The following is a 51,832-nucleotide window of genomic DNA, read 5'->3' on the forward strand; positions in this document are numbered from 1 at the left end:
ATGCAGATTCTTTTCGCTTCTGTATCATATTAGGCGCGTAGTTGCGGATTTGAGGGTCAATACAGATGACTTGATGCTTTCAACAAGTGAACGGCAAGCTGCCTCGTCACCCCCTGCAAGTGTCCTTAACGCATCCAGCAGACGGTTCAAAAGCCCGGCAACCTCTTTGTCAAGCGGCTTGTCCGTACCCAAGTCCAGTACATCCTTGATACCGCCGAAACCTGAATACTGCGCCAATACCTGTTTTTCCTCTTGCGTGGCTGTCCTGCCCTGCGAGTGGATAGCTACTGCTGTCTCTATGGCCTTGATGTTGGCCGATAATGATGTCAATTTGTTGTAACCCATGATTTAACCTATTTTTTTATTTCCCTTTTTTCGGCCCGTTTGCGGCCGCAGGGATTATTTTTCTGCCTTGAAAGGTGGCGGTGGACATCCGCCATGGCCGGTAAGGAAAAATACGCTCGACAGCCGGAGAGGAAGATTTTTCCGAGACCCCACGGGCAGAATGCCGGCATTGGCAGGAATGGAAACCGGCGGTTACCTTTGCTGAAAAATCCAATCCCCCGAGGTCGCACGGCGGAGAACGGAAGAGCAGCTACAAGAGGGATGGATAGAAAAGGATTGAAAACAGGCGGATGGAAAAATAGAAAAGGAAGATCTGAGGTAAAAAAGGGACGGCGCATGGCCATGCCGTCGATAAAAAGGGACTATGCCGTCGGCAGACCGAAGCCGAAACAGACCCTGCCGGGCCCCGGTAAGGTCTGTCCGTGGATTATCAGTCAATATCGTAACCAATCACAAACTCGTCATTGATTAGCAGATAGTAATAGCCGTTGCCGCAATTCCGGTACTCCTTGCTGAATCCTGCAGCCATGTCACCATTGTCCCGCGGCTCGCACCAAAGCGTACCGTCATAACCGCAAAAGTCGAAACGAAGCGTCGAGAATTTCTCCTTATTCTTCATGGCCTGGCGGAACCGCTGCATGTCCCAGCTTCCGCAATACTTCTCAATCGTGGAGAGTCGGATGCACTTTCCGTCAATAGCCGTTCCCGTGGTGATACGGTTTTCGTACAGGGACTTCTCAAGGTCTGCTGCTGCAATCTTACGGAGCCAGTCGTTGGTATGCGTGGCAAGGCGTGCGAGCTTCTGGTATTTGAGAATCATTTTCCTGTCCATATCCTTTTCGTCTTCCTTTTCCTGTGACGGATAATAGATTTTTTCGATGCTGTTCCAGTCTGAAAAGATGTAGCCATGTTTGCGTTTCCCTTTCGCAATAATACCGATGACGTTCTCCCCGCCACGGTTGATAAACAATTTCCTGCGTTCCCCGTAAATCCTGACATACAAGACCGGTGGGTTCTGTTCGTTACGGAGATATTCTTCTGCCGGATGCATTGTTGCTGCTGTTGTGTCCATACCTGTATTTTTTAGTTGTTCATTCTTTTAGCCGGAACCGCTTGGGCTCCCGTTTATAAGTTATCCTCACGAAATTTGACTTTTGCCCCTGACTGCTGTTCAGAGTTCGGGAAGTGTGCCTGTCCTGACTTTCTTCCCGTCGCAATAGAGTTCGATTGTTCCCGGTCTGAATCCCATTTCGCCGAAGGCTATGTTTCTGACATAGTCCCGGTACTCCTTTCCGGAAAAGTTCTTTCCGCTCAGGTTGTTGAAAAACATGCGGATGCTGAATCCGTCTTCACTTGACAGTATTGTCCTGCCGTCCTGTCTGATTTCTTCTTTCATTTCTTTCCGTTTTAATTGTTTGAAAATCTGTTTTTTATTTCCCTCTTTTTGAACTGAGGGCTGTATTTTCAACTTTTTGAGGCATAAGGAGGATGAAGCAGTTGGTATCATAAGCCAAATCCGGATAGAAAACCGATTGTGCAGCAGTCTGTTTTCGTCATCCGAATGGAATGCGGTTTGGCATTGATACGCTTCGTCCTATATTCGCCGACGAAAAGAGAAAGGAAGCCCCATAGGAAAAAGGAAGAGACTTGTAAAAGGGGACGGCAAGAAGGATATATAATGGGATCGAACAAATTACCGGTTCCATTTCAAGGCCAGCACCGATAATTTGCTTACTTTGCAAAAGTAAAAAGGTTCAATATGAGTGAGAAACTTGTGCTCCTGGTGTTGCTCGGCATAGTGGTCGGGATGTTGCATGTCATCGCTTTCTGGCGACGGAAAGCCGGTGAAGCGGCGTATGCAGCCGCACGGAGCGCAAGCCGGGAAGACGAAAGAGGCCGCTATTGCCGTATGGCAGTAATGGCCGGACATCGAGACGCCTGCCGTATGTTCTGCTGCATGTATCCCGACCGGTTCGACGACAGGCATCCGCTCAAACCGTTCAAGTTCCGTGGAATCCGGATTGCATTTTACGACTATTACTATCCGTCACGGTACAATGATTTTCTCAATGAAGCACAACGGACATTCTGCCGTTCCATCTACCGGTTCAAGCAGGGAGAGATACACGGCATCGAGTTCTTCAAGGCATGTATGACCGCCATACAGGCGGACGGCAAGCCTTATCATATCATGTTCATGCCGTGCAGCAACTGGATAAAGTATGAACAGCGGTTCAAGCGGCTGAACTGGTATATGGGCAAGCACAGGCCGGATCTGACATCAGGACTGTACGATACGGTGATCTGCGATGCCCGGGAAAGCCTACATGAAGCGGACGGAGCGGACAGCCGTGTCCTTGAGCGGAATTACGAGATTACCGGTGATATAAAGGGAAAAGAAATCATTATCATTGACGATGTGCTGACGACCGGACAGAGTGTGTCCGACTACAAGGAGGAAATAGAAAGGCACGGCGGCAAGGTGGTTGCCGCCATTTTCTATGGAAAGACGTTTTCCATGCCGCCGATGTCCGTCGTCCGGATGTCGGTATGGGGCGACAGTATCAGCCATGCAATCAAAGGGAGAAAAAAGTCATAGTTCGGCCAGTGCCGAAACACATTCCTGCTGTACTCTCCTGACATGCTCAAAAAGGATTGCGGGATCGACACTCTTGCCATTGAGGCGGCAGGTGATATGCAGGTGTTCTCCCGTGCTGCGCCCTGTAGAGCCGGTAATACCGACCGCATCACGCGGCCGGACGGCTGTTCCCCTGGCTACGAGAATCTTTGAAAGGTGGCAATAGCTGATCATGCAGTTCCCGTGCTGCAGCGTAACATACTTGCCGGAAGTCTTGTCCTGCCCGACCTTTACGACAGTTCCCGCCATCATCGCCAGCACCTTGTCGCCACGTGCCTGCAAATCGATTCCCCCATGAAATTTACGCTTGCCGGTAAAGGGGTCTTTCCTGTAACCGTATGGAGAAGTTACCTTGATTCTCGGTAACGGATAACTGACACTCAGGTAACGCTCAACCACCATCTGCCTTTGCACATCGCCGCGAGCCCCGGATTTGCCGGTGTTTTCCGATACACCTTTCCCGGAACCCGTATTGTCTGAAGCTGTTTCCTTGTCCTTGGTGGCCGCCTGCACACTTTCCTCCCGATAGTAATCGGAAGCGGAGGAAACTGTATTGAATTGTGCCATTGCCGGTATCAGACTGAGCGAAATGCCTGATATAATCATCCATAAAATTTTTCTCATGCTGCAAAATTAGCATGGTCTGTCTATGTTCGACATGAACGGCCATGCATTCTGCTATTAGTTTGCATATTTTATCGCAATTAGTACGATTATTCAAAGAAAATCGTACTAATGTTATAAAAATGGTATATTATAATCATTTATATATCTGTGTTTTTGTTTGAATTTACAAGGTCATACTATATTTGCCGAACATAATTTTACAAACTTGATATAGTATGAAAAAGGCGCATTTTGAATTTGAAGAGATTCCCTTTTCGACGCTTGCCCGATTCGGGCTCACGCAGGAGATGATCGAGGATCTGCCGATGCACGTCCTTGATGATATTTACAACGGACGCCATTCGCCCGTTCTTCCCGTGCGTGTCACCGACGAGCACGGAGAAACGGTGGAAAGCCGTACCCGATTCGCTCTTATCCGCATGGAGGGTGGCCAGACGGACGTGGTCTTCTATCCGGCATTGAAATCTTCGCCGCTGGAACGCTTTGACGAAACGCAGCAGAAACAGTTGCTTGAGGGCAAGGCCATCATCGCGGATGTGGAAACCGCTGACGGCAGGCACAACAAGGCTTTCGTCCAGATTGACACGGGGACGAAGCAGGTCATGTATGTTCCCACGCCCATCATCGGGCGCAATCTGCAGGTGCTGGCCGAGGAGCTGCATCTCGGTGCAACAGAGGTGAACGGAATGCAGCACGGAGATCCGCTGACGCTGGTCGTGGACGATGAGCCCGTCACGGTAGGTATTGACCTTCATTCCAAGACCGGTATCCGTTTCTGTTCCGGCGACGAGCAGCGATGGAGGGAACAGTCCAAGCGTGAATGGGACAAATACACGTTCGGCTGTTACGGTTGCTGGGTCATGGAAGATGACGGAAACCTCGACTATGTTCCGGAAGAGGAATATACCGAAGAGTTGTGGAACGAACAGAAAAAAGCCGGGGAACGCAACCGCTCGGCAGCTATTCACAAATAAAAACCGATTGATATGGCACAGCACCAGTATTATCCCGAAGAGGTATTGATAGAGAAAATGCAGAGCGGCGAATACGGCTGGCTCGACTATGTGAACCATTTTTCCGCGGAGTGGCAGGAGGAATATGCCCGTTACTGTGAGGAACGCAACCTCGTTATCGGGAATGATTCTGCCGCCGAATTTGTCCGCTACAAGGACGAACAGCTGGAAGCGGCGATGGAGGAAGGAAACGCATAGCGGATAACAATCATAACATCAGACTATGGCAATACGAACCAATACAAACCCCAGAGCGATGGACTTGCAGCCTGAAATGCGCGACATACTGATGCGCAACGGGCTTCAAGCCCATATCGCATTTGACGGTGGCGGCTACAAGCTGATCGTACAGGGACACGATTCGCCGCTGCTGACCTATCAGATTACCGAGAAACAACTGTTGGCGCTTACGGACTGGGGAACAAACACTGCCAACAAGAAAGCCTACAATGTGCTCACAAGCATCCTTGCAAAGGATTTCTATCTGCCCAAGAACTTTGTCCATGCCCGCAATGCTAACGGACGTGTGGCGATGGGTCTGCACGGCTACCGTATCGGAATGGGTGAATACGGGCGTACAGGCCGTTGGGGGCTGTTTCCTCCCATACTCGGATGGACACCGCGCCAGCAGGGCGGTTTTCATCTGCGCAGGGTCGGCGGACAGCTCTTTTTCCCCGGAGCGCCCATTGTCCCCGAACGTCCTGACGGACGCATGAAGCCCGGCGAGCTGCAGTCCGGAGGCTACGGCTTTTATTACAAGGGAGGACAGCCGGAACAACCCGTACAGCCCCGTGATGTCCTGCAGGACTTGCAGGCTGCCATTACACCGATGGTCAGCCGTCCCCGCAGCCAGGAACCTGCCCGCCCGTACAGGGAGCTTGTCGCTTCGCCTGTCTATTTCTCGAACGAAAAATGGTCGGAGTGCCTTGCTTCGCACGGGCTTATTGTCGATGCGGAGAACAGAACCCTCACCGTGCAGTCCGAGAATGTCAACGCGGACATGGTCTATGACCTGACGGAAGAGGAAATCAAAACGCTTACATCGAATTCTCTTGAAGAGCATTCCATTGAGCAACGTCTGGAGCTCCTGAACGGGGTCATTGCCGGAGATTTCGCGGATAAAGTGACCTTGGATGATCTGAACAGTGACAAGCATATCGCCATCGGCCTCCATCCTGAAGTGCACGAGGAACTGGCCGCAAGACATTACCAGGAATACGCACAGGCGAACGGGCAGACGGAAGACTATGGCAACAGCCTGCAGCTGTCGGATGAGATCGGCGGGCATGGAACCGAGATAAGCCAGATTGCCGTGGAACCCGGACCGGAAGAGGGAAAGTACAGGATGACCGCCGTCATCGACGGGCAGACCTACAGCCACGAGATTACCCAGAAGGAATACGACAAGTTTCTCGCCACGGACGACTACCATCGGACGAAACTTTTCGCGAAGATCTTCAGCGAGGCAGACCTGCGCCCCCGTCCGGAAACAAGCAAAGGACTGGGCATAAAAATTCTTGCGGCCCTTTCAGCAGGTGCCGTGGTGGTTTCTGAGGTCGTGCATAATCTCAGATGCCATCACGGGCCAGAGTGTTATGAGGAACATTACCATGGGCCGCGTCCTTATTTCAAACCCGGTGTTGACACTCCGAGGGATGTTGCCATCCGGAATTTCGAGGCACAGATGAACCGGGAAATCGGTGATATGAGAATGGGGAGGTAAACTTATGAGGAACGGAGACCTTACATACGATGATTTTCTACAGAGACTGAACATTCAGGACATACTCATTGACGCGGGCTATCATCTGAACAAGCGTGACGGTCTGCGTTATCCGTCGTATGTGCGTATGGACAGCGAAGGCCGTCGTATCCGTGGCGACAAGTTCATCGTGATGCCGAACGGCAAGTGCTGTTTCAAGGCACAGGAACAGAAAGTCTATAACATCATATCCTTCATCAAGGAATACCCGCAGTTTTTCGCGGAATACCGGGCAGGAGTATCTCCGGACCGGCTTGTCAATCTCGTGTGCAACCGGTTGCTGAACCATCCCATCGAGGAACGTAGTACACGGATTATCCAGCCGAAACGTGACGTGAAACCGTTCGACATAACGGATTACGAGATTCACAGGTTCAACCCTCAGGACAGGGATACGCAGAAGAAGTTCTATCCTTTCTTCAAACACCGTGGAATCGACCTCTACACACAGTATGCCTTCCACCGAGATTTCTACCTGGCGACAAAAGTCCGTGAAGACGGGACCCGATACACGAACCTTGCCTTTCCGATGTCTTTGCCCAAAGACCCGGGGACGGTTGTCGGCCTTGAGGAACGAGGCCGCCCGCGTCCGGACGGCAGCGGCAGTTACAAGGGCAAGGCTGAGGGCAGCAATTCAAGCGAGGGGCTGTGGATAGCCAACCTTAAGGGTGACCTGGATTCCGTCGGCGGAGTGGCATGGTTTGAAAGTGCCTATGACGCGATGGCCTTCTATCAGCTCAACCGGGAACAGATCAAGAGCAACCCGGACCTATCCAGGAAGAGCGTGTATGTATCTACCGGCGGTACCCCTACAGAGGGTCAGATCAAGGGTATGCTTGCCGCCACACCGGAGGCACACCATTACCTCTGTTTCGACAATGATGCCGCCGGACGGCTGTTCGTGGAAAAGTTCAAGGCAATAGCCGGACAGATGAACATTTCCCCGGAAAATATCAGAGAATTTCCCATTCTGCCTTGCTACAAGGACTGGAACGATGCGTTGCTTGGCAAGACCAATCCCGAGTATCTCAAAGAGACCGAGGGGCTGGTCAATCCGATTGAAGTACGGCATTCAGGACAGGACGAGGAAGAACGGCAGACCAGTTATCACAGATAAAACGAAAACATCATGCCGACAGACCGTTTATTCCGCACTCATGTGTTTGTGCCCCACACCGGACAGTTCGTCATCAACGAGCTGCCCATTCTTGTGTTATGCTGTGCAGGATGGGTCTTTGGCGGAATTGACGGCTTGCCGTTCACGACTCTGTCCATGTGGGTCGCCCTTCTGCTTTCCCTGTTCCTGGTGTACAGGTTCATCTATCTACGACGCATACGCTATCGCATCGGGTCCGAACAGCTCGTGTGCGAGCATGGCATCATCTGGCGTAAGACAGATTATATGGAATTATACCGTATCGTGGACTTCACGGAAAATCAAAGCCTGCTGCAGCAGCTTTGCGGGCTGAAGACGGTGAGCATTTTCTCGATGGACCGGAATACCCCCAGGCTTGATCTGACCGGTATCCGGCGCAGGGATGACATAGTAACACTTGTCCGCGAACGGGTGGAATACAACAAAAGAAAAAAGGGAATATATGAGATCACGAATCATTAACTGGAGTCTGGCCCTCGTTGCCGTCCTGCTTCTGCCGCAGGTGTCCAAAGCCCAGATAGCGGCTTCCAATCCGCTGGAGTGGATTGCTCTGGCGGAGGGCAACGAGCTGATAAACGGCCAGATTGAAAAACAGATCAAGGGACAGACGCAGACGGCACTCCTGCAGAACAGCATCGCCGCCGAATTCAACCGCATCCATGAATGGCAGAAACAGTACAACGGCTACCTGAAGACGGTGAACGGATACGCTTCGTCACTGAAAGCCTGTACGCATCTCTATAACGACGGGGTCCGGATCTTCCTGACTCTGGGTAAACTGGGCAAAGCGATAAAGGACAACCCGCAGGGTATCGTTGCCAGTATGGGCATGAACAACCTTTATATCGAGACGGCCACGGAACTGGTCTCCGTATATACACTGCTGAACGATGCCGTTGCCAAAGGCGGTGAAGAGAATATGCTGACCGGTGCGGAGCGCAGCACTACGCTATGGGCGCTGAATGACAGGCTGTCGGCTTTCAGCCGGAAGCTGCATCTGCTCTACCTGAGCATCCGGTACTATACTTTCAATGATGTATGGAGAAATGTGACGGCAGGTATGCTTGACCGCAACAACGGTGAAGTTGCCCGCATGGCCATGTCACGCTGGCGCCGGGCAGCCTCCCTGACACGATAAAGAATGACGCGATGAAACGGACGATTTTGATAGTTATGCTGCTGACGGGCATCTGTATCGGCAAGATACAGGCACAGAACGATCCGGTTCTGGCCGGAATGATACTGCTCTACACGGACAAGGCGCAGAAAGAGCTGAAAAACCAGGAGAAGGTGATGATGCTGCAGACTACCGGACATATATGGACGAAAGAGGAAGTACAGGCTACGGCCGACCTGCAAAGGGAGTTCAACAAGTATCTGGATTCTTTCCGGTCCATCGTCTGCTATGCCGCACAGATTTATGGCTTTTATCACGAAATCTCAAGGCTGACGGACAATATGGAAGATTTTACCAGGCAGGTTAGCCGGAGCACGACCAACGCATTGGCAGTAGCCCTTTCCACGGAGCGCAACAGGATTTACCGGGAGCTGATGCTTGGCAGTGTGGAAATAGTAAATGACATACGAATGGCCTGTCTTGCGGAAAGCAAGATGACGGAAAGGGAACGCATGGAGATAGTCTTCGGGATCAGGCCGAAGCTCAAGCTGATGAACACCAAGCTGCAACGGCTGACCAAGGCCGTGAAATATACGACTATGAGTGACATCTGGTATGAAATCGACGAAGGCGCACGCCCTGTTGCGGACAAACGCGACATTGTGGAAGCCGCCAAACGAAGATGGAAGCAGATCGGAAAAAATGTAAGACCTTAAAAAGAACGAGATATGGGAGTATGGAGTACAATATTGAAGTATGGCGGCAAGGCGGCCAAAGGTACCGGCAAGGCTGTTTTGGCAACCGGGAAAAACGTGGGTGAAGCGGCACTTCATCCGTCGCAGACGTTACGGGGCGCCGGACAAGCCGTCAAGACTGCCGCCGTCGGAGGTGCGATCGGTTATGTCGGCTGGGAAAAGCTGACGACAGACAAGAGCGTGGTGCGTATCGTGAGCGATGCGGTCATCGGAGAACCGGCCACGGATGCCTTGGCAGATACCGCCGAAGATGTACGGGGACTGACGGACAAGGCCGGAGAAGCCGTCGGCACGTTAAGCGGAGCTGTGGCGGGAATAGATTCCAAACTTGACGGGGTATCCAATTTCCTACGGCAGGCTTCGAGTGGCGGAGGCATAAACATGCTCGGCAATTTTGTCCGTAACCTCGGCCATGGCAACGTATCTGGATTGAGCATCGCGGGCCTTATCGCCGCCGCTTTTCTCATTTTCGGACGTTTCGGGTGGTTGGGCAAGATCGCCGGGGCTTTCCTCGGCATGATGCTCATCGGCAACAATGCCGGCGTCTTCCGTGACACGAACACGGAGAGCGTGGCAAGGACACAGGCTTCCCCCGGCCAGAGCGAGGAACAGACCTATAACGGAGGAATGAGAAGATAACATTATGAACCAATACAGAACGAAATGAAATATACAGAAGAAATGATACTTCACTCCGAGAGCGGCTACTGTATGCCTTTCGAGGAGCCCCAGGGCAAGGAGGTGGAAATGACTCTCGGTTACGGCGAACAGACCGACCCGGGAACGGGCAAGCCGTTTTTCCACCATGGCATTGACTTCAACGCCCGATATTACAGGCTGTCTGCCGTCGCGAGCGGAATCGTGTCAGGGGTCGGCAATGATCCGGTACACGGGATATGCCAGACTATCCGGTACGGGGAATATGAGGTGACATACGGACACCTGTCAAATGTCTTTGCGCAGTTCGGGCAACGCGTGAAAGCCGGTCAGACTGTGGCCTTGAGCGGTGACAGGCTGCACGTCGAAGCCCGGTTCAAGGGAGAGGAACTGAATCCGCTGGAGTTCCTGACCATGCTTTACGGCAACATCCGTGCGCTTCGTCAGGCGGGAGGACATGAAACGGCGGCATTCCCGGATCTGGAAATGACCGTGAAGACCGATTACGACAAGGACAAACGGGAAATCGAGGAACTGATGCTGCGTTTCCTGCCGTACTACATGGAGGATCTGCAACGCGGAGCCTACGTGTTGCCCGAGCACACGGAGCAGTCCCTGCGCCACATCTTCACCATGGGGGCGATGAGAGAATATTTCTACGAGAACATGCCGAGCATGGCCAATCCTCTCGGACTGGGACATAAATCCATTCCGCTGGTCAGCAAGGTACAGAACCTGCTCATCGCTGATTTCCTGCATTACCTGGCCCTGCGTCACAACGTGTACCTCTCCACCATGAGCGGAGACATAAAAAAAAACTCCATGACGAAGCCGTAAGCTACAGCGGCATCATTGATCCGCTGGCTGAACTCGACATCGACATCCAGAGCTTCGACATACCGCGTATCGTGTCGGTATATCCGGACCGGGTCGGTGTCCGCTGGTGGACAAAGGCATGGTTCAACAACCGGGAGGAAGGTGAAGCCTCCGTGGAGATAGAGCGTGAACAGGCGATACGCTTCATCCATGACAACATCGAGAAAGACGCATGGCTGGAGGAGTTCTTCCCCAAACAGATGGAAGTGTACCACAATGCGATTGAACAGACAAAAGAACAACTGTTGAAACAGATAAATATGATATAGGATACTTATGGACGGAACTATAAAACAAAGCAGACGATTCGCGGAACTGGAACGTCTTTCGGATGACTATTTCCGTTACCACCTTGCTTCCGTCATGGATGAGACAAGAGATTATCTTGCCCGGAAACAAGGTGAGGAAATGAAGGAATATTCCACCTCCCTTGGCGGGGTTCTCAGCATGATGGCTTCTTCAGCCCAACCTTTGAACGACCCGTACCAGCTGCTCAAAGTTACCGGCGAATGGAACTCCAAGACAACGGAAGATTATGTAGAGATGTGCAAGGAGAAAATCGCCGCTTCGGAAGACATACAGCACGACCTTGCGTATATGGCCGGGCAATGGCGTGATGCAGTCGTGAAGGAAATCGGCCGCGAACGGTACGACGAACTGTCGGAACAGCTTGGCGGCGATCTCGCCTATGCCTACATGGACTATCGTCTGGAACAGCAGATGATAGACAAACTGGTGAAAGACCGTATGCCCAAGTCTTCGGCTGATTATATCATCCGCAAGGCCGCGGAATCAAGCCTGTTCGGCCTGCCGCAGATGTTGAGCCGTTCCCCGCTTGCCGAGGAGATCGAGAAGCGTGGCGAGGCCGCTTACCGGCCGAGCAAAGTTGAGCAGGGTGCGGGATGGCTGTTGGGTGCCTCGGCGGATACCGTCATGCTGGGCGGTGCCGGTTCGTGGGCGGCATTCGCCAGATTCATCGGTGTGGATGCTGCCGTCTCCGCCACCATGGCACATTTGGAGCCGGAAGACCCCAAGTCGATTTCAGTCGAACAATGTATCAGCCAGGGTGTATTCGGCAGCGAACACAATGTGTTTGAAGATTTCCGGCGTGAAGCAGCCACCATGACCGCAGACAAGGATAGTTTCACAGCAACCGCCAATGAGCAGCTGAAGAAACAGATACCGGTCTGCAATTTCAACTTTACGGACTGGATGAAGAAGCAGCAACCGTTCCCGTTCCTGAAAGGCTTGCAGGACAAGCTGAAACAGGAACGGCCGGAACGCTACAAGGATGTGCCGCTGGTCGTCGCACCGGGGCAGGAAGAAGCCTACCTGAAAAGTCTGGAGGAAAAGAAACAAACGGATGCGGAAGAGCCGGAACAGGTACATCAGGAAACGGTACAACCGGAAAAAGAGCCGGAGGTCATGCAGGAAACAGGGGTACATCCCGTGAATGACCTGTCTGAAACGCCGGCATCCAACGGCAACACGGGCGGATGGGAAGATCTGCTCGGCACCCTTGGACTGAGCGGCATGGGAGACATTGCCGGCAATCTCGGTTATGTAATGGCGATGCTGCCGGATATTCTGCTGGGAGTATTTACAGGCAAGACACAGTCCCTGAACATCAAGGACAACCTGCTGCCTATAGCCAGCATAGTGGCCGGTATGTTTGTGCGGAATCCGCTGCTGAAGATGCTCCTTATCGGTCTCGGCGGGGCGAACCTGCTGAACAAGGCCGGGCATGAAGTGCTGCGTGAACGGTCAGAAGGCGAAATGAACACGGCCAATAGAGGTGCAGCCCAATACCGCCATTATCCTGACGAACCGCTCAATCCTCGCATCACGAATCCCGTACTTCAAGGCAACATGCTTGTCGCGACAATTGACCGTGTACCCTGTACTATCCAATTATCGCAGACCGTGACTGACGCTTACCGGGCCGGAGCCTTACCGCTCAACACGCTGGCAAACGCCGTACTCGCCAGAAGCGAACAGCTCCGTCAAAGGGCCTCGGACAATTACGACAACGGACAACAGGAGACTATCGTGCGTACACGAGGTATCCAGTAGCATATAACCCCAAAACATATACTGTATGAAAGAAAAATCCAAAATAGAGAAAAATGCAGAGGAAAGGCAAATCAGTCTGCTTTCCACTGCTTTGGGAGAGGCTTCGAAGGCCAATGGTTACTGGCTCAACGCTTCTGGAAAGAGGTATCCGAGGCTATACCCGCACGGCGTGTCGGCCAGCCCGTTCAATGCACTGTTCATGGCATTGCATTCCGATCGGAACGGATGCAATACGAACCTGTTCACCTTGTTCAGTGATGCCAAGGCCCGCGGCACGTCGGTACGTGAGCATGAACAGGGTGTGCCGTTCCTGTACTATAACTGGAACAAATATGTCCACAGGAACAATCCTGAAGAGTTCATCAACCGGGGAACCTACCTCACATTGGACGATGAGCAGAAGAAACAATATAAGGGAGTACATAACAGAGAGATACGCACTCTGTTCAATATAGACCAGACGACATTTCCCCATGTGGACGAAGAGGCTTACAGGGCCGTTCTGCAACAGGATGGGAATGCCATGGAACGAGGATATTCGGAGGCAGACACACGGCGTATGCATATCCGCTTCAATGATTTCTTGCTGAAAATGCGTGACAACCTTGTGCCGGTCCGTTACGATGGCAGCGGAATGCCCCATTATGAAACGGACAAAGATGCCGTCTATATGCCCCGCCAAAAGAACTTTGACCATTACAACGATTATGTGCAGGAAACCCTGCGCCAGATAGTAAGTGCCACCGGACATCAGCAGCGGCTTGCCCGCGAGGGAATGGTGATGAAAAACGGTATGCCGCCTTCCGACGATGCCGTCAAACAGGAACGGCTGGTCGTGGAAATAGCATCGGGAATCAAGATGCTGGAGCTGGGACTGCCAGCCCGCTTGTCCGACGAAAGTCTCAGTTTGGTGGAATATTGGGACCGGGAACTCAAAGAGAACCCGAATATGATAGATGCCCTCGAGAGTGACGTGAACAATGCTCTCGAAGTTATCCGTAAAGCGGAACGTGGAGAGAAAATCGAATATGCCACCTTGCGGAACAGGAAACAGACATCTGACATGCAGGACCAGCTGCCCAAGCATTATTTCGTGGCCGATGAGTTACGGAAACGTCCGGACAAGGACAAGAAAACCATTGTCCTTGTCATAGATCCCGTATCAAAGTCGGCTGATGTGATCCTTCCCGCCGGGGCATCACCGGAGGTGGACAACGAGATTCCCGGCATGAACAAAGCCCGTATCGGACGTGCTTTACGTCGGGAAGGCATCGAGACTGTGCGTTTCTTCAATCCGGACGGAGCCTTGGGTTACAGACCTGATGACAAGTATTTTGCCGAGAAGCAGGTCTCTCTGGCACGGTTGAACAACTGGGCCCTGGAAGTGCTTTCGACCCTGAACGTGAGCCCTGCAGTAAAACGGGCCAACGAAGTAGGATTTGACAAGATCCAGATGATTCAGGACGACAAGAACCGATGGGCTCTCTATATAAAGCCGGAGCATCAGAGAGGTTATAGCATATACCCCGACAAGGAAGACATAAACCGCTTCTTTTCCACACTCAAGCAGTCCATGGATAATATAGACAAGGTCCGCATGGAACTGGCTCATAAATATTACGCGCTTGCTGAAATCAAGCCCGACCTGAAAGTCGATCTGTTCAACAGCGGGACACAGGACGTGGACCTGAACCGGATACAGCGTGTGTCCGTGTTCAAAACCAAGCAGGACGGTGTACTGTGTGCCGTAACGATTGACGGGCAGAAACTGCAGCCGCGCAGTGTATCACCGCAACAATGGCAGCGCATGTGGGTGGCGGAAGACCGTGACAGCTACAAACGGCACCTGGCTGCCTCGCTGTTTGCCGATATACTGCAAAAGGGACAGTCGCAGGAGGAACACGCCGGGGAAAAGCAGGAGAAGGAAACCGAGATACGGCAGGGAGAAGCTGTCAGCCGACAGAATGGAGAAGAGCGTACCGTTGAATCCGTCAGTCCGCAGAGAGAGGCTTGGGACAAGATAAAGGCCAAACACCCGGACGCTATCCAGTTTGTAAGAACCGGTGATAACTATACGGCTTATAACGAGGATGCCGTCAAGGTAACGGAAACGCTTGCCTTGAAAATGGAGAAGCACGAGGCTGACATGAAAAAAGGCTTTACGGCTTCCGTGACATTCCCAGTCAGCCAGCTCGATACTTTCCTTCAGAAACTTGCGAGAAGCGGTGCAAGAGTGGTGATACGGGATGAAGAAGGACTCGCGGATGCCCGGAACAGAACAACGGGCATAACAGAAAGGACAGCCGGAAACGGCCAGACACGGACTCTCTTTGATACGGCACAGGAGAAACAGTCCGAACGCAGGATTGAGCCGGAAGAAAATGAACAGCGTTCAAGCATGAGGAGGTAATGATATGGCAGGAAAAAATAAAGAATATGCAGACAAGTATGCGGAGTACGCCATGGAGCAGATGCGCCGGTATGGCATCCCCGCTTCGGTAACACTTGCACAAGGGATCCTTGAGAGTTCCAACGGACAGAGTGAACTGGCCCGCAAGGAAAACAATCATTTCGGCATCAAGGCCACACAGTCATGGATTGCGGAAGGCGGCCGGTACAGCCTGTATTCGGATGACAAGCCGAACGAGAAATTCTGCAGCTATGATAACGTAGGAGACTCCTATGAACACCATTCGAGGTTCCTTAAGGAGAACAGCCGCTACGCGGAATGTTTCAATCTCCGTCCCGATGACTACAAAGGATGGACGGAAGGTATAGCCAAAGCTGGTTACGCGACCGGGGGCAACTATGCCGGGACTCTGCAGAAGATCATCGAGCAGAACGGCCTGGACAAATACGACCGTCAGGTCATGCAGGAAATGGCCGCGCAGGGCAAGCAGTTCGGTCTGGAAAGCAATCCTCTCCAGGAGAAAGAAAAGGCAGAAGCCTATTCGTTTCCGGTGGAACGCAAGGAGTTCCTCTTTGTCACTTCCGCTTTCGGAATGCGTCAGGACCCGATGGACAAAGAAAAGCAGCAGATGCACAAGGGGCTTGACATACGATGCAAAGGCGATGCGGTGCTGGCCACGGAAAACGGCGGAAAGGTCGTTTCGGTAAACGGCAATGCCAACTCTGCCGGAGGCAAGAGTGTAACCGTTGAATACAGCCGCCCGGATGGAAGCAAGGTGCAGTGTACCTATATGCACCTTGGCGATATCGCAGTCAAGGCGGGAGACAGTGTCAAGGCAGGACAACGCCTTGGAACCTCGGGCAACACGGGGACACGGACCACGGGAGAGCACCTGCATTTCGGGGTGGTGAACATCCATTCGGACGGGACGCGCCGTGACATCGACCCGGCTGCATATCTGGCCGAGATTGCGCAGAAAGGCAATATCAAGCAGCAGGTGCTGTACAACGGCAATGACCTGCTCGCGAAATACCGTAGTACGGAAGAACCCAAAATCGAGAAACCTCTTTCTACCGAAGACTGGATGAAAAAGCTGCTGTCCTCGGAGGACAGTGGCGTCGGCATGTCCGGATGCAATGACCCTGTCATGGAGATGGCCATGACGGCCTTTACCTCACTGATGGTGCTGGCCGTTCAGATTGACAGTAAGAACGAGGAAGAGCAGAAAGCCGCCGTTTCGGGGGCCATGGATAGCGGAAAGATCGACTTGAAACCACTGCTGCCTGACATGAAAAGCTGTAGTCTGACCATGAAAGAGAACGGGAAAGCCGTCCTTCAGGCGGATAACGGCGAACAGCATATATCGCGCGAGTTGAGTTCCGCAGAATTGAGCCGGCTGTCGGCCGTGCTGAACAACAGTAGCCTTACGGATGAAGCCAAGCGGATGCGCGTGACGGGATTGCTGAATACTGCCATCCTTTCGGAAATGGCTTCACAGAATTTCGAACAGGGCATGTCCGAGCAGCGAGGACAAACGGAAAATCTGAAAAGATGAAGCATGGCGATATGATAAAATGCGTGATGATACAGCTATGCAAGTATCTGGCAGGATTATCCTACCTGGCTTTGTATGTCCTGTCCTGCTACAAACTGTTTGGCTTGACGGCAACATTCCTTATCGTGGAAGTGCAGCTGCTCGTTGCCGGATGGCTTGTCTGGGCAATGATCCGTGCGCCCGATTAGAATATGCTCTCAGACCTTCAACATCAATATAACCAGCATTTGCCGGATGATATGTACCATTCTAAAAACAAAACGAGTTATGATTAAATGTAATGTTACTGTATGCGGTATTATCAACCGCGATGCTACTACACGCACAAACAAGGAGGGAAAACCGTTTTTTACGTTCCCTCTCCAGATAATGGTTCCTGCAACTGACGGTCAGGGAAAGCCTGTCGAGATCGATGTGAGCAAAGATGGCGGTCAGGAGGAAGCCTCCTGCTACAGGAAAGGCTCACGTGTCGAGATTGACGGTACGATGTACCTGAAGCACAGGGGCGACAGGACCTATTTCAACCTTTTCGCAAACGAGATCCGCGATGTGGCTGCCGATGCGGCCAATACTCTCAAAGGAGAGATGGTTTTCTGTGGAAAGGTCGGAAAGAACATCGAGGAAAAGAAGGACAAGAAAGACCAGTCCTACACGATGTTCTCGGCATTCAGCACGGAGAAAGTCGCTGACGGCTTTGAGTACCAATGGGTACGTTTCTTCTGCTTCAACAGGCAGCGTGAAGAATGGCTCCAGCCTGGTGTGAAGATCGATGCCAAGGGCGAGATGGGCCTGACTGTCCATAACGGTAAGCCTAATGTATCCTGCCGTGTAGAGGAACTTACACAATGTGTCGCAGATTCGTCTAACTCCAATCAGTAACGGTTATGGCAGGCTACAGGAGACAAAATACAGAAGGGCCGAACAGCGAAGACAAGGCTCTCGACCTCTTTGCGGAAATGATGATTGAAAAGCTGGAGAATATCAGCAAGGACTGGAAGAAGCCCTGGTTCACCGAGGGCAGCCTTCAGTGGCCACGCAATCTGTCCGGACGCGAATACAATGGTATGAATGCGCTCATGCTCATGCTGCACTGCGAAAAGGAAGGATACACTATTCCGAGATTCTGCACATTTGATTGCGTGCAGAGACTGAACAAACCGGGCAAGAACGGCGAGGAACTGCCAAGGGTATCGGTACTGAAAGGCGAGAAATCGTTTCCCGTCATGCTGACCACATTTACCTGCATCCACAAGGAGACCAAGGAGAAGATCAAGTATGACGATTACAAAAACTTGTCCGAGGACGAAAAGAAAGAGTATAACGTGTATCCCAAGATGCAGGTATTCCGCGTGTTCAACGTCGCCCAGACGAATCTGAAAGAGGCTCGTCCTGAACTGTGGGAGAAGCTGGAAAAGGAAAACGGCCGTCCATTCGTTCATGAAGGTGAAATGTTCAGCTTCGAACCGGTGGAGAGGTTGATACGCGACAATCTATGGATATGTCCCATCAACGTGAAACATCAGGATGATGCCTTTTATTCGATTAGCAAGAATGAAATCACCGTACCGGAGAAGGTGCAGTTCAAGGACGGGGAAGCATTCTACGGAACACTGTTCCATGAGATGGGACATTCGACTGGTGCGGAAGGTGTGCTAAACCGTTTTCAACCGACCTCTTTCGGTTCAAAGGAGTATAGCGATGAAGAACTTGTGGCCGAATTGTGCGGTGCATTGATCTCCCAACGCTACGGAATGGCCAAACATATAAAAGAGGACAGTTGTCCGTATCTGAAATCGTGGTTGGATAACCTGAAGGAGTCACCCCAGTACATTAAGACTGTGCTTATGGACGTGAAGAAGGCATCATCCATGATCACGCAGAAAATAGACCAGATAGCCAGGGATATAGAAAGGGAAAAGACCGAAAATCAGGAACGGACGGAAACCCCGAAGGAAAAGGTATATTATGCTTCTGTAGCCTATCTGCAAATGGCGGATGATACCAACCGGCTTGACGCACTGAAAGACAAAGGGGACTACAACGGGCTGCTCATTCTTGCGAAAGAGTATTACGACGGGAACGGAATGGATGAACAGTACACCTATGCCTCTCCTTTGCAGAACCGTGGCGATGACCTGCTGATTGAAGACCAGCATTTCGCTGTCGTGTATAACGGTAGTGTAGGAGGAACTTATGACGTGATGCTGAAATACACCGAACAGGAAGTACGAGACCATATCCGAAGATATGGAGTTGACAGGGCCAGCGAGGATGTGAAGGCATTGGCGAGGGAAATGGCTGCGGAACAGTTTGCGGAAATGACGCGGCACAAGATGCCGGTCTTCGAAATGCCGAACGGTGACGTGCTGCATGTCAATTACAACAGGGACAGGGACTCGCTGGATGTGGGGACGATGACCAACGCGGGCATGACCGTGAAGCATCATTACCCTTATGACCACAACATGACACTGGATGCCAATCTCCAGGGCGTGAATGAGCAACTGAACGACCTGGAAGAATACAGGGAGGAACAGCAGGAGGCCGAATATAGCGGTGGAATGCGACGATGAAGGAAAAGGATTTGGGGCTGGTGTGAATGCCAGCCCCTTGTCATTGTTCGCTATGTCGGAAATATTCTTTCCAGTTTTCTTCATCTACTGTCAATTTTCCCATTTCCCAATCATATTCCACTTCCGGCATGTTGGAGTAAGGGAAATGCACGGTGTAGCCGATTTGGCCATAGGAACAGTGCAATGGTGTAACGCAAATCTCCTGACCGAAATAAGTCTGAGGCGTACAGTATCTCCGCCAGTTAAAACGTCCGGCAGCTATATTACGGCAAAGCAATTTAAGAACCGTTGTGCTTTTCCTGCCTTGAAAATCTTTTCTGCAAGTCTTCATGTTACTATTTTACTTATTTACTATTTTACTATTTTACTACTTTACTAAAATACTAATGTGCTACTTCGTAGTATATTTCAGGGGCACTTGACACATTGTAAATATAACCGCCACAACGCACAAGCAGGGCGTCCCGTCCATAATAGGTTTTTTTCATTCCACTGATGCTTCCTGACTTGTGAAAATTGGGGAAACTGCTGATGCCAACTTTTTTTGCATCCTGACTATGGAGTGTTTTTGTCTTCATTGTAATACTTTCAATTGCTGTACTTCATTAAATGAGTTGGGTGAAACCACCCGCATGGTAGCGGGTGGCTATACGACATATACCGTCAGAAGTGATAATCAATGACGCCTCCGACATAGAGCAAAGTGCCGGGTTCAAGAGAGCTGACAAACAGCATGAACTCAAAGGATGGCTCGGCAAATGACTGGCATCCGTCTCCATTCAGATAAAAATGATAGCCGGTATCCAGCGGATTATCTATTGCCTGCTTGAGGTAATATGTAGAACTCCACTCAAACATATTTTCGACAGTAATGGCGTCCGCTTTCTTCCGGATTTCTGCAACATACTTCTCTTTCCATTGTTCCATGCCATCACCTGTATAACGTATCGTGTCTTCCGATACAAGTTCGAACATTCCTTTCGGCAGGATGGAATTGACTAAATTGGTTATCTCTTCCTTGCGCTCTTCATCGCTGATGTCGGCACAATAATCGTAAAAACTGTTGTCGCCCTGATTGAGGGTGTCTTCGTTCAGATAGTTTTCCTTGTCTATCTGTGTTGTTGAAATTTGAAAAACTCTGCTGTGCATAATTCTGAATTTTAAGTTGTTGTTTTTATTTCCCTTTTCTTGAGCCTTTAGACTCGCCGAAAGGTTGATTTTTACGTGCGAGAATCACGGCGGAAATAAGAATGGGAACAAGGAACAGAGGATGAATTTTTATGAAATACCGCAATCTGTGATTCCGGAAAGTTTCGGAAAAATTCGACGATGTAGCATCAGCGGTACTTGGGAAGCCATTCATCCGCCGTACATTTGCTGAGTAAAAAACAAGATGACGCGAGTTTGGGCCAATAGAAAAAACCAACGGTTATAGGTGATAAAAAAGTAGTGGTTATGTAAAAGGAGGGAAATATAAAAGGCGGCATGGATGGCCAGGAATTTCGGCCGCACGAATACAACAAGGATTATATGCCAGTATCGGCAAATTTTTAGTTATGGATACAAATAAAATGGTGAATGATCCGCCGTTATATGGAAACTCTTGAAAAAATGAGGTGGTAACGAAAGCAACTGGTCTGGATGAACGGCAGCTTGCTGGAGCAATTGGTTGGTTGGCTCGTGAGGACAAGATCATTTTTAATGCTCCTCATGACGGAAAACTGGCTAATCTGAGCTTGATGTTGAATCTTTATATTGGATAAAGATTAGTTAATAAAAAAGAAGCCCCCGGCACTGCCGAAGGCTTCTTTTTTCACTTTTCAATAACCGCAGATACAACTGTTATACTTCGGTTATCTCCCGTTTCGGGCGGAATTTTTCCCGCCCGACAGTTTACTGTTTCTTCAATGTTGGCAATGCTCCGGTGAGTTCGTACTGCCACTCTGAACCTGCACTCTGCAAGGCGTCGTTCATGGCATCCTTGGCTCCTGACCAGTTGCTGTCCGTCACCATCGTGGTTCCGCCGGTGCCTACCTGGTCTTCACCGATGCCTTGTTCCTGACCGTTGCCTCCCCAGTAGCAGGCGGTGATGATACCGCCATACGGCATGAGGCCCTTGTAGTTCCGTCCCGCCACGCCGCCTGTGGCTCCGTCCGAGCCTTTGACAGTCCCTTTGGCATGGTAGCAGGCAGTCAGGGTGCCTAAATCGTTGCTTCCCGTTACGCCGCCTGTATAGACGGTGCCGCTTCCGCTACCGGTCACGCTGCCCCAGGCATAGCAGGCTTTGAGGGTGCAGGATGAGCCGTTGCTTCCCACCACACCGCCGGCAAAATAGGTGTCTGTACCGTCATTTTCAACGGTCACGTCGCCTGTAGCGTAGCAGCCGGTCAGGGAGGCACCACTATTCGTTACACCTGCCATGCCGCCTGCCCGCTGCGTTCCCTTCACTGTGGCCGAGGAGCTGCATCCAGTGATGGAACCGCCCACTTGGTAGCCCACCACACCGCCTACGTCGCTAATGCCGCTGACGCTGACGCTACCCGACACCGAGCAGTATTCAATGTTGCCATAGCTATATCCTGCCACGCCGCCGACGCTGCCCAAACTGTTATCGCTTGTTATCTGTACGCCCTCCAGCACCACGTTCTTCACCGTGCCGCCGGAGCCGATCCTTCCGAACAGACCCGCATATTGGTCACTTCCCGTCACGGTCAGCCCCGTGATGGTCTTGCCGTTGCCGTCAAAGATGCCGGTGTATGCGTTATTGTAGTTTGTGCCTATCGGCGTCCACTCCATATCTGTGAGATTGATGTTTTCAGTCAAAGTAATGTTGATACCGAGATTACCGTTGTTGGCTATGTCTGCCACAGCCTTCAATCCCTCGGCAGTAGTCACGATGTAGTTGCCCTGTCCGTCGTCGGTATATCCCTTGTCCTTATCCAGCGTGATGTCATAGAACTTGCCCGCCTCGGGAGTGATGGCAGCGGAGAGGTTGCGCTCCTCGGTGCCGTTTGCCCGCAGTTTCGTGATTTCGTAGCCGGGCACCACGTTCGCCTCCCAGCAGGTGATGGCGTTGCCGTTTTCGGTATATTCGCATTTCATCATCTCTATCCAGTCTTCTTGCGAGCCTTGCACTACCTCACCTTTTTCATAAGTACACCGTGTGTAGGTATAGAGCTGGAGGGAGGTTACTTCGTCGAGTGCATCGCCGATGGGCGTGACGCGCACCTTGGCCAGCTGGTGGGTGAAGGTCAGCGTGACGGGTGTCTGGTAGTCTCCCGTGCCCGAGCCGCTCAGCAGATAGGCAAGACTTTGGCTTTGGTCGCCGAGGTCGAGGGTGCCGTCCGTGGCGGGGTACCAGGCGCTGACGGTGCGATTGGGTGTCGTGTTCGTCCAGTAGAGGGGTGCGTCGGAGGTGGCTGTGCCGTCGTCCTGCACGGTGTAGGTGGCAGTCTCTGTGCCGTCGTCTATCTGCACGGCGAACGGGTCGCCCGCGTCGAACACGCTGCCCGTGCCGTCCACGGTCTCGCTGACGCGCGTCTGCGGTGCGCCCCAGGGCTGCGCCTCGCCGCCCTCCACGCCGAGGGTGATGCGGGCTATCTCCAGCGGGTATTGTCCTTCGGGCAGACGGTCGCCGTCCGCCAGTTCGTCCTTCGTGCAGGCAGTCGTGGCAAGTAGCAGTGCGGCTGCAGCAAGAAGCAGATGGATGGAATGTCTTTTCTTCATATCGGGTTGTCTTTTATTTGTTTTCGTTTTGTGCTGCCGCCGCCTGCGAAGACGGCCGTCGCACCATAGTGTCTATGGGCAGCTCCGGCTTGACGCTTGCGCCGGGGCAGCGGTATGTAGGGCTTACAACTCTGCACTTGCATCGTTCGAATCTCCGGATTCCCACGGGTTAATTGTGGGGTCGCTCACCTCGATGTCCTTATTGTTGAGCGTTATGTTGTAGGTGTATGCATAGCCTGCTGTGTAGAAATTGGCTGTGGGTGTAGCAGGCAGTTTCAGTTGGGCGTTGTAGCTCTGTCCGTTGTAAGACACTTTAAGGTTAAGAGAGGAGTTCACTTCCTGTGGGAGAATGATGACTTGCGAAGTGGTGGCACCGCCCAGCTGCATGGTAATCGGCGATTCGGCGGCTGCGGTTACAGCAGTTGTTCCGGTAGCCGTGTCGAATGTGCCTTCGTGCTTCAGCCCCTCCAACGTGTAGCCGGCAGGTTCCGTTTCGTTGAAACTGAGACCATCGCCTGCCTTGAAGGTGAACTTGATGAGACTCATGCAGTGGTGGAACGTATGGTCGCCGGTGAAGCTCACCGTCGGGTTGTGGGTGTTGCCCGTGGCTCCCGAGGCAAAGAGGAAGTCGATGCCCGTGCCCTGCTTGTCGGCTGCGGTGCTGACGGTCACCGTTCCGCCGTCAGACTGATACGGATAGTAGGCATGGAAGGTATGCGTTTCGGTGTCATTGAAATAGATGGTCGTACCGTCGGTCACGAACTTACCGTTCTCTCTCTTGTAGGGCACGTTGGTGAAGCCTGCGCCGGTGACGCCGATGCGGTCGCCGTCGGTCCAGTCGGTTCCTTCCGAATTGACGCGGGTAGCGGGCGTAATGTCGGCGATAAACTGGGCGGCTACCGGGCCGTCATTCAGGTTCTCGTTGTCGTTGTTACAGGCGGCAAGTGTCAATGCCAGCGCTGCGAAAGCAAAAAATCTTGTCTTCATTATATTTATAGTCTTTAATTGTTAAATTGCATAGTTACCGTTACATTTCCGCACTGGCATCACCACCTTCTACCGTTTCCCAGCCGGTAATTTCGCCCTTGCCTTCTTCCATGCCGACGGGGGTTTCCAGTGTTCCGGTCACACGGTAGGCGGTGGTCATATCGCCGTTAAAGTCCGCAAGGGCTTCCGTCAGGTCGACTTCCGTGCGCTGTGTGCGTCCGCCATCGGTAAAGACGATGTCCAGCACCAGCGTCTGCACGGCTCCCATGGTTCCTAACAGGCGGGCGTCGGCCGTGAGCTTGCTGCCGTCACGGGTGAAGGAGAAGACCGTGGAGGTCGGTTCGCCGATGGTCTGTCCCTTCTCCATGTCAAAAACTCCTGCTATGCCGCTGAGGGTAGCGGTCACGCTCTGTATCAGTTCGGGGCGTCCCTGCGTCACTTCCAGTTCCAGTTGCAGGTCACGTACACGCTGCTGCGGAACAGGGTTGACACGCAGCGTGTCGTCAGCTGTTACGGTTATCTCCTGACTGACGGTCTTCAGATAGCCCGGCAGGGGGATTACGGATGCACCGTCCGCACGGCTCTTGCCATCAGGGGCATTGACCCGTGCCATTCGTCCGTCGAAAGTGAAACCTTCCGCACGGTTATAGATTACCATACTGTGTGTTCCCGGATTGAGCAGGTCGGGATTGGTGAATGGCGAACCTGTAATGTCGGCCATCTTCCCGTCCATATCGAGTACATAGTTATCGTCTGCCGACAGTCCCGTCAGGCTGATGGTGACAGCTCCCTTGTCGGGGTGCGGCGTGTCATAAAGCGTGTCCTTCACGCAGGAAGAGAGCAGCACGGCGGCTGCCATTCCCATCATATTTATATATTGTCTTGCTTTCATATTCAATTCCTCCGAGTTAGAATAACTTCCATACCAATGTCACACCGGCATTGATGGGGCCCCACCAGTCCTTTGTCTCGTTGCCGCGGCGTACTCGCACACCGTCGATGACTTCATATTTCTCATAGTCGGCATTCAGGTAGCCCAGACCGAGGTTGAAATCAAGATCTAATGCCTTGTTCAGCCGCAGCTGGTAGCCGGCAGTGATGCCGCCACCCATCAGGTCGCCCTGCTTGCCCGTATCGGAGAGCTTGTAGTTGAACTGTCCGGCCTTGAACATAGCACCCAGATACCAGGCTTTCTTCTCGCCCATGTAGTAACGCACTTCCGGAGCCACTTCCCAGAGTGCATAGCGGCGGTCTTTGTCGCTCCAGCTCCATGAAGTCCACGAGCCGTTTACGGCAATGCCCCACGACGGACAGATGCGCCATTCAAGTCCTAAATCGGGTGTCAGGGTAGCCCAGCGCAGCAGGTTGGCACGCAGGGAGAGATGATAATCATTTGTGATTTTGGTTTCCGACGGCGTGTCGGCAAGTGTGTTTTGTTGAGCGGCTTTCTCAGCTTCTGCCTTTTCAGCGGCAAGTCGGGCTTCTTCCGCCTTGCGCTGCTCTTCGGCAAGCCGTTCCTGTTCGGCACGTTTTTCCGTAGCCAGACGCTCGGCTTCAGCTTTGCGCTGTGCCTCTGCTTCCACATCTGATACGGTTGTTTCTTCAGCCGGCACCGTCAGGCGCACGGTCACGAAATCGCCCTCTGCCGGATGGTTGCGGGTGATGAAACTTTCTTCCTTGATTCCCGCACGTGTAATCAATTCTGATTTCACACGGTTCGAGCGAATTTTGGCTATCGCGAGGTTTTCTTTTTCGCCATTCAAGGAATTGCAGTAGCCATCGACATAAAGCGGCAGCTTGCCGTCAAGAATGTCCGCCTTGTTGCTTTCAATGCACTCCAGCAGACGGGCAAGTTCCATGTCATTGCCGTTCCAGGGAACATAGAACATGTCCTTCTGCGGCACGAAGCGGAAGGTGTAGGTCGTGTCTGCTTTCTGCTGCGCCATTGCCGGAAGCAACAGCAGTGTCAACAGTGCGGTCGTAATCCATTTTTTCAATTCAGTCATATTTTTATCAGTTATATTATTTCATCCTCAAAATTATGCCGTCTCCAATACCGCAGATACCCTCTGCGCTCGTGCTCGTCACCTTTGATTGCAGGGTGAAAGCGGAACAGATAACGCAACACCGTGTTCACTGACAGCAGAACGGCAAAAACAATGGTACATATAGAGGGGTTCCACCATAAAGCCCCCTCGGACAAGACAGCAAGAGGCGGAAAAGCCAGCAGACCGAGGCTTTCGGGATACATTTCCTTTATTCCTATCGGGTCACTGTATTCATTGTCTCCACGAAGCCGGAATACCCGGATATAATCATATATGAGGAACAGACAACAGAGCAGACAGAAGACCATACTCACCCCACGATAAACAGGTAATGTCATCACATTTGTAAGGTAAAGGGCAAATGTGGTTGCAGCTGCCAGAAGAATCGTATATACCTTTCCATAGCTGAATGATGTAATCCTGTCGGCATAGCAGAAACCGTCGCCGTAGTCCTTCCTCCAGAAAAGCACCTGGCAGGAGGCATATGCAGGGTAAAGAACTGCAAGGGCGGCAAACCATCTCTCTGCCGGTACGTCGTCGGGCAGATCCGGAGTCAGGATGAAAAGCATCGCCAGTATCCCGATTACCATAACGGAAACGGAAAAAAGCAGATTGATGTTGCGTGCCGGATAGTCGTACTCATAAGGACGCTCAAGGTATCTGCAGTCGGGCTGCATCCACCAGGGCAGCCATGAAGTATTGCCGTAGCTCAGCCTGTACGGGAAGGATGTGATGCCCGCAGCAATCAGCGTGCAGGCGGCTATCAGGATATGGATTGTTTCTGTATTCATACATCATTCAGTTTGAAGGTGGATAAAAAGAGGACATACGAATACGGAAAAGGGCGGAAAACTCCTGAAAAAAGAGTTTCCGTCCTTGCGTATCTTTTTGAAAATAAGTAAATTAACGCGCGAGGAATGCCGGTCAGAATGTGTGTGTTTACACGAATTTCACACATTTCCAAATTTGCGACAGACTTTTTTAATACATCGTACAGATGTTTCTCGAAGCTGAAAATGGCCTTATGAAACAGTGATGGCACGGAAAAAATCTCCGCCTGACAAGGCGAAGCACCGTTTGAACAAGAAATATTTGTTATATACGGGTGGCATATATCTGTGCTTTTATCACCATTCATACATCATAGATAAGACATTTTTCAAATTACAATAGCGAAAATACAAATATTATTTCATTCGGCAATAAATTGATTGATATTATTTTGCAAAACTTTGTACACAATTCAAAAACCTTTCTTGCCATATGTGTACCATGAAGTTCGGAAGTTATTTATCACGAAGAAAAATATAATAGGCAGCATGGGATGGCCCGGCGATTCCAAGCACACAAAAATGATGGGAGTTATATGCCGGTTATCGTTTCAGCAAATCTGTTTTTCTGATGACGTTTCCAATTTTCGACAGCAATATGTTTGGAAGAATTTGCATAACAATATTCGCACAAATGAGGACAGGTGTTGTATTCTCCAATATCTTTAGACGTTGCACATCCGCATATTCTTCGCTGTCCAGTATCCTTGAACCGTTAGCATAGCGGTACTTGGCGACCGTCCGTCGCTGTACCTTCGCATATAAAATCTCTCCGACAAGAAAGTGCCGGCAGGTAGGAAATCATATATTTCTTACAAGAGGAATAACCTGGCCGAATATAAAGGGTATGCAGCTCCAGCGCAGTTTTGTAAAACAGGCGGTCTATAAAAGTATAGAAAAGACTCCCGAACAAATAATGCTCGGGAATCATTTGCTGATGTCGGATTGAATTAGTTTACTATTTGAAATTCATGCAGGTAGCAGAAGGCATCTTCGCTCTTGCTTTGCCAGCGTTCGTCAAGTGCCTTGACATCCTCTGCTGACTTTATCGGCTCTCCGCATTTTTCTTCAAGCCAAGCGAACGCATCTTCTTGGGTCTCGAAATATTCACTGAGATACTCTTCCTCTGGGGAACATGCGTCCAAGAAGAACCTGTCACTGAAATATGTACCAAATTCATCGTTTGTTTCATATACTTCCATGCCTGGCTCTTCCGCCTGAAAGTAATAGCGAAGATTGGGGAACGCTTCCCTCACAAGGTCAAATGTCTCACTGCATGGGGCCCACGCTGTTTCTGTGGAAAACTTCAATACATCACCGTCCATTTCAAGTCCGTTCCAAGAGCCACGGCAACGTACATCGTTCCAATCCTTACCCAAAGCATCCACGAGACATCCCAGCCAAGTAGTCCCAAATCCGTTTTCTACTGAAGGTGTCTTACGTTCTTCCAGTCCTTTCATCAACTCATACAGTTGCTTCACTTCTTTTGCGTCGCCATCTATCACATACGCAGTACTGCACCAATTCGGCATAATCGTAATAATTTAATTGTTGAACATTGTTTTTGTTTTCCCTCTTATCGAAGCTCTTCCGGCTTCTTGTAGGGGAATGATTTTTATGCAGGACAGACAGCGAGCATAGGACGAACAAGACAAGTAAACAGTGACAGGATAAAGCGGAATACCCAAATCTTCGATTTGTGGAAGGCTGCCGTGAAGATCCGGGAGCCGTTAGCACAGCGGTACTTGGCGACCGTCCGTCGCTGTACCTTTGCATATGAAATCTCTCCGGCAAGGAAAGCCGGTGATGAGAGAGAATATCAATTTATTGAATATAGAAATGGGTATAAAAATGGCATTATCATGCTATTCATGATATAACAGAACGCGTTCTGACAAAAGAATGATATATTTCAATATCTTTGCCAACGTATTGTATTATATAAATGTATTGTAATATGGAAAATTCATTTGCTCAGATCAGCGAATTGTTCGCTCAGTTTTCAGAGAATGCCAAACTTCAGATTGAAAAAGGCAATAAGGCAGCAGGAATGCGTGCCCGTAAAGCGTCACTTGAACTTGAAAAGCTTCTGAAACAGTTCAGAAAAGAATCACTGGAAGCCTCCAAATGATTCCTTTCGGAATACGTACATACCAGGTATCAAGTAAAAAGCCTCTGCGCTTCACAGCGGAGAGGCTTTTGGTTAATAATAGATTCTCTATGGCTAAAACAGTTCAACTTTCGTGTGTCTGTTGGCTTCGGTCGGCAGATGGTCGGCAATTCCACCTCTGCTGATTTTTGTGATCCTTTCTGCAGGAATGCCGCGCTGTTTCAGTTCCGAAACGATAAAGTCCGCTCTTGACTGGCTCAATGAATCATTGATGCCGGATGTCCCTGTAGAACTGTCCGCAGCCCCGGTAACTCTTACATGCAAGTCATATTTCTTTGCGACCCTTGCCAATTCATCCAGATTGAGTTTCTGTGAAACATCTGTCAGGCGGGCCGTGTTAAGAGTGAAAAAGAAATATACAGGAGCTCCGATACAGCTATCCGAGACATGATTCACAACCATGGGATTGTGCCCTTCAGCCGTTATGAATTTATTCGATACCAGGGAATCCGGATTCTGTTTGTCCTTGTTGTTATTGTTGTTATGAATGAATGCCGTATCGAGAGGAGATATTCCGTCCCAATGTCTGTGTTTCAGTCTTGCACGCAATGAGTTCAACCCACTATAATTGTTTACAGGATATCTTTGTTGTCCATTCTTCTCATCTTCCAGCAAGTGCCCGTAGGTATCAAGCAGACCTTCGATTTCCAGAATCTTCTTCAGTTCAGCAAGCGTTCGTTTGTCGCGGTCATGTTGTCCGGCATAGCGGCTGTTCTTCTCGGACAAGGCACGGGAATAATCGATGAGCTGTTCATTCCTGTGGATGTAATGCGTGACATCAGCAGCTCGTTTCCAACCTATTTTCCCGAGATGGAAGGTGAATCCGGCTGTCAGTGATACCATATGATCACCCAGGCGGTTTGTTCGGCCATAGCCATCAAATTTTTGTGAGGTTGTTGTCCCCGAGAACTCCAGTACTGCACTTACCCGTTTTGAAATCCGATATTGTCCCTGAATACCGTATGAGAAGGCGAAAGGAGAAGTCTTGTTGGAGGAATTGTGTATCAGTCCGACTCCGACAAATGGGGCAAGTCCCCAGCGTGTCTGCTCCTGTCCGGAATACCGATAACCAAGCAGGTTCCATAGCAGGTCTGCATGGACGCTATGGTAATTTTTCGTGGATAACCCGGCATCTTTGAATTGCAAACCGCTGTAATGTATGCGGGCGCCAACGGCAGGAGTAAACCATTTTCCGACGGCAAGGTTGTACGAGGGTTTCACACGTCCGAACAGATCTTCGCAGCCAAGAGGCGTTCCGAGAAAAGCGGTTGCACCTCCGGTGACACTGACAAACCAATTGCCACTCCCGGTTCTTGGCACTACCACACCGTCAAGATAGACCGGCTGGAGGGGTTGGAACAGTTCTGTGGCATCATGGAAGAACTCATGTTGTACAGTATCTCTTTCTGTATATCGTGAATTTGCCTGTACCTGCACGGAGCAGAGAACGGCAAAGATAAGAATGATTTGTTTTGTCATATTCAAATGATTTTTATTTGTTATAACTTTGATTATAATACATTTCTGCCATTTATCGTTTGGCTTTTTTGCCACTGGAAGGACGCATCATGCGACTTGCCATCTTCATGCACCGGAGAGCCCAGGCACGGTTGTCCTCGTCTTCATCACGTCCCCACTTGAGGTCATTTCCGCCACCTCCGCCGCCATGTGTTTCGGCAAATGTTGTGGCATCATCGACCATTCCAAGAAACAGCATTGTCGCACAGCGCATGACTTCCGTCCCCCGTTCCGCCACGGAACACAGGAGCGTGTCATCGAACTGTTGCCGTTCGGAAGGCTTCATCTGTGCCGACATTTCCCGCCACTCATTGACCATATTCTCCAACATGGCATCCTTGAGCAGACTGTCCACTTTGGAATGTACATCACGCGAGTATTTGTATGCTTCTTCCTTCAGTTCTTCTGTCCGCTCCTGAATGGCATCCATATTTTCCTTGAGCTCGGAAAGTTGTCGGTCAGCGGTCTGTAGCTTCTCCTGTTTGTCTGCCAATTTATTCTGGATAGCGGCCAGCTCATTTTCGAGCTTTTCTTTCTCGGCAGATAAAGTCTGTGCATCACCTTTCCGGGCTTCCATATCATTTTTGAGTGCCGACAATTGGGCTTCTTTTTCGGCCTGCTCCTTTTTCAAGTTTTCCACCATTGAAGTCAAGCCCTTGACCCTGCGCTCTGCCATCCGGATGTCCGAATGGAGAGAGGAAAGGACTTGCTGATGGCGGCTGATATTCTCTTCTATTGTAGAGCATTCCTCTGACAGCATACGACGGTATTCTTCTGTACTGCGATGCTTCTTTCCCGTTTCGGAAACACTTGAGCCTCTGGACATGCCCCATTTGCTATTGACTTCTGCATAAAAGTCCGTATGAAGCTGTTTCATGCGCCCGCTGAATTCATATTTGTCCTTACCGGCAAATATCTCCTTGTACGCAAACTTCCCATCTTTGATTGGCAGCAAAGTACAATGCACATGTGGATTCAACTCATCCAGATGTACAATGAATGCGGCAATATTCTGTTCACCATATCTGCCGCAGACAAATGAATAGACATCCTTTGCCCAACGTTCAATCTCACTCTTCCTTTTTATGTGTCTATTGTCCGCACCTTTTTCAAAATCGACTTCCTGCTTGCCAAATGCGAGTTCCTGCATCCGTGTGCGAGAGCCCCCAAAAATGATATTTACGACTGTACGGAATCTCGGTTCTTCCAAACCTTCATTGGGATCCTTTATGCCTCGTTTATGCAACAGTTCAGCCATTCGCTCAGGAATGCTCCGGCCTTTGTCGATAGGACGGATCTTACCTCCTGATACGACTTCAAAATTCAGGTGTTCACGTGTCGTGTCATAATTACCAAGGTCAGTAGCCCTTTTCCAACCTTTCTCTGTCCAATTGCGCATATGTTCATTACTCTGAGCCACTGTTATCCCTTTGGATACATGTACGTCAAGTACCTGTTTTGCATTTGCCATATTGTTTCCGTGTTGTTTTGTACAATCCATCATGTCCCAGCTTGCTGCTTGTTCGGACATGCCTCCCTGCGACGTTAGTCGGCAGGGGTATTAGGCTACCCACTCCCTCTGTTTCGTGGCATGTGGGCAAGCCCACTTGCCTCATAAAACTGGAAGGATGTCAGGACTGAGATAGGGATGGATTGTTCCTGGTTATACAATTCATTTTCGTTTCCCGGTTCAGTCCGACAATGTCTGGGCTTTTGCCGCAAGCGATAAAAAGGGAATACGGAACGATTTAAGGAGTTCTTTGTTCCTGTCCATATCAACACCTGCGCCGGATGTTTCGGGATTAAATACAAGCTCCGCAAGCTCTTTGGCGGTCTCGATAAACGCGCCCCATTCACCGCCGAGGTCAAGGGTGAAGAACTGCGACAGTTGTGAACTGTTATCGAATCTTGACTTACGCAACACACGCTGGAGAGCGGCATTGGCAATACACTCTAATATTGTTTCCCTTAGTTTTTCTTCCTGTCTGACGACTTCTGCCGATACCGTATCGGTGCCGTTGCCGGAAGCCTGAGAATTATCTTTACCGGCAATGGCGGCTAATGCCTGGCAAAGAGCCTGACCACATGAATGACCGGCATCCTCCGATGTCTTCTTGCCGATGACCCATTCGGACAATATACTGCCGATTCGTGTGGCAAAGTCCGGCTCATCCTGCTCAGTTCCGGCTGTTGCATTTTTTCCAGACTGCACGGTCATGGTGATAATGACGCTTTTATTAAGTTTTGTGCGTTCAAGTAGCCCGAAAGATTCCAGAGCATCCAGAAAGGTTCGGACAGTGGCACGATGCCAATGCCAGAATTCTGCAAGATCGGAGATTGTCACATGACATTGGTTGGGAAGAAGTTTTCGCTCCAATTTTCTTACAAATGGAGAAACAAAACCTGCCATTGATCTGTCCAGCAAGTCCCAATACGCTTCCGTCTTCGTTTTACGGTCTCCGGCTTTCTCCTTCAGGAAATCGAACACCTTGACATCTGCCAATATAAAGGTCGTATTCTCTTGACTATTTTCCATTTTACTTTGTTTTAATGATTATTACAGTGCGGAGTTTCTGAAATGCTGCCTTTGTCCGCTTCAAAGACACCATCGCGTGATGATTATCGTGTTTCTTTTCGGATATCGTTTCAGGATGCGTTGTCGTTCCTTCAGCCTTTTCTTCATCATCGCATTCGGCTGTGACCGGAGCAGAGGGATAGAACAGGGCTGCCAAAAGAATATAGTACGCAGTTACGGTAGTAGTGTACAGATACGGTTCAAAGCAGCTGACCAATGTTATAGCACTGATGCCGGCAAACAGACCCATGGAATCATGCAAACGGCTCAGACACCTGTCCGCCAGCTTGAACGAGAACATAGCGGCACAGATAACGGTTGATACCAGGATGCCGAATTCACCAGCATGTCCACTTGCATAGACATAGTGGAAAAGCAGTAGCAGGAACAGAATCACCCGTGTATAAAGTTTGCGGGCTCTGATGTTTTGTTTCATGGAAGCGTGAAACTTTGCCATAAACCGGTATGGCTTTTTGTACAATATCAATGACAGTACAAGAGGGGTCACGCAAAAGATGAGTTGCAATATTTTCAGTAACATAAGTAATATGGTTTTTCGGGTACGTGTATAGGTGTTGCTCTGAGTTCCAAGTGGACAATATCATAAGTTGCCAAGCGGATAATGGTTTCGGCATCCACGGCCGTGAGGTTCATTGCAGCTTTTTTGATTCGCTGCTTGAATGACCGGTCCTGTTTGCGATAGATAGCCAAAGCTTTGTTCAGTTCATGTTCAGGGATGGCCCATGTGGTACCTTCGAGGTATGTTCCGTTTGTCTTGAACGCCCGCAGGACCAAAGTTCGGGAGACAAGGTAGTCCGTCCTGTCACTTCTTGAGATGATATGTTCTTTATAGAGGTTGTCGTCTGCGACCTCTATCCATGTTCGGTGGGCATTGATCCAATAGACCATCTGCCTGTATAATGTATTTCTCATGATGATGTTGTTTTTATAAAAAGTCAATAAGTATGTCCTCCTTGTTCTTCTGGTATTTCAGCTTTCCGCTTTTAGAATGGAGTTGCAAGTCAAGGCAGAGATCCCCGTACATTTGTTCAAGTGAATCATATATGGTTACAAGGACGGTATGGACCTTGCCATCGGAATCAGTCTTAGCGTTCACCTTGAACATTTGGCCGAAAGATGGATTGGAGTAAGCGCATGTACTATGGCCGAACGGTTCGTCTTGCATAGGAATGTGATGATAAAGCACAATCAGTTCCATATCATCCTCCAGCATATCCATCACTTCTTCCAGGTCATAAGGATCATGCAATGGAAAAGTCAGCAGGACATAGTCCCCGTAAAACTGCGGCTCCTCCATAGTGGTTACATCGAGCAGCTGTGGCAACTGAAGGGGGACAAACGTCATAAAGTCTTTCAGAAAGTGTCGTAGCATATTCATTTGATTTTATGTTTATAGCGTGTGAATGTAAATCTCCATAAGCATTCCGGGTAATTCATCCAGGCGGTTGTCTCCCGAGTTCAAGATTCGGCACAAAGTCTCAAATATGGCCGGAGTCTGTACGGCAAACCGTTCAAGCTGTTCCTGGTCTTTGGAAGAAAGCATCGACAGGTGGAAACTGTCCATAGAAACGTATGGGCGCATAAGCATCCAGATATATGCGTAGGCTTGTGCTTTTGTTTGGACCTTTTGATTATGAATGTCATTGATGCAGGTTCCGGTATTAAGTATCAGTCTGCGATTGGTTCGCATGGCCAGGTAAACGAGGGCATCCTGGTGAGGTATCTCTTTACGTTCGGCGGCAAACAAAATCTGCAAACAGCATTTTTCCGTATCACGCGTTATATCGGAAATGTCTTCATCACCAATGCTGCACAGATATGGCAAGAACGCCCGAAAAATAGCATCCTCTTTTCCGATGAACTCTGTCATGTCATCTGTCCCGTGTATGCCATTTCGGAGAGTGTTGGCCAGCAAAGTACGATAATCCGAAATGATTTGCTTCCTGTCTCCCTTATGGATTGGGCGTTTATCTAATGACTCAAAGAATGGACGGATCTTTTCCACGGTCCGGATTAATCCATTGTCTTTGTCATTAGATGAAAGTTTTCTTTTCAATAGGAATAACTCCTGATAGGAACGTGGCCTTGACAAAGCCAGACGCGAGAACTCCAGGCGTAGGGAATCATGTATGCCTTCGCATGTCTTACGAAGGTCTTGACCATGGATCCCAACCGTGTCCTGCCGGACATGGTTAAAAACGGAATCTCTTATGGCTTGCCATTGGCAAAGGTTTTCTGACAGCTCTTCAAATGAAATAGATTTCATCTTCCTTACTTCGAGCAGATAATTTCTGTATGTACCGGCAGGATCGCTTTCGGACTGTTCAGTCAATCCGCCATTACATGATGTGAACATGCATACCGTGATTGAAGCGGCAGCTATCATGTGTAAAAAACTTGATGCTTTAAGGTTCGTTTTTTGAATTTTCATACTATATGTTTTCGTACTATTTCACGCAAAACTATATATAATTTTCTATACTTAATACCATTGGAACTGTATTTTGTGTATTTTTCAATATCGTACTTAATAGTATGATTATCAATGAAAACAAGTGAAAGGAAAAAGGACGAAAAAATAAATAGTTCGATTTTTATAATGGTTTGATTTGGCCACTCAAATAAAACTTGTATATTTGCACTTGTTATCATTTGTATTGGATATTGACATGGCAAAAGTTGGTTATATATTTAAGGCAAATTCGTATGATGAATATGATGCGGACAAGGAATGGATGTGCCAGTACGGTTGTGTACAAGTGATAGAGGAATCAGTCCAGCACGAGACGCTCAGACCTCGCTGGAAACAGCTCATGACAAATCTTGAGAGAGGGGACGAACTGGTTGTCTCGAAATTCAGTAACGCCGTGCGCGGTTTGAGGGAGTTGGCCGCATTGATAGAGTTATGCCGGATCAAAGTGGTCCGCATTATTTCCATCCATGACAAGATTGACTCCCGTGGTGAATTGTTTCCGGACACGACGGCGGCGGAGGTGCTGACCATGTTCGGATCTCTTCCGGAAGAAGTGGCTGTATTACGCAAGTCATCTGACCGGGTGATACGCCTGCAACAGAGTATCAGTGTACCGGTGAAGACGAGCAAAATGTTGAGCAAGACCGAGCGGGATAAAATAGCTGTGGACATGTACAACAACGGGTATTCAGTCAATGAAATCATGGCGCATTGCAATGTCAAGAGCAAAAGTACTGTGTACCAAATTTTAGGCAAGTACAATGTGGCACTCAGCAGGAAACCTGGCCGCGTACCTGGAAATAGGAAATAGGAAGTCAAGGCAACCGATGCCATATTAGTGACGGATTTGCCTGTCAGTTTAAGTATATTTAGGGAAGCCTCTGACCCTTATTGGAAATTTGTAACGCTAAATATAAAAAAGGATATGGGAGAAATTATAGTCGTAGTATTGGTACTTTATGTCTTTTGCAAAATCGTGAAGGGCATATTCGGCGGATTCAGCAAAAGCTGCTTCCGTCATGATAAATAATCATTGCTGCCAACTGTTCACGCAAGGGAACAGTAAAAAAGGAAAACTAAAAGAGGAAAACTGCGTCATGAATAGCATCCTCGTTATATCAATATAAGCCCCCCCAAAGGTTTTGCTTGACTTTTAGGGGGCTTGGTGTCATTTATTCATTTCCTTTTTGTATTCCAAAATCTTGTCCATTGTCAGCCACTGCGGCTTTTCTCCTTCCTTGAAGCTGTCGTGCAACTTTATCATTAAATCGATTTGCCGTTCTTCATCACCTGCCCACAGGCGTTTGGGGTCTCTGCCTCCGTAATCCAAATAATACTCACAATCTGACTGCATCCTGGCTAACAGCATATATCTGAACCGTGCGTCTCGTTGCAATATATCATCAGCCGTTGTCCTTCCTGCTGTGCTTGGCTTGTTATTCGTGTTCATACTCAATTTACATTAACTTGTTATACAATCAGTCCGTTACGTCATAATAATAGCTTAACTCTTCGTCCTTCAGATTCTCAACCGCATACTGGTCTGCCTGTCTCCAGAGTGCATCATACAACGCCGCCACATTCGGTTTCGTTTTATAGTGCTGCCATATCTTGTGATTCAATACCAACACCAATTCCGTAAGGTACTTGCAGTTGCCTTTCCACTCTTCAAAGGCACGGTTGAAAGTGTCCTGAATAGCCGATAACCCGAAAATGTCGGCCGCTGAAAAATCTTCCCAAAAAGTAGTCTGTACGTTATACCCGTTCTCTGCCATAAATGCTCTGAATGTCATATCATTAAAATTTTTAGTTGTTTTTATTTCCCTCTGATACATCCTGTATCGGAAGGTTGATTATTTTTCTGCCCACAAGATTGGCGGTCTGTCAGGCAAGGAGGATGCGAAAAATACTCTTTCCGACATGTCGGAAAGGAAGATTTTTCAGCAGCAAGCATAAGCGTTCCTTGACAGGACAAACAACCGGCAATCAAACTTTGCAGAAGAAATAACCGGGCTTTCGAAATAGGCGTGTAGGGAATTTCAGGCATTGCAATAAAAGGGGAAAACGTGAAATACAAAAGGCTATATTACGGAAGGCTTCGAGCAAAACAAAAGCGGCCCGAAAGCCGCTTTGTCAGGAAAACAGGGATTACTTCTTGCCCTTTTTCGCTTCTTTTGCCGGTTTCGAAGGAACTTCTTCCTCCTTCTCGACAGCCGGATAGAATTTGACTGCAACCGTCACGATGCGGTTGTGCTGCACTCCATCTTTGTCAGTCCATTCTTCAGGCTTGAAGTAGCCTTCTACGGTCAGCAGCGTACCTTTGGTAAGCTGGTCAAACGACCCGGAATTTTCATTCTTGCGCCACGCTTCAATGTTCATGAAAGCGGATATGCGCTTGGTTTCTTCGCCGATCTTCTCCTGGCGGGCAACAGCCAGAGGGAAACGTGCAACACTTGTGTTAGTGAATTGATAAACCTCGGCGTCTTTTGCGACATAACCGGTTACTGCGAAATTGTTCTCGTACTTTTTCATTTCGATTGCTTTTTGAAGTTAATAAATCAGTTTTACGGTGCATAAAAAGTAGGTGCAGTAAAGGGATGCACCAAGGATAACGTATAAATACTCTTTATTTTGGGGTTCTCCCAAACCGGAGGCTTGATAAAGGAAGATTTGTACTGTTACGCCATTGGTCAAGACCATGGGTCGCGCCCGGCTGCATACTAACTTTGCAACGAAAAACGATATGGCGACTTCAATAGAAAGCAGTCACGAAAAAGAAGAGGAAAAACAATTGGCAACTGGTTAAAGGAATAATAAAGACGGACGGTGCTGTCAATGGGCACGAATTGGTTTCAACTCTCGGCTGGCATAGGAAGAAGAGCTTCTGGCGAGAAACAGCACCATGTCTCATGATTTGAAGCGGCAAGGATGATATGCCGTACTGGCAGTAAGCGTATAAGCTGCGGCGTGGGAAAGGCCGTAAGACGAAGAATTGGCAAAGGGGTGCTGGCGTATCGGTGTTGCAGCCTTTATCCGGCAAGAGAAATGAGGGAAAAGAAGGCAAAATGAAAAAAGGGCTGAAGCCCGATTGGGAGACAAAGCGGAACGGGCGCGTTATGCGAGTTTCAGCTTCTATTTTATAAAGGGATATGGCGCAGCCAAAAGAGAATATAAATGGATAATCCGGCAAAAATCATTGTCCGGCCAATGGCCATCTGCGTCTCAATGAAGTTTTGGATATAAAAGGTTATTGCGGTAAATGAAGTTACGGGCTGGAACTGAATATTCAACTCCAGTCCGTATAGTACAGAGGCTCCATGTCAGAATTGGATCATCATGATGCGGTGTGGAAAGATTTTGTTTTTGTCGCTCGGTTTTCGTTTGCATATCCAAAGATGGTGTGCCCCATAGCCGAACGTGAAATACTCGTCAAGCCGGGTCTCTTTCTTTAGACTCTCCATGCTTGTGCGAAGTTCGTTTTCGTCTTTTGAAAAAAGAAGCGTGTTAATAATTCTGAAATATAGATTTGTCACTTCGCTGCAGTAAGGGCAAAAAGGGTGTTCAATCGTTACGTTCATAATTGTCTTCGTTTAGTGCATTAGTCATGATAGATTCTTCTTCCTGGTTGAAAATCTCAATAGTCGAGTAACCATCGTTTTCTTCGGGAAACAAAAGCTCGGAAGTATCACGCAAAGCCTCACTTCTTCCATGAGAAAGACGGCTGTCAATGATATTCGAAACATCTTTGCAACGCCAGGACCGGACGATTGCCTCTGCTTCCTCATAACTGTTGGCTTCCACAGTGAAATAGTCTCTTTCCCAACTTTTGACTTTACAGTCTTGATAAAATTCAAATTTTCCCATAAGCCATGTATTCTAACGTACTACTTCAACTATATCCTCAATCCTGCCATACAGTATTGAGCGTAATGCGGTTTTGTCTATGGCATAATATTCTTGGATATGCCCGTATTGTTTGACGAAATACCGCTTGAGAACATCGGAAAAATCAAAATGATAACCGCTCAAGGCAATCCCCCGTTTGAAATAGGTGCTTTCGCTCACGTTGCGAGTAATCCAATTCTTGTCTTCTCTATTGAGTTTGCCGCCATTATTCAGATGTTCCCGCAACTTATACACTCGGCTGCCTTGTAATGTTGCCAGCTCCGGAACATCCCATTGAACGAATTTTGTTGCTATCTGTGCCATATTGCTTAATCATGAATAATAATTTCATCTCGGAATACTGAAATCTCTTTGCCGCTTTCAAGGCGGACAACTATGGTAGTGCCATAGTCGTCCACAATTACACCTTCCGTGTAGCCTTTATAAGCCGTGGATAAAGTACAGGATAAACCTATAATATCGCTTTCGTTATCAAATGTTCTGTTGCTCATCACTATTATATTTTTATTTCCCACTTGCCTTGAGAGAAGATTCTAAAACTCACATATTCATTTTCAAATTCATAAGTTAGAATTTTAATATAGACTTTATCTTTTGCTTCCAGTGAGGCAACCAATTGGTCCATTTCTTTTTCTGGATATTCCCACCGGGAAGGAAATTCTGCATCAACAGAATTACCATACTTGTTTGCATAACAACTGAAATTGTCATCCAAGAAAGCCTCTATCTTATTGAGGTCATTTTGGTTTTCCGTACTTGCGTAGAAAATGTTTGTCGCATAATTTGCCATATAATTCTATTTTAAGTTTTCTTTTTTTCCCTCATGTAGCATTTACTACTTCAGGCTTGATTAATTATGTCGCTTCATAAGGTGTCATGGCTCTTTATGCAAGGTTTCACGACCAAATACTACCGCTGCAAAGCAAGGTGGAGATTTTGTTGTGAACCTCAAGGATACCTTGCATACAAGAAAGACATGACAAATACCTTTGCGGCACAATTCATCAAATAGCCCGAAGTCGAATGCTTATAGGGACAAATATTTACTCGTAAACTTATAAAGGAATATATTGCAGCGAAAAGAGAAAGGATGGAGTCAAAGGGAGTCCACTTTCTGCGGTCTAAAAAGGGAGTGGCAGAGTGAGCAAAAACAGTTTAGTTTAGTCCATTAGCCTATATATATGCTAAACTAAAGTAAACTAAAAATAGACAAATATTTGATTGCTTGGATGATTATTTTTAACTTTGCACATATTGATACCGATCATTGAAAACAATACTTTTCTCTTTTCGCTGCGAATTCCTGGATATATGAAAAAACATATATTGAATCAGGATGAGAAAGCATAGTAATAGCTTGGATTGGTGCTTTGATTGCAAGCAAGTGAAAGGAATGAAAAGTAATGCAAACAAAAAAACGAGGATTTACCTAAAAAACCATTTTTGTTCCTGATTTGTTTCTTGTTTCAGAAACAAAATTCATAAACTACTCATTTACAAATGGTTAAATAGTTGTATATTAAATTTATCAGGTTTCAGCACCACGCCCAGACTCTTCTTTCCGTCCATCTTGATCACGATCGGTTTATCGAAATGGACATGGCGGAGATATTCGGTTTCTTCCACCGCAGGCAAGGAGTTCAGATATTCTTCATCGAACCAGCCATCTCCCTTAAACGGATTGATCGTGAAATAGCCAACCCCGAACGACGTCAGATTCTGGAAGAAATGCGTTCCCTGGCTCGGATCGACACGATAGTTCTCCAGCCCGCATTCCACAATGACGCGGGCATTGCTGATATGCGGCCATTTCACCGGAATGCCCAACCAGGAATCGCTGCTGCCCCAACGGCCGGGACCGACCAGGACATAGTTCTTTTCCTCTGCGGTGAACCCGCGGTTCATCTTCTCGATGTCGTAAGCTATCAGTTGGTTGTTGGCAGAGTTGAAAGCACCGGTCTTCACATATATGATATCTTGCACATCCGTCACGATGCCATGTCCTAAGACGCTTGTCGACGAGAGTATCGTATCCTTTTGTTCGACGAGTGTCAAATCTTCTTCCATCACCTCTTTGTTGTCCACGATCGGGCGAATCTGCAAGAGATAGAATGTAGCCGTAGGACTGCCTCCCCTGCTCTGCTCTGTCTTCATGGGGTCGATATTTACCGCAAATTCAATTTCTATGGGACGCCCCATCTCTTCCTGCCCGACATGCAGAATCTGGTCGAGCGTATCGGCAAGCGGGAACACGTCATGCTGAAGAACGTTGACGAAAGATAAAATCTTGCGTCCGCCGGGATAGTAGCCGTCACGAATGATCTGGTCATAAGGATCGTAGGTCGAGACAATGAACTTCAACGAACCGTCTGCATCGGCATCTTTCAGGTTCAGACGAAGCAGGTTAAACGAATCGTCTACCGAGAATTGTTCCGCCAGGTTCTTCAGGTCGAGTGCATAATAACGGGTCTGCGTCTCACGCAAAGCAAAGTCCATCGTACTCATCTGCAGAATATTATGCGGATGGCGGGGAGAAAAGCGCAGTGTCTGCCCGCCGTCTACGATATACTTGCCAAGCCCCAGGGCGATATTGGCAATGCCGTCTTCCGCCTTTTCATTTCCAATCGGGTAGAAATTCAACGAACGCGCGACACCGGAAATCGTCGGATAGAAATGATCATTGTACCGGTTTCCTACCACCTCCTGTAAAACGATCGCCATCTTTTCTTGATCGATAAGATTCGATGTTGCTGTCATATAGGCCTTACTGTCACGATAAAACACAGAAGCATAGACCGCTTTGATCGCATCACTTAATGTACGGAGCATGTCGTATTTATCCTCCAGCTTGGGTACCATATAAGTAGAATAAATTCCGGCAAACGGTTGATAATGGGAATCTTCCAAAAGGCTGGACGACCGGACGGCAATCGGGCTTTTGACAACATCGAAAAACGCCATCAGGTCTTCAATCAGACGGGCGGGAAGGCTGGCACGCAGGAAATATTTCAAGATCGTCTCATCATCCACATCACTCAAAGCGACCGGATACAGTTCGTTTGTCTCCATAAACTCATCGAAGATATCCGTACAGATCACGACCGTCTTCGGAATGGTCACTGCAAAATGTTCGTGTTCCAACTTAGGATAACGCTTCACCATCGCTCCGATAAACGCAAGGCCTCTTCCTTTTCCTCCCAACGAACCGTCTCCGATACGGGCGAAGTTGCTGTACTCGTCAAAGCGTTCCTTCTGGTAGACCGCAACGACACCGGAATTCTTCATCCGCCGGTACTGTACGATCAGGTCGAAAATCAGCTTCCGCGCCTCATCCATATCCTTGTAGTCGCTCACGTCCACACGCTTCAACACCTCTGCCGGCGGAAACATGGCACGGGAATAGAAAAAGCGGGAGAAATGGTTACGGCTCAGATGGTAAACCAGAGAATCATCGGGTATCTGAAAGACTTTCTTTTGCAAATCCTTCAAGTCCTTGATGCGCATGATCTCTTCCTTCGTCTGGGGATTCAAGATGACGAAGTCGCCGAAACCGAAACGCTGCATGATCTTCTTCCGCAGATCCTGTGGGTAACTCTTGGAATTCTTGTCGATAAAAGAAGCTCCCAACTCTTTTGCGTACACCTTGTTGCTCGCCTCCGACGATTCCAGCACGAAAGGAATGATCAGGCCGGTCTTCCGCACATACTGCCCAAACTTATACCCGGCATAGGGATCTTTCACACCGTCGTGCATGAAGCTCATGTCCGAAATAATCCCTAACATATTATCGCGATACTGGTTAAAGATACGGACTGCCTCTTCATAGGTACGCGCCAGTTTGATTTTGGGACGTCCGCGCATACGCAACGTACGCTGATGGTCGTTCAAGGCCTCCTTCGCAAACATCTGGCTCTGTTCTAGCACGAACTTATACAAGTGTGGTAAGGCCGAAGAGTAAAAACGAATGGAATCTTCCACCAACAGGATTATCTGGACACCGACACTGGCCGTATCATCAGGCGCATTCATCTTGTCCTCGATCAGCTTGATGATGGCAAGCAGCAGCTCCGCATTATTAATAAATTTTTAATGTTCAAATATAGTAATTTCGGTTAGTTGGTGTATTTATTAATTTTTAAAAATAACATAATTTATATATTAACGCAATTACTCTGTCAGTCTGCATATGATAATTAATAAAGGTTCTTACACCCAAAGGGACAGATTCAAAATATGAGGACAACACAAAGAGTCATATTTCTCTTAAGTCGAAAGTGAATATGACTCTTTATATTTGCAGTCATATTTTATAGAAATTTTATCATTTCTTTCCCTCATTTGGCTACGATATGAGCAACCATATTTCCGTCAAATGCTAACCTGTGAGTTTGATCAGAACAGATGCCATAGTCCTCACCGATTTCGTCGTTCCATCCATTTTCTTCGATGGCCTTGTTCGCTTCCAATTCCCAATCTTCATGAGAATTGATAAAATCTCTAAGTTTCTCTAATGTATTCATGATTTTAAACTATTTGTGTTTGCCGGGAACCCGCCTGGCACGGTTTTGGTTATTCACGCCATTGGCATAAGCAAGAAACTCATTTCAGTTTCCTGTTCTTGTTTTTCGGGAATAAGGATGAATGGTTTCGTAGGGTCGTTGAATCTTATCACAACGGTGTCGTCATTGATCGTTTTCAATATATTCAAAAGATTATTACCGTTGAGATATACTGTTGTTTCCGGACCGTCGTAATTAACGGGCATGTTTTCAGTTGAAGAACACTGGAAATCCATATTCTCGCCACACATGATCAGCTCGTTTTTGCGGATCGTAATTGCCATTCTACTATACACGTTGCTAAATATCAGACACCGTTTAAGTACCGAAATCATCCCCTGTCTGTCCACGGTCATCTCACATGATGTGGATGGCGGCCAAATGCCTCTATAATTGGGATATTTCCCATCAATCAATCTGGCAGTAATGGTGTATCCATTCGAATCAAATTGCACATTTCTGCTGTCGAATTTTATTGTACAGATGTCATCAGATCCTTTTTTGGACAAGTTGGCTATGATACCTGCTGTTTTGGAACTGATAATAAATCCATTATCTGCTAATTCCTCATTTAGCTGGTGGCTAAACTGACTCAACACATGACCGTCTGTAGACACCATATCCAATCCGGTGTTGTTATGAACATTGAAATGGATTCCTCCCAGTACAGGACGAAGTTCCGCAGCTTTCATATCAACGAACTGGGTAAGCAGTGAACAAGCATGGGTGATTACAGATGCGGATAATATGATTTCCTCTGTTTCTTCACTCAAGTTGGGTAGTGACGGATAATCACGCATTTCCGGATGCAGAGGAATAGAGAACTTGCCTTGTGGATAATATATCACGAATTCTGAATCCAACAGATCCAAAGTAAGCTGGCAATCCAGGAGTTCTTTCAACCCATTCAGAAGCTGCCATGATGAAAGGTAGAATATGTAGCAATTATCCTGAGGCTCATCTAAAGGGAGCGTTGTCTGGATGAATATCTCGGAATCCGATCCGGTTACTTCCAACTCGTCCTTTGACAATTTCAACATAAAATATCCCAATGCCGGAGACACGTTCCGGTTTGAGACCACTCTACCCACGGACTGTAGTCCGTCATAGAACCTTTTTGCGTTTATCTTTATTTTCATGCCTTAAATATTATCTAATGCAAAGATAATCAATTGTTTCCCGTTCTCACAAGTAATTAGCAAATATACAGATCCGGTCCATGGAATCTACATCTTCATTTAAGCGTGCCCCATATACGATAATCGCAATTAGCAGACCAGGGTGGGGCTGCGTATGCAATCAGTGGAGGGTAGGATAGGGCCGGGGACATGGCAGCCCCGGCATATCGTTTAGTCGCAAAATGTGTATTTCGCAATATAGCGTGGATATGCAAGAATATGCTTATTAGTCCCAATACCGAAATGACACTCTTCAAGCACCTCTATCAGTTCCAAAAGCCCCATGTGGCTCAATATTTTCTGTATTTTCTCTTTACTGACCTGTACACAGTTTGGTTCCACGAAGAATGTGTGATTGTGAGAGTCCTTTATCTTTGCCATATATTCAACTGACTCTGTCTCTTCCGGATTGTCGGGTAGTGCCACTATATTAATTAGAGTAGCATCCGTTGTCGCCTGTTCCCCTGTCACGTTACAGGGAACGGAAAGATTGAAATCCAGAGTCGAACCGATCCACTTGTCGGGAGTATAGATTTCACCGGATTCATCTAACATGCTGATGACGGCATCCCGTACCTTATCTTTCAGCTCGGATGGCATATCAATTAGTGTCAACATATTACGGCTGGTCAGTTGACCTTCTGCATAGTCACGGCTACAGAATTGGATGCCTTTCTCTAAGGAAAAGTCAATGTAGTTTTCCCAGTACCGGTTTTCTTTGCGATTGCCGGTCGTGGAAATGTTGAATTCTGTACTGTACGTGAATGAAGTATTACTATTTTTCATAATGTTTTGGTTAAGAGTGATTTATATTTACTTGCAAAGGTAACTATTAAAAATCGAGTAACCAACCAATTATCCGAATTTTGAATGCCAAAATAGAAATATAAGTTGGGGCTATGCTGCTTCCTGCTCTTTCTCCTGTTCGACCTGCCATCCCCATTTGTACTCTTTCAGGTCGATTTTCTCGTTGCCTCTGGTATATTTGGCAATTAGTTCGATAAAATGAAACAAATGGCGGTTGTATGGCGCATAATTCCAGTGTCCGAAGTGGCTTTCATCAAGAATATCCACTAGTTCTTTAAGCGTCATCCGGTTCAGAAGGGCTGATATTGTGTCTTTGTCTACCTGCACGCAGTTAGGTGACACATAATATTTCAGACCGTCTGAGCCTACAATGAATGCTTTATAAATCTCTCTGTTGTATCTGTCATGCTTGGATGCGATATTGATAAGGGTGGCATCGCCTCTGAATTTACGGCTCCGTACAATCTTGCATGGCAGACCTAAGTTGTAGCATGTAGATGATCCGATCCACATGGATGCTTCGAACACCTTTCCGATTTGCATCAGGATTGTGATAACAGATGCACGGATATGATCAACCATATCAGCCGGAATATCTTTGAACGGTCGGATGTCAGCACGATTAACCGGAACACCATAGGTGTAGTCATGGCTGTCATACACAACTCCTTTCTCGGTAGAGTAGTCGATGTAGTCATCCCAGTCATGATCATGGTCGCCGTGACCTACAGTTGAAAGATTATATACCATGTCGTTCGGAAGAGAAGTAGCTGCTGCCATATCTAAAAGGATTAAGGGTTAAATACTTGATTTCGATACACAAAAATACCCATTATCAACGAGATAGAAAAGATACTTAATCAGTATATATCCGGCAGGGTGGGTCCCGACTTTGCCAATGAAGCGGATAAGACTAGCTGTTGGTATAAAGGAGGAAGCCGTGTATCGGTTTCCGTGGGAAAAGATAATAAAAAAACGCCACGTCAGGCGGTTCCCTCAATCTTAGTCGCAATCAATATATGCATGAAACGGTACCATTTATAATAGTGCAGTATGGCGACCGTAATCACCAAGTGCACTTCAATCTATGGTTATGCAAACTTATATAAGAATTGGAATTTATAAGCGTATCTAATAAAAAATAAACTCACGTCATTTTATATATAGAGGAAATATACTCATTTCCCTTATAACTGTCAAAAGATGATTTGATTATTTTTCTTGTATTTCAAATAAATACGGAAAGCTCATATTTTTTGATGTGTTTTTCATTATATTCCTTGCTATTTTAAAAATATAAAATTACAATAATCTAATAATACAGGTAACTAATTGTCCAAACATATAATTACCTAAAACTATAAAATATCAAAACTCTGAATTCATGGAACTGATTATTCATTTAGAGTAAAAAAGGATAGATGATCCGGAACCCTAATCGATTCATCTATCCTCTTAGAAAATGCATATGTGAGAGAGGGTTGTTATTGTACCTTACTATGCTTCTATTTGTTCTATGATTGGAGTTTGTTGTATTCATCCATGTTTCTTTGGTTGCTCTCGACAAGCAACCTTGCCTGTTCATCCCGTTCTTCCAGTAGCAATGACAATAGCTCCATTCCTCTATCAGAACTGTTGGCATAGTCTTGTTGTCTGGACGGTTCATGCAAGAGTGAACCATAGCACAACTGTTCCTTTGGGTCAATCATGATTATTATGACCTCTTTTGAACTTTTCTCATATAATATGGATGTAATCATGGAATCAACCAGTATCGTTTCCCCTGTGTTTGCCTTTCCATAGATTATCTTTACAGGTCGTTTGTGGAGCTCAAACAGGCAGACGCTGTCATCATCACCCTTCCCCAGAACAATTGGCAAATCATAGTGTGATAGCTGAAACTCTTCAGGGGAAAGAAGTGATCTCAGAGAGATAAACTTTCTTTTTTATGTCTTTGAGAGTGTCCAAAGAGAAATTTGGCTCAAGTCCTGCGTACTCCGTTTCCGATACTTGTCCGTCATGATTAGGGGAGTCTTTCCCTAAGCTTTCATCACTTGTGTCTACTATATCACCGCTTAAACCCGTTATGAATCTCTTGAATAAATCATTTATAATCTTTATCATATGCCGTTTACTTGTTGTGTTACTTTAATTCAATTGGTTTTCAGACTCAGCCCACGTGCAATAGCAGTTCTTCCGGCTTGATGTCTGCTTCTACTATTGGTTTGGGATTATTGCCGAGGTGTTGGTGTCCGATATGATATTTCCCGCATTTGGGACAGACGTAGATTCCCCAATTGACTTTATCCCATGGTTGGTCCTTTTTTACTTTTTTGACGGCCATAACCGCTTCGTTGTATGAGTCATAACCAACCTTCTTTTTGAACACTATTTTTCCGGTAACCGGATCATACTTTTTTTTCCAGTGGCTTGAGTGTTCCCTTTTCTGGTATTTGATATCGTCTATTTGGCCGATATTGAACAGTTGGAATGAAGTGGCGCGGGACATCAGATGACGGTCCATGTTCCCGTTCTGCCGGAAGTCCTCTCTGTGCTGACGGAAATATGCCTGACACATCCGCTTCTCGACGATCCGGCGTATCTTGCGTGCGCTTTGGCTGTCCTCGATGGTTACGTCCAGATTCCGTAACGGAGTGCCGTTTTTAAACTTTATCCGTTCGTTGAACAGGACTCTTGTCTCTTACTTGAAACGTTTGTGCTGTCCTATGTCGTTTCTCTTCTTCCATTTATCCGCTATCTTGTTCAGCAGTGAGTTGATGGTAGAACGGAAGTGTGCGTTCTTGGAAGGATCATTCCCAAGGGCCAAACTTCTGCAGACGGACAGCCGGCTAGTTAGTTCAGTCTTGCGTGTTCAGTTCTTCCTGATGTATCTGTCTATGATATCCATTTCGGTCTCCAGGTTATACCGGTCCAGTTTTCCGTACTTTGACAAAGAGTGTTCCCAACGTTTCAATACAATAATGACTTCTGATTTCATGATTCCTGATTTTACAGTTCGACAATTCTGTTTTACTCTCTATACCAGATCACCGAAAAAGTAAACAGTAATGGGGATCTTTTTTTGTGTGTTTACCTTTTTGGCAATCCGGTATATAGATCCGAAATCAATTTTAATCAGTAGTTATATGAGTTTGTTTAAAAAGTTATTTACAGAAAAGATGTTCTTCATTGTTGTAGGAACCTGTGTTTGTGTGTTGGTTGTCTTTTTTACTCTGGGTATCATAGAGGGAGTTGTCATTGAATCCAATGGCGAGACAAGGTGGGCAGCCTGGAGAAACCGGTTAGAGGAAGTCAACCAAGTCTTGAATAAAGAGAAAGTTGTGTTGTATACCGATACTGTCCAAGGCGAGATGTTTGGATTCAAGGATTTGATGGTCATCCCTGTTTTGGAGCTGACGAGAGACTCAACGGGTGAGCACCGCAAGATGCTTAACTTCCAAATGTATGATGCTGCCCGTGGCATTCAATGCTTGCTGTTCCAGGAACATAGGCATATCTTTGACTCTAGGATGGTGAAAGTGAAGGATGCCGTTTTATGGATTATGGAATCAGACACGGTTGTCTATCTTTATGACAGCAGAGAGTCACATTACATCGCCTCCAATAAGAATCCAAGATACAGGTTGCTTTATCCTTTTTCTAAAAGTGATCTTCTCAAGGATGACGTCGCTGATCCGGATGAAGTTACACCTAAAGAGCAAAAATCTCCTGTGACTTTGCCTGACGTATATTGTGATGACAATGTGTACCCGTCCTTTTCTGTTGTCAATGGCCATTTGATCATCTCGGCAGAGTATGTCCGTTATCAAGGCAGAATGCATTGGGCTTATGACCTGCAATCCAGAAGAATCATAGCTTTTCCATTGCAGCAAAACACCGGGAACTGAGTTAGTGGATATCTGATGTAAATAATCTTGGGGCTGTGTCAAAACTAAAATGACTACTCCTCAAAGTTACAGATTATAACTATAATATTTAAAAGGGTCGTATCAAACTCTGTATTGAGTAATGATACGGCCCTTTCTTTAGTCTTTCAAGATGCTCAAATTTCAAATTATAAGTTCATATTTTCAAAAAATGAGTTTTGACACACCTTCGTGAAATATGGTATGTCATTGGGAATGCTATTTGAAAGCTGATGCTCTGGCTTTGATAAATAGTCTGCCGTATAGATATCTCATTTTTACTCGCATGTTGTCGATGACCTCCGGATCCGTTATTTGTTCATTTAAGTCGGATGCGTTGAGTACTGCCATCAGCCTGGACAGCTCAATATAGTCCGGATCCGTCTCATAATGATTAATATACTCATAGACGAACTGGATGACGGGATCTGGCATGTATGCTTGTTCCTCCGGCTTCAGTGTCCATTCAGTGTGTGAGACTCTATCAGATACGATAACCGGTGATACAGAGATACAGGTGAACAGCTTGCCGAAGCGCTCTTCACCCAGGTAAACTTTGTCGCCTATACGTAAATCGGATGCCGGTACGGGAATAAGGAAATCTGTATTTATCATAATCTTTCGGTTTTTCAGTTTTTGTATAAAAGTACTAAATACTTTGCAATCATGGCCATAACCTCTTCATAGAAGCCGAATAATTACAAATAAATAACATTCATGAAAACAATTGTATGTTTCTCGAATCTCGTTATTCGTGAATAGGCACCGCCTATCGGCATCAAGCCAAACTACACAGTCCCCTTCAATCAGAAAAGACCTGTCACAGAAAAATGACTAGATGTAACAACAATAACAACAGCAGCAGGAACATGTGTCTGATCTATTTCACGGGTATCGTGAATTGATTGCAAATCAATTGGCTTGCCAAATATCTCTGAATAATGATGATGTGTTATGAAACACTATAAACAGCCAGAGTGTAAACGCAACCCATTTCTCGGTGACGTGAATTGATTGTAAAATCAATTGGCCCAGCCAAATACCCCAAAAATACCTGCCAAATCCACAAACCGATAGCAATACCAACCAACATACAGCCAGCTGGACATGCCCAGATAAACGCAAACCCAACCAAAATCATGCTCAACCTCACAAAAAACGCGCATCCACAATCCCAAGCCGCCCCAATGTCATATTCTCTAACACATCCAACCATCCCAACGGTTCGGCAATCCTTGACTCATGATCCCCCTTCAATTCCATTCCGATGTCCTGATGCAATGTGATTTCCTTATGATATGGCTTCCGGTCCTATTCAAAGGCATATATTTATTCCATTATAAAGAAATGGCTGTATGTTCCGACCCTATACTTTGGGTAAAGTAGGAGGAGATTGTTTTCGACGGTGTCAGTCGGAGGTAGATGATATGTCGGGATACAAGTGAACTACCGTTAAACTAACTATTTAGCGGCTTCGGAGAAACCAATACCTCCTTTCTTTTCCTGCTTCTTCCTGCCATTGCTTTTTAGGACACGAGGTCGGTCATCCAC

General features: G+C 47.7%; 57 protein-coding genes and 2 pseudogenes. 21 read left to right on the forward strand and 38 right to left on the reverse strand.

The window, feature by feature from the left end; all coding sequences use genetic code 11:
- Nucleotides 1–24 precede the first annotated feature (24 nt).
- From KTG12_RS22320 to KTG12_RS16755, 3 genes are all read right to left on the reverse strand, one after another.
- Nucleotides 25–345, reverse strand: a complete 321-nt coding sequence (locus tag KTG12_RS22320) for a hypothetical protein (RefSeq protein WP_371745259.1) — start codon at nt 343–345, stop codon at nt 25–27.
- 430 nt (nt 346–775) lie between these two features.
- Entirely contained in the window at nt 776–1,417 is a 642-nt protein-coding gene (locus tag KTG12_RS16750) for a hypothetical protein (RefSeq protein ID WP_005807177.1), read from the reverse strand.
- A 99-nt stretch (nt 1,418–1,516) separates the two neighbouring features.
- Nucleotides 1,517–1,741, reverse strand: coding sequence for a hypothetical protein (locus tag KTG12_RS16755; protein WP_005807178.1), 225 nt, complete (start codon nt 1,739–1,741; stop codon nt 1,517–1,519).
- Nucleotides 1,742–2,104: 363 nt separating this feature from the next.
- Between KTG12_RS16755 and KTG12_RS16760 the strand changes: the two genes are divergently transcribed.
- Complete coding sequence (locus tag KTG12_RS16760) at nt 2,105–2,944, forward strand: phosphoribosyltransferase (RefSeq protein WP_005807179.1); 840 nt, start codon at nt 2,105–2,107, stop codon at nt 2,942–2,944.
- Here the strand turns inward: KTG12_RS16760 and KTG12_RS16765 are convergent.
- Nucleotides 2,939–3,589 carry a M23 family metallopeptidase gene (locus tag KTG12_RS16765; RefSeq protein ID WP_005807180.1) on the reverse strand — a complete coding sequence of 217 codons (651 nt, stop codon included), beginning with the start codon at nt 3,587–3,589 and terminating at the stop codon, nt 2,939–2,941. The genes KTG12_RS16760 and KTG12_RS16765 overlap by 6 nt on opposite strands.
- A 236-nt stretch (nt 3,590–3,825) precedes the next feature.
- On the opposite strand from KTG12_RS16765, the gene KTG12_RS16770 reads away from it, so the two are divergent.
- The 16 genes from KTG12_RS16770 to KTG12_RS16845 all read left to right on the forward strand — a co-directional run bounded on the left by KTG12_RS16770 (nt 3,826) and on the right by KTG12_RS16845 (nt 19,557).
- Entirely contained in the window at nt 3,826–4,584 is a 759-nt protein-coding gene (locus KTG12_RS16770) for a DUF4099 domain-containing protein (RefSeq protein ID WP_005807181.1), read from the forward strand.
- Between the two features lie 12 nt (nt 4,585–4,596).
- Complete coding sequence (locus KTG12_RS16775) at nt 4,597–4,821, forward strand: hypothetical protein (RefSeq protein WP_005807182.1); 225 nt, start codon at nt 4,597–4,599, stop codon at nt 4,819–4,821.
- Between the two features lie 25 nt (nt 4,822–4,846).
- Nucleotides 4,847–6,346 (forward strand): hypothetical protein, encoded by a 1,500-nt coding sequence (locus tag KTG12_RS16780; RefSeq protein WP_005807183.1) that lies wholly within the window; start codon nt 4,847–4,849, stop codon nt 6,344–6,346.
- Nucleotides 6,347–6,350: 4 nt separating this feature from the next.
- Nucleotides 6,351–7,502 carry a toprim domain-containing protein gene (locus tag KTG12_RS16785; protein WP_005807184.1) on the forward strand — a complete coding sequence of 384 codons (1,152 nt, stop codon included), beginning with the start codon at nt 6,351–6,353 and terminating at the stop codon, nt 7,500–7,502.
- A gap of 12 nt (nt 7,503–7,514) precedes the next feature.
- Entirely contained in the window at nt 7,515–8,003 is a 489-nt protein-coding gene (locus KTG12_RS16790) for a PH domain-containing protein (RefSeq protein WP_005807185.1), read from the forward strand.
- Nucleotides 7,984–8,679 (forward strand): hypothetical protein, encoded by a 696-nt coding sequence (locus tag KTG12_RS16795; RefSeq protein WP_005807186.1) that lies wholly within the window; start codon nt 7,984–7,986, stop codon nt 8,677–8,679. The genes KTG12_RS16790 and KTG12_RS16795 overlap by 20 nt, the downstream gene beginning before the upstream one ends.
- An 11-nt stretch (nt 8,680–8,690) precedes the next feature.
- Nucleotides 8,691–9,374, forward strand: a complete 684-nt coding sequence (locus tag KTG12_RS16800) for a hypothetical protein (RefSeq protein WP_005807187.1) — start codon at nt 8,691–8,693, stop codon at nt 9,372–9,374.
- A gap of 12 nt (nt 9,375–9,386) precedes the next feature.
- The gene (locus KTG12_RS16805; RefSeq protein ID WP_005807188.1) at nt 9,387–10,052 is read left to right on the forward strand and encodes a hypothetical protein; all 666 of its coding nucleotides are present in this window, start codon (nt 9,387–9,389) and stop codon (nt 10,050–10,052) included.
- 24 nt (nt 10,053–10,076) lie between these two features.
- Complete coding sequence (locus KTG12_RS16810; protein ID WP_018666025.1) at nt 10,077–10,907, forward strand: M23 family metallopeptidase; 831 nt, start codon at nt 10,077–10,079, stop codon at nt 10,905–10,907.
- A 23-nt stretch (nt 10,908–10,930) separates the two neighbouring features.
- On the forward strand, nt 10,931–11,215 hold the full coding sequence (locus KTG12_RS16815) for a hypothetical protein (protein WP_032537363.1): 285 nt from the start codon (nt 10,931–10,933) through the stop codon (nt 11,213–11,215).
- 7 nt (nt 11,216–11,222) lie between these two features.
- Nucleotides 11,223–13,019, forward strand: a complete 1,797-nt coding sequence (locus KTG12_RS16820; RefSeq protein WP_005807190.1) for a hypothetical protein — start codon at nt 11,223–11,225, stop codon at nt 13,017–13,019.
- 25 nt (nt 13,020–13,044) lie between these two features.
- Nucleotides 13,045–15,429: a zincin-like metallopeptidase domain-containing protein gene (locus KTG12_RS16825; protein WP_005807191.1), complete on the forward strand. Its 2,385-nt coding sequence runs from the start codon at nt 13,045–13,047 to the stop codon at nt 15,427–15,429.
- A gap of 4 nt (nt 15,430–15,433) precedes the next feature.
- A complete protein-coding gene (locus tag KTG12_RS16830) occupies nt 15,434–16,984 on the forward strand; it encodes a glucosaminidase domain-containing protein (protein ID WP_005807192.1) in 1,551 nt (516 codons plus the stop codon).
- A complete protein-coding gene (locus KTG12_RS16835) occupies nt 16,981–17,172 on the forward strand; it encodes a hypothetical protein (RefSeq protein ID WP_005807193.1) in 192 nt (63 codons plus the stop codon). Before KTG12_RS16830 ends, KTG12_RS16835 begins: the two co-directional genes overlap by 4 nt.
- A 79-nt stretch (nt 17,173–17,251) precedes the next feature.
- Nucleotides 17,252–17,863, forward strand: coding sequence for a hypothetical protein (locus KTG12_RS16840; protein ID WP_005807194.1), 612 nt, complete (start codon nt 17,252–17,254; stop codon nt 17,861–17,863).
- A gap of 5 nt (nt 17,864–17,868) precedes the next feature.
- Nucleotides 17,869–19,557 (forward strand): zincin-like metallopeptidase domain-containing protein, encoded by a 1,689-nt coding sequence (locus tag KTG12_RS16845; RefSeq protein ID WP_005819475.1) that lies wholly within the window; start codon nt 17,869–17,871, stop codon nt 19,555–19,557.
- A 40-nt stretch (nt 19,558–19,597) separates the two neighbouring features.
- Here the strand turns inward: KTG12_RS16845 and KTG12_RS16850 are convergent, their stop codons facing one another.
- The 3 genes from KTG12_RS16850 to KTG12_RS16855 all read right to left on the reverse strand — a co-directional run bounded on the left by KTG12_RS16850 (nt 19,598) and on the right by KTG12_RS16855 (nt 20,706).
- Nucleotides 19,598–19,888 (reverse strand): hypothetical protein, encoded by a 291-nt coding sequence (locus KTG12_RS16850; RefSeq protein ID WP_005807198.1) that lies wholly within the window; start codon nt 19,886–19,888, stop codon nt 19,598–19,600.
- Between the two features lie 52 nt (nt 19,889–19,940).
- Entirely contained in the window at nt 19,941–20,135 is a 195-nt protein-coding gene (locus KTG12_RS21835; protein WP_005807199.1) for a hypothetical protein, read from the reverse strand.
- 85 nt (nt 20,136–20,220) lie between these two features.
- Nucleotides 20,221–20,706, reverse strand: coding sequence for a hypothetical protein (locus tag KTG12_RS16855; protein WP_005807200.1), 486 nt, complete (start codon nt 20,704–20,706; stop codon nt 20,221–20,223).
- A gap of 467 nt (nt 20,707–21,173) precedes the next feature.
- Here KTG12_RS16855 and KTG12_RS16860 point away from each other — a divergent pair, with 467 nt between their 5' ends.
- Nucleotides 21,174–21,320, forward strand: a complete 147-nt coding sequence (locus tag KTG12_RS16860) for a winged helix-turn-helix domain-containing protein (RefSeq protein WP_085930924.1) — start codon at nt 21,174–21,176, stop codon at nt 21,318–21,320.
- A gap of 130 nt (nt 21,321–21,450) precedes the next feature.
- Here the strand turns inward: KTG12_RS16860 and KTG12_RS16865 are convergent, their stop codons facing one another.
- The 7 genes and pseudogenes from KTG12_RS16865 to KTG12_RS16895 all read right to left on the reverse strand — a co-directional run bounded on the left by KTG12_RS16865 (nt 21,451) and on the right by KTG12_RS16895 (nt 28,680).
- Nucleotides 21,451–23,283: a GLUG motif-containing protein gene (locus tag KTG12_RS16865; protein ID WP_005807201.1), complete on the reverse strand. Its 1,833-nt coding sequence runs from the start codon at nt 23,281–23,283 to the stop codon at nt 21,451–21,453.
- 123 nt (nt 23,284–23,406) lie between these two features.
- Nucleotides 23,407–24,270: a fimbrillin family protein gene (locus KTG12_RS16870; protein WP_005807202.1), complete on the reverse strand. Its 864-nt coding sequence runs from the start codon at nt 24,268–24,270 to the stop codon at nt 23,407–23,409.
- Between the two features lie 40 nt (nt 24,271–24,310).
- On the reverse strand, nt 24,311–25,162 hold the full coding sequence (locus tag KTG12_RS16875) for a hypothetical protein (protein ID WP_229110506.1): 852 nt from the start codon (nt 25,160–25,162) through the stop codon (nt 24,311–24,313).
- A gap of 16 nt (nt 25,163–25,178) precedes the next feature.
- Nucleotides 25,179–26,276 carry a DUF3575 domain-containing protein gene (locus tag KTG12_RS16880; protein ID WP_005807204.1) on the reverse strand — a complete coding sequence of 366 codons (1,098 nt, stop codon included), beginning with the start codon at nt 26,274–26,276 and terminating at the stop codon, nt 25,179–25,181.
- Nucleotides 26,277–26,287: 11 nt separating this feature from the next.
- Nucleotides 26,288–27,109 (reverse strand): hypothetical protein, encoded by an 822-nt coding sequence (locus KTG12_RS16885; RefSeq protein ID WP_005807205.1) that lies wholly within the window; start codon nt 27,107–27,109, stop codon nt 26,288–26,290.
- Nucleotides 27,110–27,680: 571 nt separating this feature from the next.
- Nucleotides 27,681–27,857: pseudogene (locus KTG12_RS16890) on the reverse strand (DUF1848 family protein); the annotation flags it as partial.
- A gap of 241 nt (nt 27,858–28,098) precedes the next feature.
- A complete protein-coding gene (locus tag KTG12_RS16895) occupies nt 28,099–28,680 on the reverse strand; it encodes a hypothetical protein (protein WP_005807206.1) in 582 nt (193 codons plus the stop codon).
- Between the two features lie 425 nt (nt 28,681–29,105).
- Between KTG12_RS16895 and KTG12_RS16900 the strand changes: the two genes are divergently transcribed.
- Complete coding sequence (locus KTG12_RS16900) at nt 29,106–29,279, forward strand: histone H1 (RefSeq protein ID WP_005807207.1); 174 nt, start codon at nt 29,106–29,108, stop codon at nt 29,277–29,279.
- Between the two features lie 93 nt (nt 29,280–29,372).
- Here the strand turns inward: KTG12_RS16900 and KTG12_RS16905 are convergent, their stop codons facing one another.
- From KTG12_RS16905 to KTG12_RS16935, 7 genes are all read right to left on the reverse strand, one after another.
- Nucleotides 29,373–30,797, reverse strand: a complete 1,425-nt coding sequence (locus tag KTG12_RS16905; RefSeq protein WP_005807208.1) for an OmpA family protein — start codon at nt 30,795–30,797, stop codon at nt 29,373–29,375.
- 52 nt (nt 30,798–30,849) lie between these two features.
- Nucleotides 30,850–32,307, reverse strand: a complete 1,458-nt coding sequence (gene mobV, locus KTG12_RS16910; protein WP_005815987.1) for a MobV family relaxase — start codon at nt 32,305–32,307, stop codon at nt 30,850–30,852.
- Between the two features lie 219 nt (nt 32,308–32,526).
- Nucleotides 32,527–33,372, reverse strand: a complete 846-nt coding sequence (locus tag KTG12_RS16915) for a hypothetical protein (RefSeq protein WP_005815985.1) — start codon at nt 33,370–33,372, stop codon at nt 32,527–32,529.
- A 1-nt stretch (nt 33,373) separates the two neighbouring features.
- Entirely contained in the window at nt 33,374–33,868 is a 495-nt protein-coding gene (locus KTG12_RS16920) for a hypothetical protein (RefSeq protein WP_225678910.1), read from the reverse strand.
- Between the two features lie 74 nt (nt 33,869–33,942).
- Nucleotides 33,943–34,344 (reverse strand): hypothetical protein, encoded by a 402-nt coding sequence (locus KTG12_RS16925; protein WP_005807212.1) that lies wholly within the window; start codon nt 34,342–34,344, stop codon nt 33,943–33,945.
- 13 nt (nt 34,345–34,357) lie between these two features.
- The gene (locus tag KTG12_RS16930; protein WP_005815981.1) at nt 34,358–34,804 is read right to left on the reverse strand and encodes a hypothetical protein; all 447 of its coding nucleotides are present in this window, start codon (nt 34,802–34,804) and stop codon (nt 34,358–34,360) included.
- Between the two features lie 18 nt (nt 34,805–34,822).
- Complete coding sequence (locus tag KTG12_RS16935; protein WP_005807214.1) at nt 34,823–35,863, reverse strand: hypothetical protein; 1,041 nt, start codon at nt 35,861–35,863, stop codon at nt 34,823–34,825.
- Between the two features lie 238 nt (nt 35,864–36,101).
- Between KTG12_RS16935 and KTG12_RS16940 the strand changes: the two genes are divergently transcribed.
- Nucleotides 36,102–36,716: a recombinase family protein gene (locus KTG12_RS16940; protein WP_008781633.1), complete on the forward strand. Its 615-nt coding sequence runs from the start codon at nt 36,102–36,104 to the stop codon at nt 36,714–36,716.
- Nucleotides 36,717–37,073: 357 nt separating this feature from the next.
- On the opposite strand, the gene KTG12_RS16945 is transcribed toward KTG12_RS16940, so the two are convergent.
- The 16 genes and pseudogenes from KTG12_RS16945 to KTG12_RS22110 form a co-directional block, all read right to left on the reverse strand.
- Nucleotides 37,074–37,355 (reverse strand): LPD11 domain-containing protein, encoded by a 282-nt coding sequence (locus KTG12_RS16945; protein WP_005807216.1) that lies wholly within the window; start codon nt 37,353–37,355, stop codon nt 37,074–37,076.
- 28 nt (nt 37,356–37,383) lie between these two features.
- Nucleotides 37,384–37,698 (reverse strand): hypothetical protein, encoded by a 315-nt coding sequence (locus tag KTG12_RS16950; RefSeq protein ID WP_005807217.1) that lies wholly within the window; start codon nt 37,696–37,698, stop codon nt 37,384–37,386.
- 355 nt (nt 37,699–38,053) lie between these two features.
- Nucleotides 38,054–38,437 carry a single-stranded DNA-binding protein gene (locus KTG12_RS16955; RefSeq protein WP_005807219.1) on the reverse strand — a complete coding sequence of 128 codons (384 nt, stop codon included), beginning with the start codon at nt 38,435–38,437 and terminating at the stop codon, nt 38,054–38,056.
- Nucleotides 38,438–39,225: 788 nt separating this feature from the next.
- Nucleotides 39,226–39,483, reverse strand: coding sequence for a hypothetical protein (locus KTG12_RS16960; protein ID WP_005807221.1), 258 nt, complete (start codon nt 39,481–39,483; stop codon nt 39,226–39,228).
- Nucleotides 39,467–39,769 (reverse strand): hypothetical protein, encoded by a 303-nt coding sequence (locus KTG12_RS16965; protein WP_005807223.1) that lies wholly within the window; start codon nt 39,767–39,769, stop codon nt 39,467–39,469. The genes KTG12_RS16960 and KTG12_RS16965 overlap by 17 nt, the downstream gene beginning before the upstream one ends.
- A 12-nt stretch (nt 39,770–39,781) precedes the next feature.
- Complete coding sequence (locus tag KTG12_RS16970; protein ID WP_005807225.1) at nt 39,782–40,114, reverse strand: hypothetical protein; 333 nt, start codon at nt 40,112–40,114, stop codon at nt 39,782–39,784.
- A gap of 5 nt (nt 40,115–40,119) precedes the next feature.
- On the reverse strand, nt 40,120–40,302 hold the full coding sequence (locus tag KTG12_RS16975; RefSeq protein WP_005807227.1) for a hypothetical protein: 183 nt from the start codon (nt 40,300–40,302) through the stop codon (nt 40,120–40,122).
- 5 nt (nt 40,303–40,307) lie between these two features.
- Entirely contained in the window at nt 40,308–40,601 is a 294-nt protein-coding gene (locus KTG12_RS16980; RefSeq protein ID WP_005807229.1) for a hypothetical protein, read from the reverse strand.
- A 704-nt stretch (nt 40,602–41,305) separates the two neighbouring features.
- Nucleotides 41,306–43,894: pseudogene (locus tag KTG12_RS16985) on the reverse strand (PEP/pyruvate-binding domain-containing protein); the annotation flags it as partial.
- Between the two features lie 251 nt (nt 43,895–44,145).
- Nucleotides 44,146–44,331, reverse strand: a complete 186-nt coding sequence (locus KTG12_RS16990) for a hypothetical protein (RefSeq protein WP_075967688.1) — start codon at nt 44,329–44,331, stop codon at nt 44,146–44,148.
- 53 nt (nt 44,332–44,384) lie between these two features.
- Nucleotides 44,385–45,509 carry a DNA polymerase III subunit beta gene (gene dnaN / locus KTG12_RS16995; RefSeq protein ID WP_075967689.1) on the reverse strand — a complete coding sequence of 375 codons (1,125 nt, stop codon included), beginning with the start codon at nt 45,507–45,509 and terminating at the stop codon, nt 44,385–44,387.
- Between the two features lie 210 nt (nt 45,510–45,719).
- Complete coding sequence (locus KTG12_RS17000; RefSeq protein ID WP_075967690.1) at nt 45,720–46,334, reverse strand: hypothetical protein; 615 nt, start codon at nt 46,332–46,334, stop codon at nt 45,720–45,722.
- A gap of 111 nt (nt 46,335–46,445) precedes the next feature.
- Nucleotides 46,446–47,135: a hypothetical protein gene (locus KTG12_RS17005; RefSeq protein ID WP_075967691.1), complete on the reverse strand. Its 690-nt coding sequence runs from the start codon at nt 47,133–47,135 to the stop codon at nt 46,446–46,448.
- Between the two features lie 734 nt (nt 47,136–47,869).
- Nucleotides 47,870–48,289: an FtsK/SpoIIIE domain-containing protein gene (locus tag KTG12_RS17010; protein WP_081415508.1), complete on the reverse strand. Its 420-nt coding sequence runs from the start codon at nt 48,287–48,289 to the stop codon at nt 47,870–47,872.
- A gap of 236 nt (nt 48,290–48,525) precedes the next feature.
- Nucleotides 48,526–48,933, reverse strand: a complete 408-nt coding sequence (locus KTG12_RS17015) for a hypothetical protein (protein WP_122339046.1) — start codon at nt 48,931–48,933, stop codon at nt 48,526–48,528.
- 294 nt (nt 48,934–49,227) lie between these two features.
- The gene (locus KTG12_RS22110) at nt 49,228–49,353 is read right to left on the reverse strand and encodes a hypothetical protein (RefSeq protein ID WP_256304916.1); all 126 of its coding nucleotides are present in this window, start codon (nt 49,351–49,353) and stop codon (nt 49,228–49,230) included.
- A gap of 148 nt (nt 49,354–49,501) precedes the next feature.
- Here KTG12_RS22110 and KTG12_RS17020 point away from each other — a divergent pair, with 148 nt between their 5' ends.
- Nucleotides 49,502–50,263, forward strand: a complete 762-nt coding sequence (locus KTG12_RS17020) for a hypothetical protein (RefSeq protein WP_139322631.1) — start codon at nt 49,502–49,504, stop codon at nt 50,261–50,263.
- A gap of 237 nt (nt 50,264–50,500) precedes the next feature.
- On the opposite strand, the gene KTG12_RS17025 is transcribed toward KTG12_RS17020, so the two are convergent.
- Nucleotides 50,501–50,896, reverse strand: coding sequence for a hypothetical protein (locus KTG12_RS17025; protein ID WP_075967696.1), 396 nt, complete (start codon nt 50,894–50,896; stop codon nt 50,501–50,503).
- Between the last annotated feature and the right edge of the window lie 936 nt (nt 50,897–51,832).

It is taken from the genome of Parabacteroides sp. MSK.9.14, from assembly GCF_019041495.1.
GTDB lineage: Bacteria > Bacteroidota > Bacteroidia > Bacteroidales > Tannerellaceae > Parabacteroides > Parabacteroides merdae.

Excerpts from the sequence above, each read along its gene's own strand:
- KTG12_RS22320 (WP_371745259.1), bottom strand. The coding sequence starts at position 345 with ATGGGTTACAACAAATTGACATCATTATCGGCCAACATCAAGGCCATA.
- KTG12_RS16750 (WP_005807177.1), bottom strand. The coding sequence starts at position 1,417 with ATGGACACAACAGCAGCAACAATGCATCCGGCAGAAGAATATCTCCGT.
- KTG12_RS16755 (WP_005807178.1), bottom strand. The coding sequence starts at position 1,741 with ATGAAAGAAGAAATCAGACAGGACGGCAGGACAATACTGTCAAGTGAA.
- KTG12_RS16760 (WP_005807179.1), top strand. The coding sequence starts at position 2,105 with ATGAGTGAGAAACTTGTGCTCCTGGTGTTGCTCGGCATAGTGGTCGGG.
- KTG12_RS16765 (WP_005807180.1), bottom strand. The coding sequence starts at position 3,589 with ATGATTATATCAGGCATTTCGCTCAGTCTGATACCGGCAATGGCACAA.
- KTG12_RS16770 (WP_005807181.1), top strand. The coding sequence starts at position 3,826 with ATGAAAAAGGCGCATTTTGAATTTGAAGAGATTCCCTTTTCGACGCTT.
- KTG12_RS16775 (WP_005807182.1), top strand. The coding sequence starts at position 4,597 with ATGGCACAGCACCAGTATTATCCCGAAGAGGTATTGATAGAGAAAATG.
- KTG12_RS16780 (WP_005807183.1), top strand. The coding sequence starts at position 4,847 with ATGGCAATACGAACCAATACAAACCCCAGAGCGATGGACTTGCAGCCT.
- KTG12_RS16785 (WP_005807184.1), top strand. The coding sequence starts at position 6,351 with ATGAGGAACGGAGACCTTACATACGATGATTTTCTACAGAGACTGAAC.
- KTG12_RS16790 (WP_005807185.1), top strand. The coding sequence starts at position 7,515 with ATGCCGACAGACCGTTTATTCCGCACTCATGTGTTTGTGCCCCACACC.
- KTG12_RS16795 (WP_005807186.1), top strand. The coding sequence starts at position 7,984 with ATGAGATCACGAATCATTAACTGGAGTCTGGCCCTCGTTGCCGTCCTG.
- KTG12_RS16800 (WP_005807187.1), top strand. The coding sequence starts at position 8,691 with ATGAAACGGACGATTTTGATAGTTATGCTGCTGACGGGCATCTGTATC.
- KTG12_RS16805 (WP_005807188.1), top strand. The coding sequence starts at position 9,387 with ATGGGAGTATGGAGTACAATATTGAAGTATGGCGGCAAGGCGGCCAAA.
- KTG12_RS16810 (WP_018666025.1), top strand. The coding sequence starts at position 10,077 with ATGAAATATACAGAAGAAATGATACTTCACTCCGAGAGCGGCTACTGT.
- KTG12_RS16820 (WP_005807190.1), top strand. The coding sequence starts at position 11,223 with ATGGACGGAACTATAAAACAAAGCAGACGATTCGCGGAACTGGAACGT.
- KTG12_RS16825 (WP_005807191.1), top strand. The coding sequence starts at position 13,045 with ATGAAAGAAAAATCCAAAATAGAGAAAAATGCAGAGGAAAGGCAAATC.
- KTG12_RS16830 (WP_005807192.1), top strand. The coding sequence starts at position 15,434 with ATGGCAGGAAAAAATAAAGAATATGCAGACAAGTATGCGGAGTACGCC.
- KTG12_RS16835 (WP_005807193.1), top strand. The coding sequence starts at position 16,981 with ATGAAGCATGGCGATATGATAAAATGCGTGATGATACAGCTATGCAAG.
- KTG12_RS16840 (WP_005807194.1), top strand. The coding sequence starts at position 17,252 with ATGATTAAATGTAATGTTACTGTATGCGGTATTATCAACCGCGATGCT.
- KTG12_RS16845 (WP_005819475.1), top strand. The coding sequence starts at position 17,869 with ATGGCAGGCTACAGGAGACAAAATACAGAAGGGCCGAACAGCGAAGAC.
- KTG12_RS16850 (WP_005807198.1), bottom strand. The coding sequence starts at position 19,888 with ATGAAGACTTGCAGAAAAGATTTTCAAGGCAGGAAAAGCACAACGGTT.
- KTG12_RS21835 (WP_005807199.1), bottom strand. The coding sequence starts at position 20,135 with ATGAAGACAAAAACACTCCATAGTCAGGATGCAAAAAAAGTTGGCATC.
- KTG12_RS16855 (WP_005807200.1), bottom strand. The coding sequence starts at position 20,706 with ATGCACAGCAGAGTTTTTCAAATTTCAACAACACAGATAGACAAGGAA.
- KTG12_RS16865 (WP_005807201.1), bottom strand. The coding sequence starts at position 23,283 with ATGAAGAAAAGACATTCCATCCATCTGCTTCTTGCTGCAGCCGCACTG.
- KTG12_RS16870 (WP_005807202.1), bottom strand. The coding sequence starts at position 24,270 with ATGAAGACAAGATTTTTTGCTTTCGCAGCGCTGGCATTGACACTTGCC.
- KTG12_RS16875 (WP_229110506.1), bottom strand. The coding sequence starts at position 25,162 with ATGAAAGCAAGACAATATATAAATATGATGGGAATGGCAGCCGCCGTG.
- KTG12_RS16880 (WP_005807204.1), bottom strand. The coding sequence starts at position 26,276 with ATGACTGAATTGAAAAAATGGATTACGACCGCACTGTTGACACTGCTG.
- KTG12_RS16885 (WP_005807205.1), bottom strand. The coding sequence starts at position 27,109 with ATGAATACAGAAACAATCCATATCCTGATAGCCGCCTGCACGCTGATT.
- KTG12_RS16895 (WP_005807206.1), bottom strand. The coding sequence starts at position 28,680 with ATGCCGAATTGGTGCAGTACTGCGTATGTGATAGATGGCGACGCAAAA.
- KTG12_RS16900 (WP_005807207.1), top strand. The coding sequence starts at position 29,106 with ATGGAAAATTCATTTGCTCAGATCAGCGAATTGTTCGCTCAGTTTTCA.
- KTG12_RS16905 (WP_005807208.1), bottom strand. The coding sequence starts at position 30,797 with ATGACAAAACAAATCATTCTTATCTTTGCCGTTCTCTGCTCCGTGCAG.
- mobV (WP_005815987.1), bottom strand. The coding sequence starts at position 32,307 with ATGGCAAATGCAAAACAGGTACTTGACGTACATGTATCCAAAGGGATA.
- KTG12_RS16915 (WP_005815985.1), bottom strand. The coding sequence starts at position 33,372 with ATGGAAAATAGTCAAGAGAATACGACCTTTATATTGGCAGATGTCAAG.
- KTG12_RS16920 (WP_225678910.1), bottom strand. The coding sequence starts at position 33,868 with ATGGCAAAGTTTCACGCTTCCATGAAACAAAACATCAGAGCCCGCAAA.
- KTG12_RS16925 (WP_005807212.1), bottom strand. The coding sequence starts at position 34,344 with ATGAGAAATACATTATACAGGCAGATGGTCTATTGGATCAATGCCCAC.
- KTG12_RS16930 (WP_005815981.1), bottom strand. The coding sequence starts at position 34,804 with ATGCTACGACACTTTCTGAAAGACTTTATGACGTTTGTCCCCCTTCAG.
- KTG12_RS16935 (WP_005807214.1), bottom strand. The coding sequence starts at position 35,863 with ATGAAAATTCAAAAAACGAACCTTAAAGCATCAAGTTTTTTACACATG.
- KTG12_RS16940 (WP_008781633.1), top strand. The coding sequence starts at position 36,102 with ATGGCAAAAGTTGGTTATATATTTAAGGCAAATTCGTATGATGAATAT.
- KTG12_RS16945 (WP_005807216.1), bottom strand. The coding sequence starts at position 37,355 with ATGAACACGAATAACAAGCCAAGCACAGCAGGAAGGACAACGGCTGAT.
- KTG12_RS16950 (WP_005807217.1), bottom strand. The coding sequence starts at position 37,698 with ATGACATTCAGAGCATTTATGGCAGAGAACGGGTATAACGTACAGACT.
- KTG12_RS16955 (WP_005807219.1), bottom strand. The coding sequence starts at position 38,437 with ATGAAAAAGTACGAGAACAATTTCGCAGTAACCGGTTATGTCGCAAAA.
- KTG12_RS16960 (WP_005807221.1), bottom strand. The coding sequence starts at position 39,483 with ATGAACGTAACGATTGAACACCCTTTTTGCCCTTACTGCAGCGAAGTG.
- KTG12_RS16965 (WP_005807223.1), bottom strand. The coding sequence starts at position 39,769 with ATGGGAAAATTTGAATTTTATCAAGACTGTAAAGTCAAAAGTTGGGAA.
- KTG12_RS16970 (WP_005807225.1), bottom strand. The coding sequence starts at position 40,114 with ATGGCACAGATAGCAACAAAATTCGTTCAATGGGATGTTCCGGAGCTG.
- KTG12_RS16975 (WP_005807227.1), bottom strand. The coding sequence starts at position 40,302 with ATGAGCAACAGAACATTTGATAACGAAAGCGATATTATAGGTTTATCC.
- KTG12_RS16980 (WP_005807229.1), bottom strand. The coding sequence starts at position 40,601 with ATGGCAAATTATGCGACAAACATTTTCTACGCAAGTACGGAAAACCAA.
- KTG12_RS16990 (WP_075967688.1), bottom strand. The coding sequence starts at position 44,331 with ATGAATACATTAGAGAAACTTAGAGATTTTATCAATTCTCATGAAGAT.
- dnaN (WP_075967689.1), bottom strand. The coding sequence starts at position 45,509 with ATGAAAATAAAGATAAACGCAAAAAGGTTCTATGACGGACTACAGTCC.
- KTG12_RS17000 (WP_075967690.1), bottom strand. The coding sequence starts at position 46,334 with ATGAAAAATAGTAATACTTCATTCACGTACAGTACAGAATTCAACATT.
- KTG12_RS17005 (WP_075967691.1), bottom strand. The coding sequence starts at position 47,135 with ATGGCAGCAGCTACTTCTCTTCCGAACGACATGGTATATAATCTTTCA.
- KTG12_RS17015 (WP_122339046.1), bottom strand. The coding sequence starts at position 48,933 with ATGTGTCAGGCATATTTCCGTCAGCACAGAGAGGACTTCCGGCAGAAC.
- KTG12_RS22110 (WP_256304916.1), bottom strand. The coding sequence starts at position 49,353 with ATGAAATCAGAAGTCATTATTGTATTGAAACGTTGGGAACACTCTTTG.
- KTG12_RS17020 (WP_139322631.1), top strand. The coding sequence starts at position 49,502 with ATGAGTTTGTTTAAAAAGTTATTTACAGAAAAGATGTTCTTCATTGTT.
- KTG12_RS17025 (WP_075967696.1), bottom strand. The coding sequence starts at position 50,896 with ATGATAAATACAGATTTCCTTATTCCCGTACCGGCATCCGATTTACGT.